At 52.3% G+C, this 57,671-nt stretch carries 52 protein-coding genes (1 of these 52 running past the window's edge); 33 read left to right on the top strand and 19 right to left on the bottom strand.

Annotated features, from left to right (window positions below; genetic code table 11):
- Both OGY83_RS22170 and malK read right to left on the bottom strand, forming a co-directional pair.
- Positions 1-970, bottom strand: the 5' portion of a protein-coding gene (locus OGY83_RS22170) for a maltoporin (protein ID WP_133085647.1). The gene continues 371 nt to the left of window position 1, outside the view; only the first 970 of its 1,341 coding nucleotides appear in the window; the start codon lies at positions 968-970; its stop codon lies beyond the left edge, outside the window.
- 91 nt (positions 971-1,061) lie between these two features.
- Positions 1,062-2,171 (bottom strand): maltose/maltodextrin ABC transporter ATP-binding protein MalK, encoded by a 1,110-nt coding sequence (gene malK / locus OGY83_RS22165; RefSeq protein WP_048215134.1) that lies wholly within the window; start codon positions 2,169-2,171, stop codon positions 1,062-1,064.
- Positions 2,172-2,531: 360 nt separating this feature from the next.
- On the opposite strand from malK, the gene malE reads away from it, so the two are divergent.
- From malE to xylE, 4 genes are all read left to right on the top strand, one after another.
- Positions 2,532-3,722, top strand: a complete 1,191-nt coding sequence (gene malE / locus OGY83_RS22160) for a maltose/maltodextrin ABC transporter substrate-binding protein MalE (protein ID WP_057102302.1) — start codon at positions 2,532-2,534, stop codon at positions 3,720-3,722.
- A gap of 185 nt (positions 3,723-3,907) precedes the next feature.
- Positions 3,908-5,452, top strand: coding sequence for a maltose ABC transporter permease MalF (gene malF / locus OGY83_RS22155; protein WP_286636930.1), 1,545 nt, complete (start codon positions 3,908-3,910; stop codon positions 5,450-5,452).
- Positions 5,453-5,608: 156 nt separating this feature from the next.
- Complete coding sequence (malG, locus tag OGY83_RS22150) at positions 5,609-6,499, top strand: maltose ABC transporter permease MalG (protein ID WP_079938957.1); 891 nt, start codon at positions 5,609-5,611, stop codon at positions 6,497-6,499.
- A gap of 324 nt (positions 6,500-6,823) precedes the next feature.
- Positions 6,824-8,299 (top strand): D-xylose transporter XylE, encoded by a 1,476-nt coding sequence (gene xylE, locus OGY83_RS22145; RefSeq protein WP_003031675.1) that lies wholly within the window; start codon positions 6,824-6,826, stop codon positions 8,297-8,299.
- Between the two features lie 45 nt (positions 8,300-8,344).
- Here xylE and psiE read toward each other — a convergent pair whose 3' ends face one another.
- Entirely contained in the window at positions 8,345-8,755 is a 411-nt protein-coding gene (gene psiE, locus OGY83_RS22140) for a phosphate-starvation-inducible protein PsiE (protein ID WP_003031674.1), read from the bottom strand.
- Between the two features lie 138 nt (positions 8,756-8,893).
- Here psiE and OGY83_RS22135 point away from each other — a divergent pair, with 138 nt between their 5' ends.
- On the top strand, positions 8,894-9,346 hold the full coding sequence (locus OGY83_RS22135) for an acyltransferase (protein WP_079938956.1): 453 nt from the start codon (positions 8,894-8,896) through the stop codon (positions 9,344-9,346).
- A gap of 17 nt (positions 9,347-9,363) precedes the next feature.
- Here the strand turns inward: OGY83_RS22135 and OGY83_RS22130 are convergent, their stop codons facing one another.
- From OGY83_RS22130 to pgi, 5 genes are all read right to left on the bottom strand, one after another.
- Positions 9,364-11,460, bottom strand: coding sequence for a YjbH domain-containing protein (locus tag OGY83_RS22130; RefSeq protein ID WP_286636929.1), 2,097 nt, complete (start codon positions 11,458-11,460; stop codon positions 9,364-9,366).
- The gene (locus OGY83_RS22125) at positions 11,460-12,197 is read right to left on the bottom strand and encodes a capsule biosynthesis GfcC family protein (RefSeq protein WP_194212670.1); all 738 of its coding nucleotides are present in this window, start codon (positions 12,195-12,197) and stop codon (positions 11,460-11,462) included. The genes OGY83_RS22130 and OGY83_RS22125 overlap by 1 nt, the downstream gene beginning before the upstream one ends.
- Entirely contained in the window at positions 12,194-12,832 is a 639-nt protein-coding gene (locus OGY83_RS22120; protein ID WP_286636928.1) for a YjbF family lipoprotein, read from the bottom strand. Before OGY83_RS22120 ends, OGY83_RS22125 begins: the two co-directional genes overlap by 4 nt.
- Before the next feature lie 118 nt (positions 12,833-12,950).
- Positions 12,951-13,193 (bottom strand): exopolysaccharide production protein YjbE, encoded by a 243-nt coding sequence (gene yjbE / locus OGY83_RS22115; protein WP_286636927.1) that lies wholly within the window; start codon positions 13,191-13,193, stop codon positions 12,951-12,953.
- A 416-nt stretch (positions 13,194-13,609) separates the two neighbouring features.
- Entirely contained in the window at positions 13,610-15,259 is a 1,650-nt protein-coding gene (pgi, locus tag OGY83_RS22110; RefSeq protein WP_111466250.1) for a glucose-6-phosphate isomerase, read from the bottom strand.
- A gap of 314 nt (positions 15,260-15,573) precedes the next feature.
- Here pgi and lysC point away from each other — a divergent pair, with 314 nt between their 5' ends.
- Positions 15,574-16,923 carry a lysine-sensitive aspartokinase 3 gene (lysC, locus tag OGY83_RS22105; RefSeq protein ID WP_123269130.1) on the top strand — a complete coding sequence of 450 codons (1,350 nt, stop codon included), beginning with the start codon at positions 15,574-15,576 and terminating at the stop codon, positions 16,921-16,923.
- A gap of 42 nt (positions 16,924-16,965) precedes the next feature.
- Here the strand turns inward: lysC and OGY83_RS22100 are convergent, their stop codons facing one another.
- Together OGY83_RS22100 and OGY83_RS22095 are read right to left on the bottom strand one after the other, a co-directional pair.
- Complete coding sequence (locus OGY83_RS22100; RefSeq protein WP_286636926.1) at positions 16,966-17,751, bottom strand: nucleotidyltransferase domain-containing protein; 786 nt, start codon at positions 17,749-17,751, stop codon at positions 16,966-16,968.
- A 5-nt stretch (positions 17,752-17,756) separates the two neighbouring features.
- Positions 17,757-18,884, bottom strand: coding sequence for a slipin family protein (locus OGY83_RS22095; protein ID WP_286636925.1), 1,128 nt, complete (start codon positions 18,882-18,884; stop codon positions 17,757-17,759).
- Positions 18,885-19,334: 450 nt separating this feature from the next.
- On the opposite strand from OGY83_RS22095, the gene rtcR reads away from it, so the two are divergent.
- The 7 genes from rtcR (at position 19,335) to OGY83_RS22060 (ending at position 26,634) form a co-directional block, all read left to right on the top strand.
- Positions 19,335-20,915 (top strand): RNA repair transcriptional activator RtcR, encoded by a 1,581-nt coding sequence (gene rtcR / locus OGY83_RS22090; protein ID WP_286636924.1) that lies wholly within the window; start codon positions 19,335-19,337, stop codon positions 20,913-20,915.
- A gap of 111 nt (positions 20,916-21,026) precedes the next feature.
- Positions 21,027-21,965, top strand: a complete 939-nt coding sequence (panS, locus tag OGY83_RS22085; RefSeq protein ID WP_123269133.1) for a ketopantoate/pantoate/pantothenate transporter PanS — start codon at positions 21,027-21,029, stop codon at positions 21,963-21,965.
- 243 nt (positions 21,966-22,208) lie between these two features.
- Positions 22,209-23,795, top strand: a complete 1,587-nt coding sequence (locus tag OGY83_RS22080) for a PTS sugar transporter (RefSeq protein WP_286636923.1) — start codon at positions 22,209-22,211, stop codon at positions 23,793-23,795.
- Between the two features lie 27 nt (positions 23,796-23,822).
- A complete protein-coding gene (locus OGY83_RS22075; protein ID WP_032942081.1) occupies positions 23,823-24,662 on the top strand; it encodes a beta/alpha barrel domain-containing protein in 840 nt (279 codons plus the stop codon).
- A 17-nt stretch (positions 24,663-24,679) separates the two neighbouring features.
- Positions 24,680-25,543, top strand: a complete 864-nt coding sequence (locus OGY83_RS22070) for a Cof-type HAD-IIB family hydrolase (protein ID WP_286636922.1) — start codon at positions 24,680-24,682, stop codon at positions 25,541-25,543.
- Positions 25,530-26,288 carry a DeoR/GlpR family DNA-binding transcription regulator gene (locus tag OGY83_RS22065; RefSeq protein ID WP_126319545.1) on the top strand — a complete coding sequence of 253 codons (759 nt, stop codon included), beginning with the start codon at positions 25,530-25,532 and terminating at the stop codon, positions 26,286-26,288. The genes OGY83_RS22070 and OGY83_RS22065 overlap by 14 nt, the downstream gene beginning before the upstream one ends.
- Positions 26,289-26,361: 73 nt before the next feature.
- Positions 26,362-26,634, top strand: coding sequence for a YjbD family protein (locus tag OGY83_RS22060; RefSeq protein ID WP_003826541.1), 273 nt, complete (start codon positions 26,362-26,364; stop codon positions 26,632-26,634).
- Here OGY83_RS22060 and rluF read toward each other — a convergent pair.
- Positions 26,631-27,506, bottom strand: a complete 876-nt coding sequence (gene rluF, locus OGY83_RS22055) for a 23S rRNA pseudouridine(2604) synthase RluF (protein WP_191213562.1) — start codon at positions 27,504-27,506, stop codon at positions 26,631-26,633. The genes OGY83_RS22060 and rluF overlap by 4 nt on opposite strands.
- Before the next feature lie 469 nt (positions 27,507-27,975).
- Between rluF and OGY83_RS22050 the strand changes: the two genes are divergently transcribed.
- The 8 genes from OGY83_RS22050 to OGY83_RS22015 all read left to right on the top strand — a co-directional run bounded on the left by OGY83_RS22050 (position 27,976) and on the right by OGY83_RS22015 (position 34,523).
- Positions 27,976-28,929, top strand: coding sequence for a sugar-binding transcriptional regulator (locus tag OGY83_RS22050; RefSeq protein ID WP_286636921.1), 954 nt, complete (start codon positions 27,976-27,978; stop codon positions 28,927-28,929).
- 70 nt (positions 28,930-28,999) lie between these two features.
- Positions 29,000-29,806 carry an SDR family oxidoreductase gene (locus OGY83_RS22045; protein WP_079938945.1) on the top strand — a complete coding sequence of 269 codons (807 nt, stop codon included), beginning with the start codon at positions 29,000-29,002 and terminating at the stop codon, positions 29,804-29,806.
- A 9-nt stretch (positions 29,807-29,815) separates the two neighbouring features.
- Positions 29,816-30,223 (top strand): mannose/fructose/sorbose PTS transporter subunit IIA, encoded by a 408-nt coding sequence (locus tag OGY83_RS22040; RefSeq protein ID WP_286636920.1) that lies wholly within the window; start codon positions 29,816-29,818, stop codon positions 30,221-30,223.
- Positions 30,223-30,717 (top strand): PTS sugar transporter subunit IIB, encoded by a 495-nt coding sequence (locus tag OGY83_RS22035; protein ID WP_194212677.1) that lies wholly within the window; start codon positions 30,223-30,225, stop codon positions 30,715-30,717. Before OGY83_RS22040 ends, OGY83_RS22035 begins: the two co-directional genes overlap by 1 nt.
- 65 nt (positions 30,718-30,782) lie before the next feature.
- A complete protein-coding gene (locus OGY83_RS22030; protein WP_123269138.1) occupies positions 30,783-31,580 on the top strand; it encodes a PTS mannose/fructose/sorbose transporter subunit IIC in 798 nt (265 codons plus the stop codon).
- A gap of 11 nt (positions 31,581-31,591) precedes the next feature.
- Complete coding sequence (locus tag OGY83_RS22025; RefSeq protein WP_003031641.1) at positions 31,592-32,416, top strand: PTS system mannose/fructose/sorbose family transporter subunit IID; 825 nt, start codon at positions 31,592-31,594, stop codon at positions 32,414-32,416.
- Between the two features lie 69 nt (positions 32,417-32,485).
- Positions 32,486-33,709, top strand: a complete 1,224-nt coding sequence (gene sorE / locus OGY83_RS22020; protein ID WP_286636919.1) for an L-sorbose 1-phosphate reductase — start codon at positions 32,486-32,488, stop codon at positions 33,707-33,709.
- A 1-nt stretch (position 33,710) separates the two neighbouring features.
- On the top strand, positions 33,711-34,523 hold the full coding sequence (locus OGY83_RS22015; RefSeq protein WP_286636918.1) for a shikimate 5-dehydrogenase: 813 nt from the start codon (positions 33,711-33,713) through the stop codon (positions 34,521-34,523).
- Positions 34,524-34,572: 49 nt separating this feature from the next.
- Here the strand turns inward: OGY83_RS22015 and OGY83_RS22010 are convergent, their stop codons facing one another.
- On the bottom strand, positions 34,573-34,929 hold the full coding sequence (locus OGY83_RS22010) for a hypothetical protein (RefSeq protein WP_286636917.1): 357 nt from the start codon (positions 34,927-34,929) through the stop codon (positions 34,573-34,575).
- A gap of 141 nt (positions 34,930-35,070) precedes the next feature.
- Here OGY83_RS22010 and OGY83_RS22005 point away from each other — a divergent pair, with 141 nt between their 5' ends.
- The 4 genes from OGY83_RS22005 (at position 35,071) to pepE (ending at position 37,668) form a co-directional block, all read left to right on the top strand.
- Positions 35,071-35,232 carry a phage protein gene (locus tag OGY83_RS22005; RefSeq protein WP_003841416.1) on the top strand — a complete coding sequence of 54 codons (162 nt, stop codon included), beginning with the start codon at positions 35,071-35,073 and terminating at the stop codon, positions 35,230-35,232.
- A gap of 172 nt (positions 35,233-35,404) precedes the next feature.
- Positions 35,405-35,872, top strand: coding sequence for a DUF2846 domain-containing protein (locus OGY83_RS22000; RefSeq protein WP_148362581.1), 468 nt, complete (start codon positions 35,405-35,407; stop codon positions 35,870-35,872).
- Positions 35,873-36,589: 717 nt separating this feature from the next.
- Positions 36,590-36,868 carry an addiction module antidote protein gene (locus OGY83_RS21995; RefSeq protein WP_111466256.1) on the top strand — a complete coding sequence of 93 codons (279 nt, stop codon included), beginning with the start codon at positions 36,590-36,592 and terminating at the stop codon, positions 36,866-36,868.
- 110 nt (positions 36,869-36,978) lie between these two features.
- A complete protein-coding gene (pepE, locus tag OGY83_RS21990; RefSeq protein ID WP_048236375.1) occupies positions 36,979-37,668 on the top strand; it encodes a dipeptidase PepE in 690 nt (229 codons plus the stop codon).
- 138 nt (positions 37,669-37,806) lie between these two features.
- Here the strand turns inward: pepE and OGY83_RS21985 are convergent, their stop codons facing one another.
- A complete protein-coding gene (locus OGY83_RS21985; protein ID WP_115644093.1) occupies positions 37,807-39,435 on the bottom strand; it encodes a Na/Pi cotransporter family protein in 1,629 nt (542 codons plus the stop codon).
- 213 nt (positions 39,436-39,648) lie between these two features.
- Positions 39,649-43,332 carry a methionine synthase gene (gene metH, locus OGY83_RS21980; RefSeq protein ID WP_286636916.1) on the bottom strand — a complete coding sequence of 1,228 codons (3,684 nt, stop codon included), beginning with the start codon at positions 43,330-43,332 and terminating at the stop codon, positions 39,649-39,651.
- A 195-nt stretch (positions 43,333-43,527) separates the two neighbouring features.
- Here metH and iclR point away from each other — a divergent pair, with 195 nt between their 5' ends.
- Positions 43,528-44,352, top strand: a complete 825-nt coding sequence (gene iclR, locus OGY83_RS21975) for a glyoxylate bypass operon transcriptional repressor IclR (RefSeq protein WP_079938935.1) — start codon at positions 43,528-43,530, stop codon at positions 44,350-44,352.
- Between the two features lie 86 nt (positions 44,353-44,438).
- Here the strand turns inward: iclR and aceK are convergent, their stop codons facing one another.
- The 4 genes from aceK to OGY83_RS21955 form a co-directional block, all read right to left on the bottom strand.
- Positions 44,439-46,220: a bifunctional isocitrate dehydrogenase kinase/phosphatase gene (gene aceK / locus OGY83_RS21970; protein ID WP_079938934.1), complete on the bottom strand. Its 1,782-nt coding sequence runs from the start codon at positions 46,218-46,220 to the stop codon at positions 44,439-44,441.
- 102 nt (positions 46,221-46,322) lie between these two features.
- A complete protein-coding gene (aceA, locus tag OGY83_RS21965) occupies positions 46,323-47,627 on the bottom strand; it encodes an isocitrate lyase (RefSeq protein ID WP_003826506.1) in 1,305 nt (434 codons plus the stop codon).
- 31 nt (positions 47,628-47,658) lie between these two features.
- On the bottom strand, positions 47,659-49,260 hold the full coding sequence (aceB, locus tag OGY83_RS21960; protein ID WP_286636915.1) for a malate synthase A: 1,602 nt from the start codon (positions 49,258-49,260) through the stop codon (positions 47,659-47,661).
- 248 nt (positions 49,261-49,508) lie between these two features.
- A complete protein-coding gene (locus tag OGY83_RS21955; RefSeq protein WP_228100536.1) occupies positions 49,509-50,225 on the bottom strand; it encodes a FadR/GntR family transcriptional regulator in 717 nt (238 codons plus the stop codon).
- Positions 50,226-50,532: 307 nt separating this feature from the next.
- Between OGY83_RS21955 and OGY83_RS21950 the strand changes: the two genes are divergently transcribed.
- The 6 genes from OGY83_RS21950 (at position 50,533) to OGY83_RS21925 (ending at position 55,956) form a co-directional block, all read left to right on the top strand.
- Positions 50,533-51,219, top strand: a complete 687-nt coding sequence (locus OGY83_RS21950) for an RraA family protein (RefSeq protein WP_123269147.1) — start codon at positions 50,533-50,535, stop codon at positions 51,217-51,219.
- Between the two features lie 66 nt (positions 51,220-51,285).
- On the top strand, positions 51,286-52,584 hold the full coding sequence (locus OGY83_RS21945; protein ID WP_191213568.1) for an MFS transporter: 1,299 nt from the start codon (positions 51,286-51,288) through the stop codon (positions 52,582-52,584).
- Positions 52,585-52,605: 21 nt separating this feature from the next.
- Positions 52,606-53,619, top strand: a complete 1,014-nt coding sequence (locus OGY83_RS21940; RefSeq protein ID WP_286636914.1) for a zinc-binding alcohol dehydrogenase family protein — start codon at positions 52,606-52,608, stop codon at positions 53,617-53,619.
- A gap of 18 nt (positions 53,620-53,637) precedes the next feature.
- Positions 53,638-54,402, top strand: a complete 765-nt coding sequence (locus OGY83_RS21935) for an SDR family NAD(P)-dependent oxidoreductase (RefSeq protein WP_123269150.1) — start codon at positions 53,638-53,640, stop codon at positions 54,400-54,402.
- A gap of 49 nt (positions 54,403-54,451) precedes the next feature.
- On the top strand, positions 54,452-54,769 hold the full coding sequence (locus OGY83_RS21930) for a UxaA family hydrolase (protein WP_253193773.1): 318 nt from the start codon (positions 54,452-54,454) through the stop codon (positions 54,767-54,769).
- Positions 54,769-55,956: a UxaA family hydrolase gene (locus OGY83_RS21925; protein ID WP_191227927.1), complete on the top strand. Its 1,188-nt coding sequence runs from the start codon at positions 54,769-54,771 to the stop codon at positions 55,954-55,956. Before OGY83_RS21930 ends, OGY83_RS21925 begins: the two co-directional genes overlap by 1 nt.
- Positions 55,957-56,000: 44 nt before the next feature.
- Here the strand turns inward: OGY83_RS21925 and metA are convergent, their stop codons facing one another.
- Positions 56,001-56,930: a homoserine O-acetyltransferase MetA gene (gene metA, locus OGY83_RS21920; protein ID WP_079938928.1), complete on the bottom strand. Its 930-nt coding sequence runs from the start codon at positions 56,928-56,930 to the stop codon at positions 56,001-56,003.
- A gap of 158 nt (positions 56,931-57,088) precedes the next feature.
- Between metA and OGY83_RS21915 the strand changes: the two genes are divergently transcribed.
- Positions 57,089-57,526 (top strand): acetyltransferase, encoded by a 438-nt coding sequence (locus tag OGY83_RS21915; RefSeq protein WP_003826501.1) that lies wholly within the window; start codon positions 57,089-57,091, stop codon positions 57,524-57,526.
- The last annotated feature ends 145 nt before the right edge of the window (positions 57,527-57,671 follow it).

Raw genomic sequence — 57,671 nt, 5'->3', positions numbered from 1 at the left:
TATCCCAGTCGATATCCTGGTACATACCGACGTACATCAGGTCCCAACGATCGCCCAGAGAGATTGCGCCGTGGTCGAGGATACGCAGCAGGCTGCCGTTGTTGTTAATGTCGTAAGCAAAGTTGGAGTTGCTATCAATGCCCACGCCAGAGCCCTGAGACAAGCCTTTACCCTGAGAGGTCATGGAGTCGGTAGCGTACTGAACCACAAACTTGTTGTAGCCTTTCAGCATGCTTTGGGTGTGTTCAGCGGTGAACATCCAGCCATCTTTAGATGCGCCGTCAACCAGGCGATAATCATCGCGCGGGTTTGCACGACCGTAGTCAACGCCCAGTTCCAGCGTACCGCCTGGGTTAATTTCCATCTGCGCTAAACGAACGTCAAACACGTCGTTCGCGGTACGGGTGGTGTAATCATAAATGCTGTTGCTGGCGAAGGAGGAAGAACCACCCGCTTCAGAAGAACGGGTTGCAGCCAGAGACAGTTTACCGAAGCCTACATCGATGTTTTCCAGACCCGCACCAGGACCTGAAATATCCCAGTAGTAGAAGTCGATCATGTGGACGTCATGACGCTGATAGAAGCGCTTACCGGCCCAGATAGTGGAGCCTGGCAGCCATTCGATCAGGTTTTTACCCTGCACGTTGGCTTCACGGAAGGCCGGGTCAGTCCCTTCCCAGTCATTTTGCTGTGCAACGGAATAGGCAACGTTAGTATCGAAGTAGAAGCTCTTATCGCCCTCTTTCCACACTTCCTGACCTAATTTAATTTCCGCATAGGTTTCACATTCGTTACCAAGACGGTATTTACTTTGTGCACCTGTTGCCTGGAAACATTGTTGTTCACCGCCGCTACCTGTCCAGCCAATGCCGGAACGAGCATAACCATGGAAATCCACAGCCATTGCCTGAACAGACATAATGCCTGCTGCTACAGCAACCGCCAGAGGGAGTTTGCGCAGAGTAATCATCGTTCTATCTCCTGAGATCATTGCTTTTCTTTAAACGCTGCCACCTTCTAAAACTGCGAATGGTTTTGCGTTTCGTTTTTTTATGGGGACCTTAAACGCCTGGCTCCTGGTGCAACCGACGACATGCAGTGCCATCCTCACGGAACAGATGGCAACGCTCTGGCGGCAGGCCGATAGCGAATGTGGCACCCTCTTCTACCAACACCACGTCGTTCTGGCGGTAAACCAGGTTTTGACGGATGGCGGGGATCTGGATATGAATTTGTGTTTCGTGACCAAGCTGCTCGACCACCTGCACTTCACCTTCGAGGGTGACATCGGCGATATCGCTGGGCAGCAGATGTTCCGGGCGGATACCTAAAGACATGTTGGCGCCAACCTGTACCGCATGGCTGTCTACCGGGAGCCATATTTGCTGGCGGTTGGGCAGTTCAACCTGCACCTGATCGATGGCCGTTGCCGTGACTTTCACCGGCAGGAAGTTCATCTTCGGGGAACCAATGAAGCCCGCCACAAAGCGGTCAGCCGGGTAGTGATACAGCTCCAGAGGCTTACCGACCTGCGCTACGCGACCGGCATCCAACACCACAATTTTGTCGGCCAGCGTCATCGCTTCGACCTGATCGTGGGTGACGTAAATCATCGTGCGGCCAAGACGTTTATGCAGGCGGGAGATTTCAATGCGCATCTGCACGCGCAGAGCGGCGTCGAGGTTTGAAAGCGGTTCATCCAGCAGGAAAACGCGCGGTTCGGCGACCAGCGTTCGGCCAATCGCCACACGCTGACGTTGTCCGCCGGAAAGCGCTTTTGGTTTACGCTCCAGCAGGTGCGCCAGTTGCAGAACTTCCGCAACCTGATTCACGCGCTGGTTCATCACCTCTTTTTTCGCTCCGGCCAGTTTGAGGCCGAACGACATGTTTTCCGCGACGGACAAATGGGGATACAACGCGTAGGACTGAAAGACCATGCCCACACCACGTTCGGCGGGCGGAATGTCGTTCATCCGGGTCTCCCCGATAAACAGGTCACCACTGGTGATGGTTTCAAGTCCGGCGATCATACGCAGCAAGGTCGACTTACCGCAGCCTGACGGTCCGACAAACACCACGAATTCCCCTTCGTGAATGTCGAGATTGATATCTTTCGATACCACCACGTCACCCCAGGCTTTCGTTACATTTCGTAGCTGTACGCTCGCCATGCCCTTCTCCCTTCGTTACAACCTGTCATCGACAGCAACATTCATGATGGGCTGACTATGCGCGATCCCTTGACTGCGTGAATCCTCCACCCCCCGGCTTTTTTATGGGGGAGGAGGCGGGAGGATGAGAGAGCAGCGTCTGAGACCCGGGCCGTACGCAGCGGAGGAATTTCGTGATGCAGCCTGCAAAAATCAGTGGGTTTTTATGTGCGCCAGTGCGCAATACTCACATTTATGTAACACAGATCACATAAAGAGCGGGTGGGGCGTAGGGGTAAGGAGGATGGAAAGAGGTTGTCGTATAAAGAAACTAGTAACCGTTAAGCCACCTCTGCAAAATCACCAAACAGGATGGGAACTATGAAAATCAAAACTGGCGCACGCATCCTCGCATTGTCTGCATTAACGACGATGATGTTTTCCGCCTCGGCTCTCGCCAAGATTGAAGAAGGTAAGCTGGTTATCTGGATTAACGGCGACAAAGGCTATAACGGCCTCGCTGAAGTGGGCAAAAAATTCGAGAAAGACACCGGTATCAAAGTCACTATTGAGCATCCGGACAAACTGGAAGAGAAATTCCCGCAGGTTGCCGCGACCGGCGACGGCCCGGACATCATCTTCTGGGCACATGACCGCTTTGGCGGCTACGCTCAGTCTGGCCTGCTGGCTGAAATCACGCCTGATAAAGCGTTCCAGGACAAACTCTATCCGTTCACCTGGGATGCCGTACGCTATAACGGCAAACTGATTGCCTACCCGATCGCGGTTGAAGCGCTGTCGCTGATTTACAACAAAGACCTCGTTCCAAACCCACCGAAGACCTGGGAAGAAATTCCTGCGCTGGATAAAGAGCTGAAGGCGAAAGGTAAATCCGCGCTGATGTTTAACCTGCAAGAACCGTACTTCACCTGGCCGCTGATTGCTGCCGACGGTGGTTACGCGTTCAAGTTTGAGAACGGTAAGTACGATGTGAAAGACGTGGGCGTGGATAACGCTGGCGCGAAAGCGGGTCTGACCTTCCTGGTTGATCTGATCAAGAACAAACACATGAACGCGGATACCGACTACTCCATCGCCGAAGCGGCCTTTAACAAAGGCGATACCGCGATGACCATTAACGGTCCGTGGGCGTGGTCCAACATCGACAAGAGCAAAATCAACTACGGCGTCACGCTGCTGCCAACCTTCAAAGGCAAAGCGTCTAAACCGTTTGTTGGCGTTCTGAGCGCCGGTATCAACGCCGCCAGCCCGAACAAAGAACTGGCGAAAGAGTTCCTCGAAAACTACCTGCTGACCGATCAGGGTCTGGATGAAGTGAACAAGGATAAACCGCTGGGCGCCGTTGCGCTGAAATCCTTCCAGGAGCAGTTAGCGAAAGATCCACGTATCGCCGCCACCATGGATAACGCCCAGAAAGGCGAAATCATGCCGAACATCCCGCAGATGTCCGCATTCTGGTATGCCGTTCGTACCGCAGTGATCAACGCAGCCAGCGGCCGTCAGACCGTCGATGCCGCGCTGAAAGATGCACAGGGTCGTATCACCAAGTAATACGGTTTCCCTTATTTTTTAGGGAATCAGGTTTATTGAATACGTTGTTACGCGAAATCATTCGCGCTACATCGAGGCGGCAAGGGGGCAAATCCCCAGAGCTTACATAAGTAAGTGACTGGGGTGAGCTTCCGCAGCCAACAAAGAGGTAGTGCGAAGGATAAAGCGTAAAGAGGAAGATCCCCATGGATGTCATTAAAAAGAAACACTGGTGGCAAAGCGACACGCTGAAATGGTCAGTGATGGGTCTGCTTGGGCTGCTGGTCGGTTACCTTGTTGTTTTGATGTACGCTCAGGGGGAGTACCTGTTTGCCATCATGACGCTGATTTTAAGCTCTGCTGGCCTGTATATTTTCGCTAACCGTAAAGCCTATGCCTGGCGCTATGTTTACCCTGGCGTTGCCGGTATGGGGCTGTTTGTCCTGTTTCCGCTGATTTGTACTATCGCGATTGCCTTTACCAACTACAGCAGCACCAACCAGTTGACCTTTGAACGTGCTCAGGAAGTCCTGATGGATCGTTCTTATCAGGCAGGTAAAACCTACAACTTTGGCCTGTATCCAGCGGGTGATGAGTGGCAACTGGCCCTCACCGACGGTGAAACTGGCAAGAATTATCTCTCCGACGCCTTTAAATTTGGCGGCGAGCAGAAACTGCAACTGAAAGAAGCCGAGGCGCTGCCGGCGGGCGAACGTGCAACGCTGCGTATCATCACGCAGAATCGACAGGCGCTTACCCAACTGACCGCCATCCTGCCGGATGAAAGCAAAGTTACCATGAATTCGCTGCGCCAGTTTTCCGGCACACAGCCACTCTATACGCTCGCGGATGACGGTACGCTCACCAACAGCCAGAGCGGCGTAAAATACCGCGCCAACAACGATATTGGCTATTATCAGGCGATTAACGCTGACGGTAGCTGGGGTAGCGAAAAACTCAGCCCAGGCTATACCGTTACCATTGGCTGGGATAACTTCACTCGCGTGTTTACCGACGAAGGTATCCAGAAACCGTTCTTCGCCATCTTCGTCTGGACGGTGGTCTTCTCGGTACTGACTGTTATTTTGACCGTTGCCGTGGGGATGGTGCTGGCCTGTCTCGTACAGTGGGAGTCTCTTAAAGGCAAAGCGATTTACCGTGTGCTGCTGATTCTGCCGTATGCCGTACCGTCGTTTATCTCGATTCTGATTTTCAAAGGGCTGTTCAACCAGAGCTTTGGTGAAATCAACATGATGCTGAGCGCGCTGTTTGGCATCAAACCGGCCTGGTTCAGCGACCCAACCACCGCGCGTTCGATGATTATTATCGTCAACACCTGGTTGGGCTATCCGTACATGATGATCCTGTGCATGGGTCTGCTGAAAGCGATCCCTGACGACCTGTATGAAGCCTCGGCGATGGATGGCGCAGGCCCGTTCCAGAACTTCTTTAAGATTACGCTACCGCTGCTGATTAAGCCGCTGACGCCGCTGATGATCGCCAGCTTCGCCTTTAACTTTAACAACTTCGTGCTGATCCAGCTGTTGACCAACGGTGGCCCGGACCGTCTTGGCACCACCACTCCAGCAGGCTATACCGATCTGCTCGTGAGCTACACCTACCGTATCGCCTTTGAAGGCGGCGGTGGTCAGGACTTCGGTCTGGCAGCAGCAATTGCCACACTGATCTTCCTGCTGGTCGGCGCACTGGCGATTGTGAACCTGAAAGCCACACGTATGAAGTTTGATTAATTGGAATAACCAGGCGTCATTGGCGCGGGCAGTTTGAGCTCGGCCAGCGCGGAAGAACCGGAGCGTACACGTAGTACGTGAGGATTCTGAGCACTGCCCGAGTTCAAAATGGCAAGCAAAATAGCCTGGAGCGGTATCAAGGGGAGTAAAAATATTATGGCTATGGTTCAACCCAAATCTCAGAAGTTACGTTTATTCGCAACGCACTTAGGGTTGCTGATTTTTATCGCAGCAATCATGTTCCCACTGCTGATGGTTATCGCTATCTCGCTGCGCGAAGGTAACTTTGCCACCGGCAGCCTGATTCCGGAAAACATCTCCTGGGAACACTGGAAACTGGCGCTGGGCTTTAGCGTTGAGCACGCGGATGGCCGCGTGACGCCACCGCCGTTCCCGGTACTGTTATGGCTGTGGAACTCGGTGAAAGTGGCCAGCATTACCGCGATCGGTATCGTGACGCTTTCCACCACCTGTGCTTACGCCTTTGCCCGTATGCGTTTTCCAGGCAAAGCAACCCTGCTGAAAGGGATGCTGATTTTCCAGATGTTCCCGGCGGTGCTGTCTCTGGTCGCGCTGTATGCCTTGTTTGACCGCCTGGGCCAGTACATTCCGTTTATTGGTCTGAACACACACGGTGGCGTGATCTTCGCTTATCTCGGCGGTATCGCACTGCATGTATGGACGATTAAGGGCTATTTCGAAACCATCGACGGTTCGCTGGAAGAAGCGGCCGCGCTGGATGGCGCTACGCCGTGGCAGGCATTCCGCCTGGTGCTGCTGCCGCTTTCCGTACCAATTCTGGCGGTCGTGTTTATTCTGTCTTTCATTGCCGCTATTACCGAAGTACCGGTCGCGTCACTGCTGCTGCGTGATGTGGACAGCTATACCCTTGCGGTAGGTATGCAGCAGTACCTCAATCCACAGAACTATTTGTGGGGCGACTTTGCCGCCGCAGCTGTACTTTCCGCCATTCCGATCACTCTGGTGTTCCTGCTGGCACAGCGCTGGCTGGTCAACGGACTGACAGCGGGCGGTGTGAAAGGTTAAGTTTTACCGAAGTAACTGCCCGGCAACGGGCAATGCCACTGCAACCCTCAACTTATGTTATCCCAACCTGTGACTGTTATTCGGCGCTCTACGGAGCGCCCTTTTTTTATGTTATTTTGTATTACACTTACGATTATTTCCTTTCGTGCTCCCCATCACTGCAATTCTATTTTCCACCTGAACGCATGCAAATTAAACAGAATTAAGATCACAGAAAAGACAAAACATAATTGCAATGTAAAAAATGATAATTGTCTTCCCTGCCTGTTAAATTCACCATCACAGCACTGATCAAAAGAGCTGTACCCTCTAAGGCAGGTCTGAATGAACACCCAATATAATTCCAGCTATATTTTTTCGATTACATTAGTGGCAACATTAGGAGGGCTATTATTCGGCTACGACACTGCAGTCATATCCGGAACGGTAGAATCCTTAAATACAGTATTTGTCGCCCCTCAACACTTAAGTGAATCCGCCGCCAACTCGCTGTTGGGCTTTTGCGTCGCCAGTGCGTTGATTGGCTGCATCATCGGCGGTGCACTGGGCGGCTATTGCAGTAACCGGTTTGGTCGCCGGGACTCGCTGAAAATCGCAGCGCTGCTGTTCTTTATTTCCGGTATTGGTTCCGCCTGGCCAGAATTAGGTTTTACGACTATTAACCCGGATAACGCCGTACCCGTTTATTTAGCCGGATACGTTCCCGAATTTGTTATTTATCGTATCATTGGGGGTATTGGTGTAGGTTTAGCTTCAATGCTCTCACCAATGTATATTGCTGAACTGGCGCCCGCACACATTCGCGGGAAACTGGTGTCATTTAACCAGTTCGCCATTATTTTTGGTCAACTGTTAGTGTATTGCGTTAACTATTTTATCGCCCGTTCAGGCGACGCTAACTGGTTGAATACCGATGGTTGGCGCTATATGTTTGCGTCCGAAAGTATTCCCGCCCTGCTGTTTTTACTGCTGCTGTACACCGTACCGGAAAGTCCGCGCTGGCTGATGGCACGTGGCAGACACGAACAAGCGGAAGGTATTCTGCGCAAAATTATGGGCAGCACCCTCGCCACCCAAGCCATGCAGGAGATCAATCAGTCTCTGGAACATGGTCGTAAAACCGGCGGCCGCCTGCTGATGTTTGGCGCAGGCGTTATCGTCATCGGCGTTATGCTGTCCATCTTCCAGCAATTCGTCGGTATTAACGTCGTGCTCTACTACGCCCCGGAGGTGTTTAAAACGCTGGGAGCCAGCACCGACGTGGCCCTGTTACAGACCATTATTGTTGGCGTGATCAACCTGAGCTTCACCGTGCTGGCAATCATGACGGTGGATAAATTTGGTCGCAAACCGCTGCAGATTATTGGCGCTCTGGGCATGGCCATCGGTATGTTCAGCCTCGGTACCGCGTTTTATACCCAGGCTTCCGGGCTGGTTGCTCTGCTGTCGATGCTGTTTTACGTCGCCGCATTCGCTATGTCCTGGGGACCGGTTTGCTGGGTGCTGCTGGCAGAAATCTTCCCGAATGCGATTCGTGGCAAAGCGCTCGCCATTGCCGTTGCCGCTCAATGGCTGGCGAACTATTTCGTCTCCTGGACCTTCCCGATGATGGACAAAAATTCGTGGCTGGTTTCCCATTTCCACAACGGTTTCTCCTACTGGATTTACGGTTGTATGGGCATTCTGGCGGCGCTGTTTATGTGGAAATTCGTGCCGGAAACCAAAGGTAAAACGCTGGAAGAACTTGAGGAACTGTGGGAACCCGCCGCAGAGAAAACCCAGCCAGCCTCTGCGCAGTGATCCTGACCTGCAACACGCCGCAGTCCGATTGCGGCGTGTTGTCTTTTACTCTCGCTTCAGCCGTTTAGAATTACACAGCCACAGGGTGATCACCAGCAGCAGGATCGCCGCGGAATAGATCAGCACATCCATCGGCGCTTTATGATCGACGATGATCAACCGCACAATCGCGGTGATCCCAATATAGACAAAATAGCGCAATGGAAAGTGAAAACCTGACTGAAAGTACTTCACAATCAGCGCGATAAATTCAAAGTAGAGGAAGTAAACCACCAGCCCTTCCACCAGCTCATACTTGCTGGTTTGTTCCGGCGCGAACAGCACATCTGCCAGATGCAACGTTTCTTTCCCGAGGAATACAACCAGGATCAGACCCAGACTCAGCAGCCCCAGATTCAACACGGTCTGTAAGATGGTGGAGATAAACTCCACGCGCGGACGAGATAGCGACGTCATAACAGCACCTCTTACTCAGTGACAGGGTTCCTGTATAACGCAAAAATGTGACAGAGATCTACATTTTTTGTTTATGTTTTGTGCAAGAAAGGTCAGTGGGGAATGATGAATGTCACGACACATTTCACAGGATGAAGTATGCAGCTAAGACAATCCGCTGTCCGCAACGTTACCTGCGGTGAGAACGTGGTGATTTATGAACCCGCCAATCTCTACGACTGCACATTGGGTGACAACGTTTTTGTCGGACCATTTGTTGAAATCCAGGGCAATACGCAGATTGGTGCAGACAGCAAAATTCAGTCGCACACCTTCATCTGCGAATATGTCACCCTCGGAGCCCGCTGTTTTATCGGTCATGGCGTGATGTTCGCCAACGATATGTTTCGCGAAGGAAAACCCAACGCCGACCGCAACAGTTGGGGAAGAATTATCATTGGCGACGATGTTTCGATCGGCAGTGGCGCGACCATTCTGGCGGTCACTATTTGCGATGGCGCGGTCATCGGCGCAGGGAGCGTGGTGACCAAATCGATCACCGAGAAAGGCGTGTATGCGGGAAACCCGGCAAAATTATTGCGTCGCATATAACTTGCCGGTTAGCTCGATTAACGGAAATTCACGCTGCGATCGCTGGTCATGTCATACAGACCAAACTTACGTCCAAGCTGCTGGCCACCATCACGCGTTAGCGGCGTCCAGCCAATCGCTGCACGGCTGCGGGTCGGACCTGACGAGAACAGGTCCAGTGGCACGGAAACGTATACCCCTTTGGTAAAATCACCCTCTCCGTACTCATCCGGCGAGGCGTTGGTGATGGTCGCATAGCCGCCCACTACTACGCCGCTGTCAAAGCGTTTCGCCACTTCCAGCGTTCCGCCCTTATCCCCCGCCAGATACTGACCCACGCTGGCTTTCACCAGTACATCCTGGGCAAACGACGGATTCCAGTAAGCCGTCAAATGCCCGGTCTTCACGCTGTAGTCGGTGAATTTCATCATGTCCTGCGCGCTACGCCAGTCACGCTGTTTCACGTAGTTGGCATCAACACCAAACGCCCAGTTGCTGTCCAGCGGACGATACAGCACTTCCGCCCCCGCTCCGCCGTACATGGTTTCCAGATAGCCACCGTAAACCTGTCCGTAGAACCCGTTTCCGAGTGACTGGAAGTAGTTGGCCTGCAGGTTATTCACGTAGACATCGTTTTGCACATACTCGCGCACGTGGGTACGCACTCGTGGTAAATGCGAATCCTGAGGCGGGTTGGTGTAGTTAAATTTGTCATAGTTATTGGCGAGGTTGGCGAACAAACTCCCGGTGGTCAGCAGATGATCGGTAACCCACCAATCCGCCGTTCCCATCACGCCCAACTGATACATATAGAAGTTTTCCGGGCCGCCCACCGACTGGTTAAGCACCGGATCAATGTGGAAATCGAAGCGTGACTTATCGATATACCAACCCTGCTCGGTCGTTTTCGGCACCACGGGCTCAACGCGTTTTTGCGCCAGTTGGGTTTCATGGCCCAACGGTTCGCCTTCCAGATGGCGCTTGAGGCTGGAAACCTCCGTTTCGGTCGTCACCTGCGGTAAGTTAAGACGATTTTCCGTAATACGGATCGTGCGGATCCCGTCGGGAAGATCGTTCATCACGATCCGGTTGGCACGTTCGATCCCTTCGCGCGAATCACGGTATTTCACCTGTTCACCGGTCACATACAGCGTATCTCCCTGCACCTGAATTTTAGGATCGGCCAGTCCGGCGTTATATTTCAGCAGCGTTAGCTGATTCGCCACCACCGAGTGTTGCAGGATGGCATCCTGCGGCTGTGGCTGGTATTTCGGGCGGGCGTTGTCGTTATAGTTTGACCGCAGATCGTTGAAGTTAGTCCGCAGCGTGACCCCAAACATAAAGGTGTTCCCGCGCTCATAGCTGAGGTTAACGTCGGCCCAATCGGTGACGCGATAAATAGCGCCGACGTTAAACTTGCTCTTCTGATCCAGCTTGCCCGCAAAATCCTGCTGGTAATTGTTTCCCTCATACTCCAGTTTCAGACGCAACGGCTGCCAGGGCGTCTGATACTCAACTCCGCCAAACAGCGATGCCGGGCCGTGGAACATCTGGCTGCCGTCAATAGAACCGGCCTGCTTGTAGCTGTTATCGCGATAGCAGAATTTATCGCTGTATGAGCAAAACGGATTGCTGACGTTGCCGCTGGTCCCGAGATATCCCCAACCCAGACCAAGCGAGAAATCAAACGGTCCCCAGGCTTTATTCGCCACAATATACTCCGCATCGAACAGGCCAGTTCCGCCAATATCTCGTGCGCCAACAGCCACCTGTGGCATCCAGTAGCTCTCTTCCCACAGCCGCAGTTTGAGATCAAAAGCTTTATCCTTGTAAGTCTGATCGCCAGAAAACGACTCCACGCTACTGTATTGTTTGGTACGCACATCGGTGTAGCGCAGCGTGGTTTCCAGCCACGGGAAGAGCTGCACCGACGCAGAGTAGTAGCGGTACTGATCGTTATCGCGGTAGTTGAGGCTCATTTCGCCCTCGCGCGCCATGCGTGCGGTTGGGGTTTGCAGCAGCCCCACGCCGCCAAAATCGGACTGGGAAGGCCCAATGGGCGCGGGCCAGGTTTCACCATGGCAGGCAACGCTTACGCCCAGCGCCAGTAAGCTGAGCAGGTAAGTTTTTCTCATTATTCGGGTATCCGCTGGGTCAGGGTGCGAAGAATGTCGGCATTGATTTCATCCGGGGTGCTGCTCCAGACAGCATCAGAGAGTCCGACATAAATGATGCTGCCGGGCATCGGCTCAACGTGACGTTTGTTCCAGTAAGCGACCGGTACTTTTTGCGTGCGCCCGTCGGGATAGATAACCCAGGCGAAGCTACGATCCGCGCCGCTAAGCCGACTTTGCCCATCGAGATAACTGGCAACATCACGCCCGGGCATAAACGGTTGTTTACCCGGATGGCTTAGCAGGCCAAACAGCGTGATATGCGTTGGCTGCGCTCCGATCCACAGCGTGTAATTGCCCTGCAACGGCGGGTTGCCTCGCTCGCTGACGCGCACAACATCCGGGTCAAGATTAATCATCTGCCTTCCGGTCACCTTCAACGCCTGAATTTGCTGGCGTAATGCGTTGATAGCGGCAGCATCGTCACCGCTTTCTTCGGCACCCAGAGTCGCCAGGCGAGCTAGTAACGCCTGCTGCTGACGTTCCGCCTCCGTCGTCGCCCGCTCTTCGCTGATAACCGCGCCAGGCCACCAGCTATTGCTCAACCGCGGCTGTCCGACCAGGTCGAGCAGATGTTCGGCCCCGGTCAGCGTTTTTGGCTCGTCGCTGGCGGAGGTAAAGACCTTAACGCTGCCCGCAGCAAAAACAGACGCTGCGCTCAGGCTCAACAGCAGCGCCATAACGGCTCGTTTGATCATGATTTTGCCGCCTTAATCAGCGTGGTTTTCACCGGGAAGTAATGCGCGCCAAGATACTGTTCCGACTGGCGAATCTGCCCTTCACTGTCGATCCAGTAGCGGTTATGCCAGCGCGTTTGATCGGTGGTTACCTCTTCATCGAGGATCCGTACCGGCGTGTCATCGTTGCCGACCTTGATGGTGTCTGCGCCATCCCATGTGAAAACCGAGCGTGCGGTGGTATAGCGTACCTGCTGATGTTCGGTCCAGCCCATCGTGCGGGTCCATGTTGCGCCATCGACTATCTGATTGGGTTTGATGAGTGGGTCTGCCGCCAGATTATTCACCTCAATTAGGTTGTCCCCGCCGAGATGCGTTTTCACAATGCGCCCATGCTGCGTGACGAGAATAGCCCGATCCTGAGTCACCCATTTCTGCTGTCCGTTTTCCGCAAATGCGAGTACCACAAACAGCTGGGGACCACCGTTTAGCTGCATATACTGGCTGGCGTAGGGCATATTTTGGATTTCATCGTCCGTCATCTGTACGCCGGGAGTACCAAACACGCTATCCCACAGCGAATGCCCCAACCCTTCGGTGGTGGCTGAGCACGCCTGCAGTAACAGGCAAACCATTATGAGCGCTGGTCGCTTCACGACGTTTCTCCGCATTATTGCCGGGTAGCGCGACGCTTACCCGGCCTACAAATCCCACAGACTTTTGGCAATTCAAAATAACCACACCGAAGTGTGGTTAGAATTAAACGTACCTTTATTACTGGGTACTGGTGGTTGTGGTGGTTGTGGTTCCGGTATTAGAACCATCGCCGCCACCGGTCGCCGCCAGGGCAACCCCCACCGCAGAACTTACGGTGCTCACGCTGGTTGCGGAGGAACTTCCTGCCGAAACCGACGCAGCAGCCGACCCTGCAGCCTCACCCACCTGAACGGGGGCGGCATAGACAGAAGTCGCCGCAAGCGCAGATATAGCCCACAGGCCATACAGAACTTTTGTCATCACAAATTCCCTTCATTGTATGAATGGAGATTTACCCAAAAGAATTTCGGGCGAGATCGAGTATACACAAGCCAAAGTGTGCAAATTACGCTACGCGGGAATTTAGGATAATTAGATAACGAAAATATAAATATTTAAAAAATACAACAAAGACAAATAAATCAATAAATTAAAATATAAAAATCAAAATGCAATATCCGGTAAATCCGAAAACACCAGAAATTGAATAACATTAAGAAAATTATTTTAGGATTAAACTCAATTAAGGTGTGAAGCTAAAACGTAGATACCCTGGAGCATTCTTATAAAAAAAGCCGATATTAATATCGGCTTTTTATTTCATTAATGCCGGATGCGGCTAAACGCCTTATCCGGCCTACAAGTGTGTGCCTGTAGGCCTGATAAGCGTAGCGCCATCAGGCACGCCAGGACTTATAACGGTTAATCAATCCGTTAGTCGAGCAATCATGGCTGGTGATTTCTTTGTCATCATTCAGCTCTGGCAGAATGCGGTTCGCCAGCTGTTTGCCCAGCTCAACGCCCCACTGGTCAAAGGTGAAGATGTTCAGGATAGCGCCCTGAGTGAAGATTTTGTGTTCGTACAGTGCAATCAGCGCACCCAGGCTGAACGGCGTGATTTCGCGCAGCAGGATGGAGTTCGTTGGACGGTTACCTTCGAACACTTTGAACGGCACAACGTGGTCAAGCGTTGCCGGATCTTTACCCTGGTCGCGGTATTCCTGCTCAACCACTTCACGAGATTTACCGAATGCCAGCGCTTCGGTTTGCGCGAAGAAGTTAGACAGCAGTTTCGGATGGTGATCCGACAGCGGGTTGTGGGTGATTGCCGGCGCGATGAAATCGCACGGAACCATTTTGGTGCCCTGGTGAATCAGCTGGTAGAACGCATGCTGGCCGTTAGTACCCGGCTCACCCCAGATGATTGGGCCTGTCTGGTAATCCACCGCATTGCCGTTACGGTCAACGTATTTACCGTTGGATTCCATGTTGCCCTGCTGGAAGTAAGCCGCGAAACGGTGCATATACTGGTCATACGGCAGAATCGCTTCGGTTTCGGCACCGAAGAAGTTGTTGTACCAGATACCGATCAGCGCCAGCAGCACCGGCAGGTTTTTCTCAGCCGGAGTGGTGGAGAAGTGTTTGTCCATCGCATGCGCGCCGGAGAGCAGCTCAACAAAGTTGTCGAAGCCTACGGACAGGATGATGGACAGACCGATTGCAGACCACAGGGAGTAACGACCGCCAACCCAGTCCCAGAACTCGAACATATTGGCAGTATCAATACCGAACTCGCCAACCGCTTTACCGTTAGTGGAGAGCGCAGCGAAGTGTTTGGCAACGTGCTTGTTGTCGCCTGCAGTCGCCAGGAACCAGTCGCGCGCGCTGTGGGCGTTGGTCATGGTTTCCTGGGTGGTGAAGGTTTTGGAAGCGACCAGGAACAGCGTGGTTTCCGGGTTCACTTTCTTCAGCACTTCGGCAATGTGCGTACCATCGACGTTAGACACAAAGTGCATGTTCAGGTGATTTTTATACGGACGCAGCGCTTCGGTCACCATGAACGGACCGAGGTCAGAACCGCCGATACCGATGTTTACTACATCAGTGATGGCTTTACCGGTATAGCCTTTCCAGCTTCCGGAGATGATCGCTTCAGAGAAAGATTTCATCTTCTCCAGCACTGCGTTCACTTCCGGCATGACATCTTTGCCATCAACAATGATTGGCGTATTGCTACGGTTGCGCAGCGCCACGTGCAGCACGGCACGGTCTTCAGTGCGGTTGATTTTCTCACCGGAGAACATGGACTTGATGGCGCCTGCCAAATCGGTTTCTTTCGCCAGATCCTGCAGTTTAGCCAGCGTCTCTTCAGTGATGCGGTTTTTGGAGAAATCCACCAGCATCAAATCGTCAAACGTCGCGGAAAACTTAGTGAAACGATCGCTATCTTTCGCGAAAAGATCCGCGATAGTAACGTCTTTCATTTCTTCAAAGTGTTTTTGTAGTGCCTGCCAGGCTGAGGTCTGCGTTGGATTGATGTTTTTCATTAGCAATACTCTTCTGATTTTGAGAATTGTGACTGAGATCGATTGTAACGCCAGTCACAGAAAAGTGTGATTGTTTTAATGCCATTGCCAGGGCATCCGCCAAACGTGGCTAAAAAGTATAGCGGTTATCAGCGTTGTTATTAGTACCGTTACTCAACGCAGTTGCAGCATGAAAAATCCGCATAATCCCAGCGTTGACAGTGCAAGCTACACATTTTATTTATAAATACGGTATTTGCATTTGCGCCTGCACCGGTTTCTGTTCTGCCTTATGTGCCATGGTCGCTCTATTCATTCCCTGACACGAGGTAGTTATGACTGATGTAGTTGTCTCCAAGTTTGGCGGTACAAGCGTGGCGGATTTTGATGCCATGAATCGCAGCGCTGATGTAGTGCTTTCTGATGCTAACGTCCGTGTAGTGGTACTTTCCGCTTCTGCGGGGATCACCAACCTGCTGGTCGCACTGGCTGAAGGGCTGGAGCCAACCGCGCGCTTCGAAAAACTCGACGCCATTCGTCAAATTCAGTTCAATATTCTGGAACGCCTGCGTTATCCAAACGTGATCCGTGAAGAGATCGAACGTCTGCTGGAAAACATCACCACGCTGGCTGAGGCGGCGTCACTGGCGACCTCAACCGCGCTGACCGACGAACTGGTCAGCCACGGTGAACTGATGTCTACCCTGCTGTTCGTCGAGATCCTGCGTGAACGCAACGTGCAGGCGCAGTGGTTTGACGTACGTAAAGTGATGCGCACCAACGATCGTTTTGGCCGCGCAGAACCCGATGTCGTGGCGCTGGCCGAACTGGCAACGCTCCAGTTAGCCCCGCGTCTGAGCGAAGGTCTGGTGATTACTCAGGGCTTTATCGGCAGTGAAGGTAAAGGCCGCACCACCACGTTGGGGCGCGGCGGGAGCGATTATACGGCAGCCCTGCTGGCCGAAGCGCTGCACGCCACGCGCGTCGATATCTGGACCGATGTTCCCGGCATTTACACGACCGATCCGCGCGTTGTTCCGGCGGCGCAGCGTATTGATGAAATCGCCTTTGAAGAGGCCGCAGAAATGGCGACCTTTGGCGCGAAAGTGCTGCACCCGGCAACGTTGTTACCTGCCGTACGTAGCGATATCCCAGTGTTTGTTGGCTCCAGTAAAGATCCAAAAGCAGGCGGTACGCTGGTATGCAATAAAACCGCGAATCCACCGCTGTTCCGGGCGCTGGCACTGCGCCGTAAGCAAACGCTGCTAACGCTGCATAGCCTGAATATGCTGCACTCTCGCGGCTTTTTAGCGGAAGTGTTCGGCATCCTGGCACGCCACAATATCTCGGTAGATTTGATTACCACATCCGAAGTCAGCGTGGCGCTGACGCTGGATACTACAGGCTCCACCTCCACCGGCGATACACTGTTAACACAGTCTCTGCTGATGGAACTGTCTGCACTGTGTCGGGTTGAAGTGGAAGAAGGCCTGGCGCTGGTGGCACTGATTGGCAACGACCTGTCCAAAGCCTGTGGCGTGGGTAAAGAGGTGTTCGGCGTACTGGAACCGTTCAACATCCGCATGATTTGCTACGGCGCATCCAGCCATAACCTGTGCTTCCTGGTGCCCGGTACTGAAGCCGAACAAGTGGTACAGAAGCTGCACCATAATTTGTTTGAGTGAGTAGATGCCAACGCCCGATGGCTCTTGTACCATCGGGCATTTTCACCGCATCACCGTTTCATATAACAATCTGTCCAACTCCCTGACATCGCCTTCCCGGCAATCCGGTAACGTCGGAGGAATCTCTCCTCTTTCCAGTTCGGCGCGGATAAACGTATGCAACAGTGGACGACGCGGGCCGTATTCCGCTTCACCCGCACACTGCTTGCGTTCCAGCAGTTCATCAATTTCCTGACGCAACGGCGCATCCAGTTCACTTCCCGCCAGCAGGTCGGCAAAACGCATCGGTGGCACGCCTTTCCCCGCTTCCACCCAACGCACCGCCAGCAGCGGCCGAATGACGTAAAAGTACTTTTTCAATCGCACGTCGTCACCTTGCAGATAGCCACGGAAGTTTTTTCGCGCCATCGAGTAGTAGTGCCAGCGGGCACGTAGCGGGGAAAACCATTTCGGCACCAACGCTTTCAGCGCCGACACGGTCACTTCATCCTGCCGATAGACCACTGGCGAGTCCAGCCACTCGATAAGCGTAGGGTTCGCGCCTTTCAGTAACCCCAGCGCCTTGCGCCATTCCCAGCCACACACGTCCAGCTCATCATCTATCGGCAACTCGATAACATCTCGTGGCGCTTCGACCCGCAGATACCACTCAGGTGGATGAACATAGAGAAATCGCACGTCGTAGTCGCTGTCCGGCGAGGCAAATCCCCAGCCACGGCTGCCGGATTCACAGGCATACAGCACCCTGACGTCATAGCGCTGCTCAACCTCTTTTAGCTGGCGCAATACCCTTTCACGTATCGCGTCGTCCACTGTGTTGTAGCTCATTATTCTTATCCTTTTATGTTCACGAGGCCGTGCAGCACCTGGTCGAGGCCACCGAACACCGAGATTTTATCGATACGTTCAGCGACTCTTTCGAGGGTTTCCAGCTCTTTTAAGCGCAGCGCCACCGGGTTGTTTTCCATCACTTTCGCGGTATTTAACAGCGATCGCGTCGCGGCAGTCTCTTCACGACGGCGGATCACGTTGGCCTGGGCGGATTTCTCGGCTTCAACCAGTTGGGACAGGATGGCCTTCATATCCCCCGGCAGGACTATATCTTTCACGCCGAGCGAAGCGACCTCGATACCAAACGGCGTCATTCGGGCTTTCACCTGCGCGCTCACCACCTCATCGATCACCTGCTTATCTTCCAGCAGCTCGTCCAGCGTGCGCGTTCCCACCGCTTCACGCAGGGCAAACTGCAACTCGCGGTAAAGATGATCCAACGGTTTGGTCAGTTGACCAAAAGTGAGCAACACATCGCTATAACGCCAGTTTGCGGCCAGATTTAAACGCAGATTGACCTTATCTTTGGTCAGGATCTCTTGCCCACCGACCTCCAGTACCTGTAAACGAGTATCAACAACTTCAGCTTCAATCAGATGGTTTACCTTCCAGTATGCGGTTAAACCCGGCGGCAATAGCGCCTGGGTTTCGCCATCAATTTTCAGCACGCCAACGTGCCACGCAGGAACCTGCACCGTTAAGATGGCTTCACGACCTTTCACCGTACCGTTACGTCGTGGCTGTAACACCGCATGCATCACCTCAACCGGTACTAAAACCTGACGCGTATCCATGCGCACCAGTTTCAGTGCTTCCTCTGCGCGCCAGTACAAACGGCGCGTGGCTGGTGGCAAAATTTCCTGCAAGACGCCGTTCACATACAGCGCACCCGCTTCGGTATCGGTTAAATCAGCCACCACACAGTACTGCTCCACCCATGCAGGCTGGAAGCGGCGTAAATACTCCGCCAGCGCTTCCGGAATCTCGCTGCCATCGGTATTGATCACCAGAACGTCCGGTGTGTTAAACCATGGCAAACGGTGTTCACCTGCATCCAGTACCTGATAGTAATCACCCTGTCGGGATAACAGGCCAAGCTGGCCTTTACGAATAGTGATTTTTTTCATCATTTTTTATTCCTTATTGTGAGTCAGGTGCGGGTGCAGGGGCGAAGCGACAGGGGAATTCCCTTTTGCCTGTCGCACGGCATCATTACCGGCAGCCTGTTCTGGAGCGTGCTAACTGCGCATTGCTCCGCTTTATTTCTATGATTAACAACCAGTTTTCATTTGGAGGATGAAATTGGGAATCGAACCCACTGTGTGCCATCGGCTGACGGAACACTCCCGGAAAACAGCCTGTGCCGTTCCTGACGTGCCGGCGAGGTTTAACCCCCTGCGTTTTCAGCATGATTGACGTAATAGTTATTGCCAGAAGCGTGCCAAAAATGAAAACTGTCATTAATTCTTTTTAATTGATTGATTTATATGAATTTAATTATTATTGCTAATATTGGCAGTTGTCTCACCCGGTTAATTTTTTTATCTTTTAATCTCTTAATTTATCTTTTTGGATAAACCATGAAAAAGCGGCGGGTTGTAATTGGCGTACTGGGTACGGTGCTGGACAAGCGCGGTAAACGCGCTAATCGATTTAAAAAGTGGCGACCCACGGTTGGATTGTGCCAACAGCCTGATTTCCCTGTCGACAGACTGGAACTGCTCCACCAGCCACGCGATGAGGGCATGGCGCAAAGGTTGATTGAAGACGTCGCGCTGCTCTCACCTGACACCGAAGTACGCCCACATGCCGTGACCATTAACGACCCCTGGGATTTTGAAGAGGTCTACGCCGCCTTTCTCGACTTCGCCACCCACTACAGCTTTGATACGGAAAACGAAGAGTATCTGGTGCACATCACCACCGGAACGCACGTCGCGCAGATCTGCTGGTTTCTGCTAACGGAAGCCCGCTACCTGCCCGCCAGCCTGCTGCAAACCAGTCCGGCTCCTGCCGGTTCATCGGACGAGGCCGTCGCCGCTGGCGTTTGCTCGGTAATCGATCTCGATTTAAGCCGCTACGCCACGCTCACCAGTCGTTTTCAGCGCGAACAGCAGCAGTCGGTCTCTTTCCTGAAGGCCGGTATTGATACGCGCAACGCCACCTTCAATAAACTGATCGATCGCATTGAGCGTGTGGCTCTACGTTCGACCGACCCGATCCTGCTCACCGGCCCCACCGGCGCGGGTAAATCCTTCCTGGCGAAACGTATTTTTCAGCTACGCCAGTCGAGGCATCAGGTGGCGGGAAAACTGGTCGCCGTCAACTGCGCAACCCTGCGTGGCGACAACGCGATGTCTACGTTGTTCGGTCACGTGAAAGGAGCGTTTACCGGCGCACTCACGGCACGCAGCGGACTACTGCGAGAAGCAGATGGCGGCGTGCTGTTTCTCGATGAGATAGCCGAACTGGGGTTGGATGAGCAGGCTATGCTGCTAAAAGCGATAGAAGAAAAAACCTTTTTCCCGTTTGGATCGGACAAAGAGGTACACAGCGATTTTCAGCTGATTGCCGGAACCCATCGTGATATGCAGCAATGGGTCGCCGAGGGCCGTTTTCGCGAAGATCTCTATGCGCGTATCAATATGTGGAGCTTCGCCCTGCCCGGTCTGGCGCAGCGGCGGGAAGATATCGCCCCGAACGTCGAGTATGAGCTACACCGTTTTTCCAGCAGCAAACAGATGCAGATCCGTTTCGACAAAGAGGCTCGTGCTTGTTATCTGGCATTTGCCTGCTCCCCACAGGCGCAGTGGCGCGGCAATTTTCGCGAGCTAAGTTCATCCATCGCGCGAATGGCGACGCTTGCCGAACAGGGGCGCATCACCTTATCCCTTGTCGAAGAAGAAATTGCGCTGTTAAAGGAGAGTTGGCAGATTACCGCTTCGCAACCGGAACTGAACATGGACATTGACCTTTTCGATCGCCGCCAGTTAGAAACGGTGCTGGAAGTGTGCCGCCGCAGCCCGTCGCTATCGGAAGCCGGACGCGAACTGTTTGCCGTCTCACGGCAGAAAAAAGTCAATCCTAACGATGCAGACCGCCTGCGCAAATATCTCGCCCGCTTCGGGCTGAGCTGGGAAAGCGTTCGCAGCGGAACATAAACATAATTTGTTTGAATAATATTCCATCACGCGATAAACAATAACTATAGCCGGGCTCGATCCCGGCTTTTTTATAACAACACAACACATTTCAATCGCAAGGAATATAACATGCTCGCTACTCTCACGCGGCTGTTCCCGTTATGGGCGCTGCTACTCTCTGTTATTGCGTATTACACGCCCTCCACCTTTACGCCTGTCGGGCCATTCGTGCCGTCATTACTGATGCTAATCATGTTCGGCATGGGCGTTCACCTGAAGGTTGACGACTTTAAACGCGTACTCTCACGTCCTGCACCGGTCGCGGCAGGTATTTTTCTGCACTATCTGGTGATGCCGCTCGCTGCATGGATTTTGGCGCTGGCTTTTAATATGCCGCCGGAACTGTCCGCAGGGATGGTACTGGTCGGTAGCGTCGCCAGCGGAACAGCATCAAACGTTATGATCTATCTGGCGAAAGGCGATGTGGCCCTCTCTGTGACTATTTCATCGGTTTCAACGTTGGTCGGCGTTGTCGCCACACCGCTGCTGACGCGACTGTATGTCGATGCGCATATCCAGGTAGATGTGATGGGTATGCTGCTGAGTATTCTGCAGATCGTGGTCATTCCGATTGCGTTGGGGTTGGTCATTCACCATCTGTTCCCACGCGTCGTAAAAGCCGTGGAACCGTATCTGCCCGCATTTTCAATGGTGTGCATTCTGGCGATCATCAGCGCCGTCGTGGCGGGTTCTGCCTCGCACATTGCGTCCGTCGGCTTTGTGGTGATTATCGCCGTAATCCTGCATAACACCATTGGCCTGCTCGGCGGCTACTGGGGCGGAAAATTGTTTGGTTTCGACGAGTCAACCTGCCGTACGTTGGCTATCGAAGTGGGCATGCAGAATTCAGGACTTGCCGCTGCGCTGGGCAAGATCTACTTTGGCCCGCTTGCCGCCCTGCCCGGCGCGTTGTTCTCCGTCTGGCATAACCTTTCCGGTTCGCTGCTGGCAGGCTACTGGTCCGGCAAGCCGATTGAAGAGAAACCACACGCAGTAAAACAACACTAATCTTCATAAATGGAGGAGGCATCCTCCATTTCTCCCTACCTGCATTTGAACCTCATCACAAAACAACAAATACCAACACAAAACAAAATAATTATTTAATTGTTATATTTCAACCAAATATACAAATAAACCTGTTTCAAACCTCAGTTTAATCATTTTATTAATGTTGATTTGGTTTGTTTTAATTGGGAATATAATTCCACTACAACACAGATAAACCCTTACCCTATCTTCGAGGCCGCTATGAAAAAAATTGCGATTATTGGAAGCAGTGGAGGCAACCTCTACAACCTGGGTGGTGCTGAACCAGAAAAGCTACTCCAGGAAATTTACCAGCAGTGCGAAGCCGCAGGAGTTGAAGTTGCCGCTGTGCAGTTCATTGCGGCAGAAGCCTCAATGGACGTTGCCAAAGCTCACACGCCAGCGTCGGTGTTTGCACTAACCACAGAAAACCAACAAAAACCACAAAGGATATTTCAGGGCAAACTTTCAGAAGTGAACGACTCGGTAGTTGAGAGCGATTTCAGGATTGCCGAAATGATCCGTAACGGTGAGATCGATGGGATCATCGTGATGAGCGCCGATCCGGTGAAGGCCAATCAGGCTGTCTTTGCCGCAGCTGTTGAAATGAAAACACCGATTGTTGGCACCGGCGGGACCTCAATGGCGCTAGTGGCGGCAAAGGGGGCAAATGTCGTCGCAACATCGGGCACGACGGGTACCACCAGTCGAACCCGCGCAGTTTCCTTCATCGCATCACTGTGTAAGCACTGGGGTATTAAATACAAACCACAGTTGGGCAGTGCTTCTCCTTCACAGGGCGGTTCTGGAAAAAGTCTGCTTAAGCGCTTCAATATTCGCAGCATAATGATCCCTGCGCTGCCGGGCTTTATCGCCATGGCAATCGTGCTCGCACTCAGTCACATTCCTGGCCTGGAAAAACTCAACGATATCTTTGAAATTCTACTGAAGGGCCTGCCGGTTTTAGTTGCGGTTCTCGCAGCAAAACAGATTTCGGAACTGGATGAAGTCTCAATTGTTGCCGGGGTGGTCGCCGGAGTGCTTTCCGTCGAAGGCGGTCTGATTGGAGGGATCATCGGTGGTTTGATGGCAGGGATTTTCGTTCGTTGGCTGTTCGAATTATGCCTGAACTGGCGCTTTCCGATGACCACCGTCAACATTGTAGCGGGTGGGATCTCGGGCCTGGCCGCTGGGTTAATCATGCACTATCTGCTAAGTCCGCTGGCGCTGTCAGCAGGTAATTACATCAAACTGGCTATCGAAAGCACGCTGGCCTTCAGCCCTATTCTTGCCGGCCTGCTGGCTGGGTTGGTTATCTGGCCAGCTATTCTGGGGGGCGTCTATCACGCGGTCATTCTGCCGCTGGTGCTCCTGGAAATGGAAAAATCCGGAGTCAGCTTCCTCGGCGCTGTCGATATGGTAGGCCTGGTGATGGTTGCTGCAGGAATCAACCTGGCTAACGTCATCGCACCACGAGAAAAAAGCGAAGCTGCCGTCGCGACACCCGGCCTGCTTATCAACCTCGGCTTTGGGACCTTCGTTGAATCGGCCTATCCGTTCATGTTTGCCAACAAAATTGTCTTTGGTTCAGCAATCGTTTGGGCCGGTCTGGGCGGCATGATGCTGGGTTTCTTTAACGTTAAAGGCGTGGCTTATGTCCCCGCATTTGCCTCTCCGTTCTTATCCAGCAATGCGCTGCAAATGGCGATTGTGATGGTTACCGTCATGGGCCTGACCTGTATTTCCACCATTATTGCCAACCGTTTTAAGGCTGTCGCACAGAAAGAATCTACCGCGTCGGCCCATTAATTAATGCACCAACACCAGAGGTACACCATGTTTAAAGGCGATATGAATAAAAAACGCGCTAAAGCGTTACAGAAAGTGAAAGATGCCATCACGCTGCACGGCGGGCAGACCATCCTCAGCACAGGGATAACCGGCGACGATGCGCGTCTGGCAAAAGCAGTATGTGAGGCAGGCGTTAAGCTGCTCGAACCGAACCATCCCGCACTGGCACTGGCGCGTGGGCATAAGGGGGTGAGCAACATGCACGCGGCGGAACAAATCCGCCACGAAATCACTAACAGCCAGATGGCCGAAGCAGTACATGGCGTGCGTAATGTGGTTCCTGACGATATCTTCATTACTGTCGGTATCGCAGGAGGCTTTACCGAAACGTTACCGGTCCCACTCACGGAAACGGAGATACTGGAGATTGCTCGTGCTGGTGCCGATGGCTTACACACCCATAAATCTGACTGGGACGATCTACAGGACATCGTTAATCTCGCCCATCAGTATGGCCTGACCGTTGATGCTTATATTGGCCACCCGGATGACCTGCATACTTTCGGTATTCCTGCACGCACTCCGGAAGAGGTCGCCAGCGTGGCAAAACGGATGCAGGAGATTGGCGTCGACATGATTGGTTTAATGACCGGTATGAGCTACGAAGGCGTAGCCGCAGGTGATATTCCGCAAGCCATTAAAGATCGCCTGTGGGCACTGGTCGGCGCGGTAAGCGTGCCGACGCTGGCGGAAGGCGGAATTAACCTCGCCAATGCTAAAGCGTTTAAGGATACCGGGGTCAATATTCTGGTCGTCGGTACGGCAATCGACAATATGGTCTGCAACGCCGCCAAAGAAGCTGTCACACCGTTTATTGCGCATTGAGATTAAGGGAAAGAAGCATGTTACTGGTCACCGATCTGGATGGAACACTACTGACTTCGCAAAAGACAATCAGTCCACGCACACGTCAGGCACTCATCGAATTCCACCAGCGCGGTGGCCTGCTGGCCGCCTGTTCCGCCAGACCAGTCTCCTCTATGATGCGCCTGCTACAGCAGCAGCAGGTTAATACGCTGTTTGGCTGGTGCGCAGGCTTCAACGGAGGTCAGATCCTCGAGATGGCGCAGCAGCGCAATATTCATACTGCAGCGCTCTCTTGTATGAATCTTCGGGATATTGACCGACATATTTCGCTTTCCTTCTGTCCTCATCACTTTTTTAGCGCCGATGCTATTTATCATCGCTGCGACCTACAGGTAGCGCCATGGACAACTTATGAAGCCCGTTTATTTGAATTACCACTTATTTTTGCAGCACCCGGTAATATTTTAAACCGGCAAGATATTTATAAAATCACACTCGTTACCGAGCAGTTAAAAATAAATGAGCTGTGTACAGAAGTGAATAATAAATTGCCTTATGGCTATACAGCGACGATCACTGGGGAGAATTACATTGATATCCAACGTAGCGAAATAAATAAAGGTTATGCTATTAGTATGTTAATGCACCAGCTAAATATAGCAGCAGAAAAGGTTGCGGCGATTGGTGACCAGCAAAACGATATCAGTATGTTTTCCGCCGCCGGCGTTGGTATTGCAATGGGGAATGCGCCTGAGGCAGTAAAACGACAAGCCAGCTATGTGACGGCCTCTAATGATGATGAGGGTATTGTCTGTGCGCTGGAGTGGTTGCGTTGCTCTGCACATCCAGTTACCATGCGCCAAAGCACGACGTTGGCGGAAAGTAATGAACCCGATTAAAAGAAGAAAACATATCCTCGATGAATTAAATAAATTCGGTGAAGTGACGGTTATCAAATTATCGGAAACGCTAAAAGTCACATCAGAGACCATTCGCCGCGATCTCTCCATTCTGGAGTCTGAAGGGCAAATTACCAAAATTCACGGCGGAGCCGTCAAAAAGCAGGTTGTTCAGGAAGATGAATTTGGCGCGCGGATTGATATACACCGCGAAGAAAAAATGGCAATTGGTAAACTTGCCGCCGGGATGGTCAGCGAGCACGACACTCTATTCATTGATTCCTGCACAACCAATCTTATTCTGGCCGAACAATTACCTCCTCTGGCCTATTCCGTAATTACCAACTCAGCCTTAATTGCCGATAAAATCAAAGAACATAATCTTAAAGCGCGCGTTTATGTATTAGGTGGTGAATATGACTACCATTTCCGTGCCAATCTCGGCGTCTCCGTTTGCCAGCAAATAAACACTATTCACGCAGATATCTGTTTCATCGGCGCAGGTGGTGTTTCACCTCAACATGGTGTGCTGGTGAAAAGCTTCGATGAAGCCTATGTTGCCAAATCAATGATTGCTATGAGTAAAAAGTCGGTAATTCTTGCCGACCATACAAAATTTGGCCAGGACGGTGTGATGTGTATCGCCACATTGAAAGAGATCGATAACATCATCACAGATAAGCGATTCAGAACAACGGGCTATACACAGCAGGACTTCGCCGGAAAATTACGTATTGCTGAATAATACAATACATGACGCTATCAGCAGGTTCTGGATTACCGTACACTGAGGTTATCGGCTAACAGAGGGCACCCTTATGGCACTCCCCCGCATTACCCAAAAAGAGATGACCGAGCGCGAACAGCGTGAACTGAAAACGCTGCTCGACCGCGCGCGCATTGCGCATGGTCGTCTGCTGACCAACGCAGAGACCAACAGCATCAAGAAAGAGTACATCGATAAGCTGATGGCCTTGCGCGAGGCAGAAGCTAAAAAAGCCCGCCAGTTGAAGAAAAAGCAGGCTTATAAACCGGATGCGGAAGCATCGTTTTCCTGGTCAGCAAATACGCCGACACGCGGCAGACGTTAACGCCCTTTCTTCTTACGCCCCGGCGAGGTAAAACGCTTACCGTTTGCCGCCGGGCGCGATTTCTCTTTCTCCGCCGATTTTTCGATTTTCACCACCGGGCGCTTAATGCCTGCGGTTTTTGGCTTCGCTTTCACCTTCGGTTTGGCTTCTGAGGACGAGTTCTCAATCAGCTTGAACAGATCAATCAGTTCGTCATCTGTCAGGTCGCGCCATTCACCCAGCGGCAGGCCGGACAAACCAACGTTCATGATACGCGTACGCTCAAGTTTGGTAACTTCATAACCAAAGTGTTCGCACATACGACGGATTTGACGGTTCAGCCCCTGAATCAGCGTGATGCGAAACACAAACGGAGCTTCTTTCTTCACCTTACATTTTTTGGTGACGGTGCCGAGGATTGGCACACCTGCCCCCATCCCACGGATAAAATCATCAGTGACCGGCTTATCGACCGTCACCAGATACTCTTTTTCGTGATCGTTACCGGCACGCAGGATTTTATTCACCAGGTCGCCGTGGTTGGTCAGAAAGATAAGTCCCTGAGAATCTTTGTCCAGACGACCAATTGGAAACACGCGCTTGCTGTGATTCACGAAATCAACAATGTTGTCGCGTTCGCTGTCTTCGGTGGTGCTGACAATCCCTACCGGCTTGTTCAGCGCGATAAAAACCAGATCTTCCGCTTCACGCGGCTCAATCAACCGACCATTTACTTTTACGACGTCGCCAGGCATCACCTGATCGCCGATGGTGGCGCGTTTACCATTCAGGAAGACATTCCCTTGTTCGATAAAGCGATCCGCCTCGCGACGCGAGCAGATTCCGCTTTCACTGATGTATTTATTTAATCGGATGGATGAGTCGGGCAGCATAGTTTCTCCTGTATACACTTCATCCTTCAAGCTGTCTCTGCGTTGGCTGCCCTCACTCACCCAGGTCACATAGCAATCTATGCTCCCAGGGATTCGCTCCCTTGCCGCCTTGATACAACTTGCATGACTTTGTGTATTAAAAGCGAAATATACCCTACCTTGCGGACGATAAAAAATAATCGTGTTCGACTGCCCACGCGCTATTTGTGATCCGTCACACCTTTTGACACAAAAGTGTCAGCGATCCATCCCTGCAATTTTGTTGAGTGAAAACAAGCAGAATCAATACATTAGAGATGCAAGCACATCTGTGCCAACAACGCGCTATCGCCACATCAAATGTGCAACATAATCGGCCAGTTTAGCGCGCTGAAATAAGTGAAAATAGCTTTGAGATGGAGAACAGATGGGGTTATATCAGATCAAGAAGGCAATTTCGTGATTTGCACAAATGTGCAGGAGTTCAAAAATGGCGACGGAAAACAGCGATGATATCCGCCTGATCGTAAAAATAGCGCAGCTTTATTACGAGCAGGATATGACACAAGCGCAAATCGCCCGCGAGCTGGGGATTTATCGCACCACGATCAGCCGTTTACTAAAACGTGGCCGCGAGCAGGGTATCGTCACCATCGCCATTAATTACGACTACAACGAAAATCTGTGGCTGGAACAGCAGCTAAAACAGAAATTTGGCCTGAAAGAGGCGGTCGTAGTCTCCTGCGACAGCGAGCAGGAAGATGAACAACTTAATATGATGGGCGTACATGGCGCACAGTTGCTGGAACGCTTACTGGAACCTGGGGACATTATCGGGTTCTCATGGGGTCGCGCGGTACGGGGACTGGTGGAAGGGTTATCTCCTTCCAGCCAGTCGCGCCAGCTGATCTGCGTGCCGATTATCGGCGGACCATCCGGCAAACTTGAAAGCCGCTACCACGTCAATACACTGACCTATGGCGCAGCGGCAAAGCTCAAAGGGGAATCACACCTGGCAGATTTCCCGGCACTGCTGGAAAACCCGCTGATCCGTAACGGGATCATGCAGTCACGACATTTTAAATCGATTTCCGCGTACTGGGATAATCTGGACATCGCACTGGTCGGGATTGGATCTCCGGCGATACGTGATGGCGCCAACTGGCACGCTTTTTACGGCAGTGAAGAGAGTGATGACCTACATGCCCGACAGGTCGCCGGAGACATTTGCTCGCGCTTTTACGATATCAACGGTGTAACCGTAGAAACCAATATGAGTGAAAAGACGCTCTCCATCGAAACCAATAAATTAAAACAAGCACGTTACTCCATTGGCATTGCAATGGGTGAAGAAAAATACAGTGGGATATTAGGCGCATTACGTGGGAATTATATTAACTGTTTAGTTACCAACAGCCATACCGCTGAATTATTGTTGAAGTAAATAAATTCTAATTGGTCCTGCCATAATTAATTTTATGTGGGATCCCCTTATCTGAGATCGGGAGTTAATTATGCAAACGTGGTTAAACTTGCAGGGCAAAGTCATTATTGTTACCGGTGGTGCATCCGGAATTGGTCTGGCGATTGTCGAGGAGTTATTAGCGCAAGGCGCTAATGTGCAAATGGCAGATATTCATGGTGGAGAAGGTAAATACGATAGTCATGACGGGTATCATTTCTGGCCAACGGATATTTCCAGCGCCAAAGAGGTTAATCATACTGTCGCTGAAATTATCCAACGCTACGGACGTATTGATGGGCTGGTAAATAATGCTGGCGTTAATTTTCCGCGTCTTCTGGTCGATGAAAAAGCCCCCGCCGGACAATACGAACTCAACGAAGCCGCTTTTGAAAAAATGGTTAATATCAACCAGAAAGGTGTGTTCTTAATGTCGCAGGCAGCGGCACGCCAAATGGTAAAACAGCGTAACGGCGTGATTGTGAATGTCTCTTCCGAAAGCGGACTGGAAGGTTCTGAAGGTCAAAGCTGTTATGCCGCTACCAAAGCCGCATTGAATAGCTTTACCCGTTCCTGGTCGAAAGAGTTGGGCAAACACGGCATTCGTGTGGTGGGTATTGCGCCTGGCATCCTGGAAAAAACCGGACTGCGGACCCCCGAGTATGAAGAAGCGCTGGCCTGGACTCGCAACATCACCGTCGAACAGCTGCGCGAAGGCTACACCAGGAACGCGATCCCGATTGGTCGCTCAGGGCGCTTAAGCGAAGTCGCTGATTTTGTTTGTTATCTTTTGTCTGAGCGCGCCAGTTACATCACCGGAGTAACCACTAACATTGCGGGCGGGAAAACACGCGGTTAAGGAGGTTTTATGGTCAATGCAATCTTCTGTGCTCACGGCAAACTGGCCTGCGCCATGCTGGAGTCTGTACAGATGGTCTACGGTGATGCCAACGTTGAAGCCGTGGCATTTGTCCCCGGAGAGAACGCCAGCGACATTGTGGAAAAGCTGAAAAAGTTAGTGAGTATTCACACTGGCGGTGAATGGCTGATTGCCGTCGATTTGCAGTGTGGCAGTCCCTGGAATGCCGCCGCGACGCTGGCGATGCACAATCCGGCGATACGGGTCATCAGCGGGTTATCACTGCCGTTGGCGCTGGAACTGGTAGACAACCAAAGCAGTATGAATGTGGATGAACTGTGCGAACACCTGACGACCATTGCTCAACAAACCTGTGTCGTCTGGCAACATCTGGAAACGACCGAAGAGGATTTCTGATGAACATTACCCTTGCACGTATTGATGACCGTCTGATCCACGGTCAGGTCACCACCGTCTGGTCGAAGGTGGCAAATGCCCAACGGATTATTATCTGTAATGACGACGTTTATAACGATGAAGTACGTCGCACATTATTACGTCAGGCCGCCCCGCCGGGAATGAAAGTGAACGTTGTTAATATCGAAAAGGCGGTCGCAGTTTACCATAATCCGCAATACCAGAACGAAACCGTTTTTTATCTATTTACCCGCCCGCAGGATGCATTGGCAATGGTCAAGCAAGGCGTGAAAATCGCCACGTTAAATATTGGTGGTATGGCCTGGCGGCCTGGTAAAAAACAATTAACCAAAGCCGTTTCTTTAGATAAAGACGACATTAATGCGTTTCGTGAGTTAGATAAACTGGGTGTCACGCTGGATTTACGTGTCGTCGCATCCGATCCATCTATTAATATTCTCGAAAAAATAGAAGAACAATCGTTCGCTGAATAAATAAAAATGCCTGTGTACTTATGCTTTAACAGGCAGGGATGATCACATTCACAAGGTGACATATTATGGAAATAAGTACCCTACAAATTATCGCCATATTCCTATTTTCCTGTATTGCCGGAATGGGCAGCGTGCTGGATGAGTTCCAGACCCACCGTCCGCTCATTGCTTGTACCGTTATCGGCCTGATCCTCGGTGATTTAAAAACCGGGATTATGCTCGGCGGCACGCTGGAGTTAATCGCTCTTGGCTGGATGAACGTCGGCGCAGCGCAGTCTCCCGATTCGGCGCTCGCCAGTATTATCTCCGCCATTCTGGTCATCGTCGGTCAGCAAAGTATTGCGACCGGTATCGCTATCGCCCTGCCGGTCGCAGCGGCAGGTCAGGTACTAACTGTCTTTGCCCGTACCATCACCGTGGTGTTCCAGCACGCGGCGGATAAAGCAGCCGAAGATGCTCGCTTTCGCACCATCGACATGCTGCACGTTTCCGCCCTCGGCGTACAGGCGCTGCGCGTTGCCATTCCTGCATTAATCGTCTCGCTGTTTGTCAGCGCCGATATGGTCAGCAACATGCTCAACGCCATTCCGGAATTCGTCACCCGCGGATTGCAGATTGCCGGTGGCTTTATCGTGGTGGTCGGCTACGCCATGGTGCTGCGCATGATGGGCGTGAAGTACCTGATGCCCTTCTTCTTCCTAGGGTTTATCGCTGGGGGTTATCTCGATTTGAGCCTGCTGGCTTTCGGTGGGGTTGGCGTGATTATCGCGCTGGTCTACATCCAGTTGAACCCACAGTGGCGTAAAGCCGAACCGCAGGCGCAATCCGCCTCTTCTCAAGCTCTCGATCAGCTTGATGACTAATGGAGCCAGCCATGGAACAGAAAAAACTGACCAAATCCGACCTGTTTAGCATGTTTGTTCGCTCCAACCTGCAACAGGCGTCATTCAACTTTGAACGCATTCATGGGCTGGGCTTTTGCTACGACATGATCCCTGCCATCAAGCGCCTGTATCCACTGAAAGAGGACCAGGTTGCGGCACTCAAACGCCACCTGGTGTTTTTCAACACCACGCCTGCCGTTTGCGGCCCGGTGATTGGCGTGACCGCCGCGATGGAAGAAGCTCGCGCCAACGGCGCGGAAATTGACGACGGGGCCATCAACGGCATCAAAGTTGGGTTAATGGGTCCGCTGGCCGGTGTTGGCGACCCGTTGGTCTGGGGAACATTGCGCCCGATTACCGCCGCGCTCGGCGCATCGCTGGCGCTGTCCGGAAACATTCTTGGCCCACTATTGTTCTTCTTTATTTTCAATGCAGTACGTTTGGCAATGAAGTGGTACGGCTTACAGCTTGGCTTTCGTAAAGGGGTCAATATCGTCAGCGACATGGGCGGAAACCTGCTGCAGAAACTGACCGAAGGCGCATCGATTCTCGGCCTGTTTGTCATGGGGGTGTTGGTCACCAAATGGACCAGCATCAACGTGCCGCTGGTGGTATCGCAAACGCCTGGCGCAGACGGCACCACCGTCACCATGACCGTGCAGAACATTCTCGACCAACTCTGCCCCGGCCTGCTGGCGCTGGGTCTGACGCTGCTGATGGTGCGTCTGCTCAACAAGAAAATTAATCCGGTATGGCTGATCTTCGCCCTGTTTGCGCTGGGGATTATCGGTAACGCGTTGGGCTTTCTGTCCTGATTTTTTTCGCTCCGGCGATGCCGGGGCAACTTCAACAAATAGTCCTCGAAAGAGGAAGAGGTGGTAACAATGCAAACAACAACAGCTTTACGCCTTTATGGTAAACGCGATCTGCGCCTGGAAACCTTCGATCTTCCTGAAATGCAGGACGATGAAATTCTGGCCTCAGTCGTGACCGACAGCCTGTGCCTTTCTTCCTGGAAAGAGGCTAACCAGGGCGAGAACCACAAAAAGGTACCGGACGATGTGGCCACCAACCCGATCATCATCGGTCACGAGTTTTGCGGCGACATTATTGCCGTAGGCAAAAAATGGCAGCATAAGTTTCAGCCCGGCCAGCGCTATGTCATTCAGGCTAACCTGCAACTGCCGGACCGCCCGGACTGCCCCGGCTACTCCTTCCCGTGGGTGGGCGGTGAAGCCACATACGTCATCATTCCTGATGAAGTGATGGAGCAGGACTGCCTGTTAGCCTACGAAGGTGAAACCTATTTTGAAGGCTCGCTGGTTGAGCCGCTGTCCTGCGTGATTGGCGCATTCAACGCCAACTATCACCTACAGGAAGGCACTTATAACCACAAGATGGGCATTCGTCCGCAGGGGCGTACACTGATACTCGGCGGCACCGGGCCGATGGGACTGCTGGCGATCGACTATGCGTTGCATGGCCCGGTTAACCCGGCGCTGCTGGTGGTAACCGACACCAATAACGACAAGCTGAGCTACGCCCGCAAGCACTATCCATCAGAACCACAAACGTTGATCCATTATCTCCACGCCCAGGATGCGGGTTATGACACCTTGATGGCGCTGAGCGGCGGGCACGGGTTTGATGACATCTTTGTGTTTGTGCCCAACGAACAGCTGGTTACGCTGGCCTCTTCTTTGCTGGCTGCCGATGGTTGCATGAACTTCTTTGCCGGTCCGCAGGATAAGCAGTTTAGCGCGCCGATTAACTTCTACGATGTGCATTATGCTTTCACCCATTACGTTGGGACGTCTGGCGGCAATACCGACGACATGCGCGCGGCGGTAAAACTGATCGAAGAGAAGAAAGTTCAGGCGGCAAAAGTGGTGACGCACATTCTGGGATTAAATGCGGCAGGAGAAACAACGCTGGAACTGCCGCAAGTCGGTGGGGGTAAAAAACTGGTTTACACCGGAAAAGCATTGCCATTAACTGCGCTCACCCAGATTGACGATCCGGCCTTGCGCGATATCCTGGAGCGTCATCAGGGGATCTGGTCGCAGGAAGCCGAACAGTACATATTGTCTCATGCCGAGGAAATTTAACATGATTAACCGCGACACCCAGTTGTGCATGTCGCTTGCCGGACGCCCCGGCAATTTTGGCACACGCTTTCACAACTATCTGTATGAAAAGTTAGGGTTAAATTTTATCTACAAAGCCTTTACTACGCAGGATATTGAGGCCGCAGTGAAAGGTGTTCGCGCACTCGGAATTCGCGGCTGTGCGGTCTCTATGCCGTTTAAAGAGAGCTGTATGCCGTTTCTGGATGTCATCGATCCTTCAGCAAAAGTCATTGACTCCGTCAACACCATCGTCAATGACAACGGTACGCTGACAGGATTTAACACCGACTACATTGCGGTAAAAAGCCTGATTACCAGCCACCAGCTCAATAGCAACGCGCGCGTCATGATCCGCGGCAGCGGTGGAATGGGTAAAGCGGTCATTGCCGCATTTCGCGATGCCGGTTTTCACGATGTAGTCGTCGCTGCCCGTAACCGGGAGAGCGGCCCGGCGCTGGCAAAACAGTACGGTTTCCAGTGGCAGCCGCAGCCGGAAGGGATTACCTGCGATATTCTGGTCAACGTGACGCCCGTCGGTATGGCTGGCGGTAAAGAGAGCGATGAGCTGGCCTACAGCGAAACGATGGTCGCTGCCGCCAGCGTGGTGTTTGACGTCGTCGCCCTGCCGCCAGAAACACCGGTGATTAAGCTGGCACAGCAATTAGGTAAAAAGACCATCAGCGGTGCAGAGGTGATTGCCTTACAGGCCGTGGAGCAGTTCGCCATGTACACCGGCGTACGCCCGGATGACGCGCTGATCGCCGAAGCGGCAAAATTTGCGCGGGCGGGGTAAGAGAGCAGGAACAGAGCGCCAGGGATGGGCGCTCTGTTTATTTGAGGTACTATGCAACAGCAAACAATTGCTGGTCAGCTTTCACTTCCAACTGCGCCAACGCGGGAATCAACTGGCTGATGTTTACCAGACTGTGTCCTAACTGGCATATGCTCTCATACGCAAAATGTTCCTGACCTTCACACGCCATGGTCAGCAGGCTTTCGCCCATAAAATTCAGCGTCTGGTACAACCCTGCCAGCGCCTCTTCACAACCAAACGATAGCGCCAGATTTTCTTCGGTAGTGAGATGGCTACAATCAAGATGGCGGAACGCCTCGGCGAGTGGAAAATAAAGTAGATCGGCTTGCGGAATGGGAGAAGAAGACGCAAAACAGGCGTTAGTGGTACTATTAGCATCAGCCATAGCATTACCTCGTATAATGTTGTGGTCAGACGCCCTGATCGTGTTCCCGCACTTTCGGGGCGTTGTCATTTTTGGTGTGTGAGAGTAATGTGTCATCACACATACTCACACTACTCTTGTGTAATTAAGGTGTCAACACACATGAACGAACGAAGAGGCAATCCCCCGTTTCAATTCCGTCTGGATCCGGAACTGCGCAAAGCGATGGAAGAAGCACAACGGCAGGATGGCGACGAATCGTTGGCAGCCTGGATTAAGCGAGTGATTAGAAAAGAGCTGAAACAGAAAGGAATTGAAGTGTAAGAGGCAGTACTTTATATCACTTTTCTGAAGGTCTGCTCAGAGCGAACAGCGGAAGTTGACTGTTCCGGGATGAACATTGATGTTGTCGTGATTCAATGCCTCCTTTAATGACATAAGTGTAAAATAAGATTATTTTCATCAAGCATGATTTACTTAACTCCATGAGAATTCAATGAATAAAATTATAATTGCTGCAGTCATTCTTTCCTCTGTACTTCTGGGGGGGTGTGCATCGGTTCCTCTAGCCAGTAATGCTGAAAACGAGACGGCTAAGTCTTTCCCGGTCCCGGAAAATGGCAAAGCCGGTCTATACGTTTACAGAGACAGCTTTGTCGGTAAAGCGTTAAAAAAGGATGTTTATCTTGACGGACGTTGTCTTGGTGAAACGGCTGACAGAGTCTTTTTCTATCAGCAAATATCGACCAGCCAACCACATACGCTGGGAACTGAATCCGAGTTTTCACCAAATAATCTGACACTCAATGTCACGCCCGGGAAAAACTACTTTGTTCGCCAATACATCAAAATGGGCGTTTTTGTTGGTGGCGCTGGACTTGAGCAAGTTTCCGAAAACGAAGGTATCCGCGTCCTTTCTAAACCTGAAGTTAAGTTAGCAGTGCCAGGTCATTGCGATAACTGACCGGCGGAAATTTAATATCCAGCCTGCATCAGGGCTGGATATCATTCGCTGCTCGGTTTGACTATATGGTTAAGAATTTACGGGCACATTTTCTACTTTATCCTTTTTGGCTTTCGAATTATCAGCCGCCTTTTGTTTCTGGCTGGAGGAGCATTTTAGGTCAACTGTGCTTTCTCCAACCTACATGCCGGAGAGTTCGCTTTGTGGTCAGAATTTGTACACCACCAGTGATTGGTTGGTGATTTTAACAATGCTCGTCTTAGTGCTCAATTGTTCCCAGGAACGGCTATAAACAACTGACAAGCAATGCCGGGGTTTAGCGCTTTATGACCCCTCGGCAACTTCCACTCTTGGCACAAAGCCGCCCCCTATCCCCTGTTATCGTTTCTCGTATCAACCGCAGCATCCTGAAAAACTACGTATTATTGCGAGGCGCTTTCCTGTTTCCTCCTGCCAGCATTTCCCCTTACTCCCCATTTTTTTATTCTCTAGCCTCAACTTGTCAATTCAGAATGTAGTTTATAAAATACATGGAACGTAATCATGGATATTCTTCAGACAATGGTTTTCCTGCGTTGGGAGCAAAACCTACGGGACAGGAGAGCTAAAACACTCATTGCCACACGCCTTTTTCGTTTGGCTAATGGCTTAGCTGGTGATGTTAAACCTGTTGGAGAATGCTCGCCCGTACACTGGATTCACAGGAGGTCTTCCGTCATGAATAAACTTACTCACTACGATCCCGCGACTGCGCTGGTTGATGATGAAGAAATTGCCGTGTTTATGGCCGATGCCCTCGAAACAGGCGATGCAACGTACATTGCAAAAGCACTGGGCGTGGTGGCTCGCGCTAAGGGAATGGCGAACATTGCGGCAGAAACGGGATTATCCCGCGAGCAGCTTTATCGCTCTTTTAGTGAGAAAGGTAATCCGACGCTGAAAACCACCCTTGCAGTGATGAAGGTACTCGGCATTGAATTGACACTTAAAAAATAGCCTTAGCTTCTATCTCCCCCTTCCAACATCGTGAGCCATATCAGTGAGGCGTTATACTGACGGTGGTAACATGACTGCGGTTGGTAATTTTCTGATTACATGGAGAAATGATGGAACTGCTTTTATTGAGTAACTCGACGCTGCCGGGCAAAGGCTGGATGGAACATGCGCTGCCGCTAATTGCTGAGCAACTGAATGGTCGCCGTACTGCGGTGTTTATTCCGTTCGCTGGCGTGACGCAAACCTGGGATGAGTACACGGCGAAAACGGCAGCCATCTTTGCGCCAATGGGCGTCAATGTTACGGGCATTCATACCGTTGCCGATCCGATTGCCGCTATTGAAAACGCAGAGCTGGTGATTGTCGGCGGGGGTAATACCTTCCAGTTACTGAAAGAAAGCCGCGAGCGCGGTCTGCTGGCCCCAATTGTAGATGTCGTCAAACGCGGTGCACTGTACATCGGCTGGAGCGCGGGTTCCAACCTTGCCTGCCAGACCATCCGCACCACCAACGACATGCCGATTGTCGATCCAAAAGGCTTCGATGCCCTGGGTCTGTTCCCGCTGCAGATTAACCCACACTTCACCAACGCGCTGCCGGAAGGCCACAAAGGCGAAACGCGTGAACAGCGTATCCGCGAGCTGCTGGTTGTGGCACCGGAGCTGACGGTGATTGGCTTGCCGGAAGGTAACTGGATCAAAGTGAGTAACGGTCAGGCGGTGCTTGGCGGCCCAAACACCACGTATATCTTTAAAGCGGGTGAAGAGGCGGTTGCCGTTGAGGCAGGTCACTGCTTTTAGTTGATGGGTTGTCTGATGCCGGATGGCGGCTTCGCCTTATCCGGCCTACAAAGTAAACGATAACATTGCCGGATGCGGCGTAAACGCCTTATCCGGCCTACCGGACTGCGCCACCGGGCAACATTTCACCTGTCCTCGTTAGTACTCACGCTCATCGTCTTCATCCGGCTGTTCCAGCACGCTATAGGCTACGGAGCAAAACAGCGAGTTCAGACGCTGCATATCGCCCAACAGCGCCAGGTGCAAGGAGCTGGTCTCGATGCTCTGCACATTCTGCTGATGCAGACGGTCAACGTGCGCATGCGAATAACGACGGTTGAGAATACGGAAGCGGTGCTTGCTGCGGCGCAGACGGCGGGCGCTGGTCACATCACCAGAGAAGAACACCGACATCGCCAGTTGCAGATTGCTGAGCAGCAGATCGTAGAGCGCATCCAGCTCTTTCAGCCCTTCGACAGAGAATGCCCGACGTGCGGCCAGCGACTTATCAGCTATCTCACTGCCCATACGTTCGACAATATCGGAAGCCTGCTCAAGGTTGAGCGACATTTCGATAATCTCCGCCCAACGGCGTGACTCTTCTTCCGCCAGCTCATCCTTTGGCATCCGCGCCAGATAGAGCTTGATGGCCGTATACAGCACGTTAATGTCGTCCGCCATCCTGCGCAGCTCTTTCTCTTCCCGCGGTTCGCCGTGCATTACTTTCTTCAATCCGTCCATCATCTGCTCCATCGCGTCACCGATACGCAGGGCTTCACGGGCGGCATTGGCCAGAGCGAGCGTCGGCGTATCCAGCGCGCTGACGTCCAGATGTTTAGGCTTCAGATGTGCATCCAGCTCCGGCTCATCGCGGATGATGCGCTTACAAAAACGCGCCATCGGTTCGGCGAACGGCACCATCGCCACGCAGCGCACCAGGTTGTAGAAGACGTGGAAGTAGATAACCAGTTCAGATTTCGGTAACGGCAGTTCATCCATCAGATTGGCCAGCGGATGAACAAATGGCAGGATAATCAGGCTCCCCACCAGCTTAAACAACAGGCTGCCGAGCGCCACGCGACGGGCTGCGGCGTTCGCGGCGCTGTTATTCAACATCGCCAACAGACCGGAGCCGAGGTTGGCGCCAATCACCAGACACAACGCCACCGGGAACGAGATAATGCCTGCCGCGGTTAGTGTTGCCGTCAGCAAAACTGCCGCCAGGCTGGAGTAACTGATAATCGCAAACATGGCGCCAATCAGCGCATCGAGCATGATATCGCCGGTGAGCGAGGCGAAAATAACCTGCACACCGTTCGCCTGGGTGATCGGCGTTACCGCCTGCACAATCAGCTCCAGCGCCAGTAAAATCAACCCCAGCCCAATACCGACCCGCCCCAGTTGCCCCACGCGGGACTGCTTACGTCCGAGAAAGAAGATCACGCCGATAAAAATCAGCAGTGGCGACAGCCAGGAGAGATCGAAGGTCAGGATACGCGCCATCAGCGCGGTCCCCACATCGGCGCCGAGCACTATTACCAGAGCGGGGGTGAGCGCCACGAGATCTTGCGCGACAAACGAAGTGACCAGCATGGTGGTGGCGTTGCTGCTTTGCACCAGCGCCGTCACGCCGATACCCGCACAAAAGGCGAGCGGCTTCTTTTCAACGCTACGGCTGAGTACGGTACGCAAGCGGGCGCCGAAGACGCGCATCACGCCGGTACGCACAATATGCGTACCCCAAACCAGCATAGAAACAGCAGAAAGCAGGTGTAACAGAGTTAACACGGAATCAGGTTCTCCTTATCGTTATATGTTCCTGAGGTTCATAGCAATGACATACCGCCTGATGGCACTACGCTTATCAGGCCGACAAAAATGTGCCATCCGGCAAGCACTACCGATGAACGTTCTTTCAGTATAAGGGTTTAAACGTAATAAAGAGACAGGGCACTCATTGAGTGCCCTGTTTGTTGTAAAGAAAGATGACAGTTTTGTGAATCAGTCAGCGTCGTAGCCGAGGTTCGGCGCTAACCAACGTTCGACTTCCGCCACGCTCATCCCTTTACGGAAGGCATAATCTTCAACCTGATCGCGCTGGATTTGCGCCACGGCGTAGTACTTGCTGTCCGGATGGCTGAAATACCAGCCGGAGACCGACGCGCCAGGCCACATGGCGAAGGATTCGGTGAGTTTCATCCCGGTGTGCGCTTCCACGTCCAGCAGTTCCCAGATGGTGGCTTTTTCGGTGTGTTCCGGGCACGCCGGATAGCCTGGTGCCGGGCGAATCCCCTGGTAGTTTTCGCGGATCAGCTCCTCATTACTGAGGTTCTCATTCGCCGCATAGCCCCAGTAGACTTTACGTACGCGCTCATGCAGATATTCCGCGAACGCTTCCGCCAGACGGTCGGCTATCGCTTTCACCATGATCTTGTTGTAGTCGTCGTGCTGGGCTTCGAAGGCATCCGCCAGCGCATCTTCTTCCAGACCACCGGTAACCGCGAAAGCACCGATGTAATCCGCTTTGCCGCTCAATTTCGGCGCGACAAAGTCAGACAGGCAGTAGTTGGCGAAACCGACTTTTTCCGTCTGCTGGCGCAGATGATGACTCACGTTGATGACGTGCGTACGCGTCTCGTCACGGTAAATCTCGATGTCGTCACCCACGCGGTTGGCCGGGAATAAACCCACCACGCCGCGCGGATTCAGGGTCTTCTCAGCGCTGAGTTTATCCAGCATGTCGTTGGCGTCTTTGAACAGGCGCTTCGCCTCTTCTCCTACCACCTCATCTTCAAGAATGCGCGGATATTTCCCGGCCAGCGACCAGGTCATAAAGAACGGCGTCCAGTCGATGTAGTTGCGCAGGGTTTCGATGCTGGCTTCCACTTCCTGCACGCCCAGACGGTGCGCCACCGGTGGCGTGTAGTTTTCCCAGTCGAAGGCCAGATCGTTGTCGCGGGCAGCCTGTAACGTTACCGGCGGGGTACGCGGTTTCTTACGCGCATGCTGGATACGGACGGTTTCATACTCTTTACGCGTACGGGCGACAAAATCATCGCGCTGGGTGTCTGAGAGCAGCGCGGCCACGACGCCAACGGTACGCGAGGCGTTCTGCACGTACACCGTCGGGCCGCTGTAGTTCTGCTCAATTTTCACCGCCGTGTGCGCTTTTGAGGTGGTCGCGCCACCAATCAGCAGCGGAATAGTGAAACCCTGACGCTCCATCTCTTTCGCCACGTTGACCATTTCGTCCAGCGACGGGGTAATCAGCCCAGACAGGCCAATCAGATCGGCATTCACTTCACGCGCCGTTCTGAGGATTTTCTCCGCTGGCACCATCACGCCAAGATCGACGATTTCGTAGTTGTTACATTGCAGCACCACGCCGACAATGTTTTTGCCAATGTCGTGTACGTCGCCTTTCACGGTCGCGATGACCATTTTGCCGTTGCTGGAGCCTTTCTCTTTGCTTGCCTCAATGTACGGTTCGAGGTAGGCCACCGCCTGTTTCATCACGCGGGCGGATTTCACCACCTGTGGCAGGAACATTTTGCCTTCGCCGAACAGATCGCCAACGACGTTCATGCCGTCCATCAGCGGTCCTTCAATAACTTCGATCGGACGCGCAGCCTGCTGGCGCGCTTCTTCGGTATCCAGCTCAATAAACTCGGTAATGCCTTTCACCAGCGAGTATTCGAGGCGCTTTTTCACGTCCCAGGTGCGCCACTCCGCCATCTGGGCATTCGCCGTGTCGTCGGTTTTACTGCCGCGATACTTCTCAGCAAGCTCCAGCAGTCGTTCGGTGCCATCGTCACGGCGGTTGAGGATCACGTCCTCAACCGCATCGCGCAGCTCGGAGGGCAGGTCGTCGTAAATTGCCAGTTGTCCGGCGTTGACGATCCCCATATCCATACCGTTGCGAATTGCGTAGTAGAGAAATACCGCGTGAATGGCTTCACGTACCGGGTCGTTGCCACGGAACGAGAATGAAACGTTAGAAACGCCGCCGGAAATCAGCGCGTGCGGCAGTTCGCGTTTGATGTCTTCACAGGCACCGATGAAGTCCTGCGCGTAGTTGTTGTGCTCATCAATCCCGGTTGCGACGGCAAAGATGTTCGGGTCGAAGATGATGTCTTCCGGCGGGAAGCCCACCTCTTCGGTAAGAATTTTGTACGCCCGACGGCAGATTTCGATTTTACGTGCACGGGTGTCGGCCTGCCCTTGCTCGTCAAAGGCCATCACCACCACCGCGGCACCGTAGCGACGCAGCAGCTTCGCATGATGGATAAAGGTCTCAACCCCCTCTTTCATCGAGGTGGAGTTAACGATGCCTTTACCCTGAATGCACTTCAGCCCCTTCTCGATGACGTCCCATTTCGAGGAGTCGATCATAATCGGCACGCGGGCGATATCCGGCTCACCGGCGATCAGGTTGAGGAAACGCACCATTGCCGCTTCGGCATCGAGCATCCCCTCATCCATGTTGATATCGATGATCTGCGCGCCGCTTTCCACCTGCTGACGGGCGACGTCCAGCGCTTCGCTGTATTTCTCTTCTTTGATCAGGCGCTTAAATTTCGCCGAACCGGTGACGTTGGTACGCTCGCCGACGTTCACAAACAGGCTGTCGTCACCGATGTTCAGCGGCTCAAGGCCGGACAGGCGGCAGGCAACCGGGATTTCCGGCAAGCGGCGCGGCGGTAAGCCATCCACCGCGCGGCTCATGGCGGCGATGTGTTCCGGCGTGGTGCCGCAGCAACCGCCGACGATATTCAGGAAACCGGCCTCAGCCCACTCGCGAATCTGCGCCGCCATGGTATCGGCGTCGAGATCGTATTCACCAAAGGCGTTTGGTAAACCGGCGTTCGGGTGCGCGGTCACGTAGCATTCGGCAATACGCGACAGTTCCTGCACGTACTGGCGCAGCTCGTCCGGACCTAAGGCACAGTTCAGACCAAAGGTCAGCGCATCGGCGTGGCGCAGGGAGTTGTAGAATGCTTCGGTAGTCTGGCCGGAGAGCGTACGGCCTGAAGCGTCGGTGATGGTGCCGGAGAGCATAATCGGCAGCTCAACGCCCAGCGCTTCGAATTCAGTTTTAACCGCGAAAATAGCGGCTTTGGCGTTCAGGGTATCGAAGACGGTTTCAATCAGGATCAGGTCACTGCCGCCTTCCACCAACGCTTTGGTGGATTCACGGTAGGCGGCCACCAGCTGATCAAAGGTAATGTTGCGATAAGCCGGGTCGTTAACGTCAGGCGAGATAGATGCCGTACGGTTCGTTGGGCCGAGCACGCCCGCAACATAGCGCGGTTTTTCCGGTGTACGCGCTGTCCATTCGTCAGCCGCCGCACGCGCCAGTTTAGCTGCCGTAAAGTTGATTTCCGCCGACAGGGATTCCATCTGGTAATCCGCCATGGCGATAGTCGTGGAGTTAAAGGTGTTGGTTTCGATGATATCCGCGCCCGCCTCAAAGTAGGCGTTATGGATGGCGGCGATGACCTCCGGTTTGCTGAGCACCAACAGGTCGTTGTTACCTTTCAGATCGCACGGCCAGTCGGCAAAGCGTTCGCCGCGGAAATCCTCTTCGCTCAGACGATATCCCTGGATCATGGTGCCCATACCGCCGTCCAGCACCAGAATACGTTCATTTAACTGCTGACGTAATTGTTCTACTTTGCTGCTCACACTCGCTCCCGACAACGCTCAACCAGACCGAAAAAAACTCAACAGGTCATACTGGCACAAACCTGAGAGGCGGAAAAGAGAACAACGGCCAACATGAGACATGTTCAGCTTCACTCATCCGATCAGTGCAGGAATTCTTGCATTATAATTGAATAAAACGAAAATGATTTCCACGATACAGAAAAGGAGTCTGCCATGGTAGCCACTGTCCCCGCGAAACGCGGTAGAAAACCCGCCGCCACTACTGCACCTGCAACCGGGCAGGTTCAGTCTCTGACCCGCGGTCTGAAGCTGCTGGAGTGGATTGCGGAATCCAACGGCAGCGTGGCGCTGACCGAGCTGGCGCAGCAGGCTGGCCTGCCAAACTCCACGACTCACCGTTTGCTGACCACCATGCAGCAACAGGGTTTTGTCCGTCAGGTGGGTGAATTAGGCCACTGGGCCGTGGGCGCACATGCGTTCATCGTCGGCAGCAGCTTTTTGCAAAGCCGTAATCTGCTGGCGATTGTGCACCCGATCCTGCGCAAGCTGATGGAAGATTCCGGTGAAACAGTAAACCTGGCCGTGCTGGATCAAAGCGATCATCAGGCCATTATTATCGACCAGGTGCAGTGTACCCAACTGATGCGCATGTCCGCGCCTATCGGCGGCAAGCTGCCGATGCACGCCTCAGGTGCGGGTAAGGCGTTTTTATCCCAACTGAGCGAAGAACAAGTGACTGGCCTGCTGCACCGCAAAGGCCTGCATGCTTATACACACGCCACGCTGGTGTCGCCAGTGCATCTGAAAGAGGATTTGGCCCAGACGCGCAAGCGCGGCTATTCCTTTGATGATGAGGAACATGCGCTGGGTCTGCGCTGCGTGGCGTCGTGCATTTATGACGAGCACCGCGAGCCGTTCGCTGCGATTTCCATTTCCGGGCCAATCTCACGCATTACTGATGACCGCGTGACCGAGTTTGGCGCCATGGCGATCAAAGCGGCGAAAGAAGTGACGCTGGCATACGGCGGATTTCGCTAAGATGGGGTTGCCGGGTGGCGGCTACGCCTTACCGGGCCTACTGTCCAAGGTTAAGGCAGATTTGTAGGCCTGATAAGCGTAGCGCATCAGGCACGGCGCACATTGCCGGATGGCGGCGCAAGCGCCTTATCCGGCCTACGGTCGGTTTCATAACGTACGCTGAACCGCTGTCGACGCCGGTAGGCGTAAACATCTTCCACATGCCCGTTTTTAATCCGCGTCTGTAGGCCGCGCCAGTAGTCGGCGCTGAACAGGTCAGCGTGCATCTCTTCAAATAGCGGCCCGATACGCGGGTCGGCACATAGCCAGTGACGAAACTCTTCCGGGAAGACATCTCCCGGCGATACGCTGTACCACGGCTCAGCGCTCATCTCATCTTCCGGGTAGCGCGGCGGCGGGATATGGCGGAAATTCACCTCCGTCATGTAGCAGATTTCATCGTAGTCGTAGAACACCACGCGCCCGTGACGGGTCACGCCGAAGTTCTTAAACAGCATATCGCCGGGGAAAATATTGGCGGCGGCCAACTGACGAATGGCGTTGCCGTACTCTTCAATGGCATCGCGCAGTTGCTGACCTTCGACCTGCTCCAGCCAGATATTCAGCGGTACCATCCGTCGTTCGATATACAGATGGCGAATGACAATCTGATCGCCAAGATCGGTAATTTTTTCCGGGGCTTCCTGCAATAACAGCGCCATCAACGCCGGATCGATTTGCCGTTTCTCCAGCACAAAGTTCTCGAACTCCTGGGTGTCAGCCATCCGCCCAACACGATCGTGTTCTTTGACCAGTTGATAGCAGGCGCGGACGTGGGCAGCAGACATCTCTTTTTGCGGGGCAAATTTGTCTTTGATGATTTTAAACACCCGGTCAAAACCCGGCAGGGTAAACACCAGCATCACCATGCCGCGGATCCCCGGCGCTTCAATAAATTGCTCATCGCAATGGGCAAGATAGAGCAGATATTCGCGGTAGCTTTCGGTCTTCGCGTGTTTCTGACAGCCAATCGCCATATACAGTTCGGCGGTGGTTTTCCCGGGCAGGATCTCGCGCAGCCACTCCACCAGCGCCGCGGGCAAAGGGGCGTACACCATAAAATAGGAGCGGGCGAAGCCAAACACAATGCTCGCCTCTGCTGTCGTGGTCAGACAGGTATCGACAAACAATTCGCCTTCGTCAGTCCGGTGGATTGGCAGTAAAAACGGCAGCGTCCCGGAAGGGGTAATCAACTTCCCGACCAGCCAGGCGGCCTTGTTGCGATAAAACAGTTCGTTCGCCACCTGTAAATGGCAGCCCGGCAGCACATCCGCTCCCAGGGTTTCGGTCAGGTGTTCGATGATGTAGTGGATATCACGATGTTTGTTCTGCCACGGCAGACGCAGGGGCAGATCGCTAAGGACGCGCGTCAGCAGCCACTCCCAGCCGGTATCCGGAAAAAAGTCTTTCGCCAGCGGACGTGGGATCGTGCGAAAACGGCGCTCTGGCTGAGAACTGAAAATAAACAGCCGCTCGGGAGTCAGCGAGCGGTGATCAAATAACCGACAGTAAACGGAGTTAAAAAAGCTCTCCGCTATCTCGAAGCGCGGGTAATCCGGCAGTAGCCGGGTGTAATGCTCTTTCACGCGAAGTAAAAAATCCGCATCGGTACTTTTGCCGTCAGTAATGCAGCGCAACTGCTCCACCACCAGACCCACGTGATGGTCGTAGAGGTGAATACGGCTTTTCATCGCCTGCTGAACCGCATGCCAGTCGGCATGTTCAAAACGCTGCTGCGCGCCGGAGGTGACTTCCAGAAAACGCCCGTACTGGGCGTCGAAACCCTGCAAGATAGTCTGAGCAATCAGTAATTCCAGGCCACGCGTCATCAATGTCTCCCATCCGGCACAACGTCATGCCGGATGGCGCGTTCGCTTGTCCGGCCTACATCCCTTCGTAGGCCCGGTAAGCGCAGAGCCACCGGGCATTCATCAAAACTGCGATTCTTCGGTCGAGCCGGTCAGCGCGGTCACCGAGGAGGCGCCGCCCTGAATGATGGTGGTGACTTTGTCGAAGTAGCCTGTCCCCACTTCCTGCTGATGGGAGACGAAGGTGTAACCGTCTTTAGCCGCCGCAAATTCTGGCTGCTGAACCTTCTCAACATAGTGGCGCATGCCTTCACCCTGCGCATAGGAGTGCGCGAGGTCGAACATGTTGAACCACATGCTGTGGATACCCGCCAGGGTAATGAACTGGTATTTGTAACCCATATCCGACAGCTGCTGCTGGAAGCTGGCGATGGTTTTGTCATCCAGGTTTTTCTGCCAGTTAAACGACGGCGAACAGTTGTAGGCCAGCAGTTTGCCAGGGTATTTCGCGTGGATTGCATCGGCAAAACGCTTCGCCAGTTCGAGATCCGGCGTGGAGGTTTCACACCACACCAGATCCGCATACGGTGCATAGGCCAGGCCACGACTGATCGCCTGCTCAATACCCGCATGCGTACGGTAGAACCCTTCGCTGGTACGTTCGCCAGTGATGAACTCGCTGTCGTACGGGTCGCAATCAGACGTAATCAGATCGGCTGCGTCAGCATCGGTACGTGCAATCACCAGCGTCGGCACGCCCATCACATCAGCCGCCAGACGGGCTGCCACCAGTTTCTGGATAGCTTCCTGCGTCGGCACCAGCACTTTACCGCCCATGTGACCACATTTTTTCACCGATGCGAGCTGATCTTCGAAGTGAACGGCCGCTGCACCAGCCTCAATCATCGATTTCATCAGTTCAAACGCGTTCAGTACGCCGCCAAAACCCGCTTCCGCATCGGCCACGATCGGCAGGAAGTAATCTACATAGCGCGGATCGTTCGGCTCAATACCGGTTGACCATTGGATCTGATCGGCACGACGGAATGTGTTATTGATCCGATCCACCACCGCCGGGACCGAGTTCGCCGGATACAGCGACTGGTCCGGGTACATGCTGGATGCCAGGTTGGCATCTGCCGCCACCTGCCAGCCTGAAAGGTAGACCGCTTCAATACCGGCTTTCGCCTGCTGCAGCGCCTGACCGCCGGTCAGCGCACCGAGGCTGTTGATATAACCTTTCTTCGATTCACCGTGCAGCAGACGCCACATTTTCGCCGCGCCAAGCTGCGCCAGCGTACATTCCGGGTTGACCGAGCCACGTAATTTCACCACTTCCTCCGCGCTATATGGACGGGTGATGCCTTCCCAGCGCGGTTGAGTCCATTCTTTCTGTAATTCTTCGATTTGTTGAGTACGGGTTTTCATGTGCAGATGCTCCATATTGTTATGTGGTGGATTACGCCAGCAGGCGGTAGCCTGGCAGGGTCAAGAAATCGATCAGTTCATCAGAGGTAGTGATTTGCTCCATCAGGCGTGCGGCATCGTCAAAACGCCCGCTGCTGTAGCGGTGTTCGCCCAGCTCGTCCTGAATCACCAGCATCTCTTCGGCCAGCATCTGACGGAACAGCGGTTTGGTAACCGGCTTGCCGTTACTGAGCGTCTTCTGATGGTGGATCCACTGCCAGATGGAGGTACGGGAGATTTCGGCGGTAGCCGCATCTTCCATCAGACCGTAAATCGGTACGCAGCCGTTACCGGAGATCCACGCTTCGATGTACTGCACCGCGACACGGATATTGGCGCGCATGCCTTCTTCAGTACGCTCACCTTCACAAGGTGCCAGCAGTTGCTCTGCGGTAATCGGGGCATCTTCTTCACGGGTCACGAACAGCTGATTTTTGTTTTCACCGAGTACGTCGTTGAACACCGCCATAGCGATATCGGCCAGTCCCGGATGGGCAATCCATGTGCCGTCATGACCGTTATTTGCTTCCAGTGCTTTGTCCGCTTTTACCTTGGTCAGAACCTGGTTGTTACGTTCCGCATCTTTGCTGGGAATGAACGCGGCCATGCCGCCCATCGCGAACGCGCCACGCTTATGACAGGTTTTAATCAGCAGACGCGAATAGGCGCTGAGGAATGGCTTATCCATCGTCACCACCTGACGGTCCGGCAGCACGCGATCCGGGTGGTTCTTCAGCGTTTTGATATAGCTAAAAATGTAGTCCCAACGACCGCAGTTCAGACCCACAATGTGGTCACGCAGGGCGTGCAGAATTTCGTCCATCTGGAAGACGGCTGGCAGCGTTTCAATCAGCAGGGTCGCTTTAATGGTGCCGCGCGGCAGATTAAAACGATCCTCTGCATAGCTGAACACTTCGCTCCACCATGCCGCTTCTTGCCAGGCCTGTGTTTTTGGCAGATAGAAATAAGGACCGCTGCCTTTTGCCAGCAATGTTTTGTAGTTATGGAAGAAGTAGAGGGCAAAATCGAACAGGCTGCCCGGGATAGATTCGCCACGCCAGGTGACGTGTTTTTCCGGCAGGTGCAGACCACGAACGCGACACACTAACAGAGCCGGATTAGGTTTGAGCTGATAAATTTTACCCGCTTCGTTGGTGTAGCTAATGGTGCCATTGACCGCATCGCGCAGGTTGATCTGCCCGTCGATAACTTTGCTCCACTCAGGAGCCAGTGAATCTTCGAAGTCAGCCATAAAGACTTTGACGTTCGCGTTCAGCGCGTTGATGACCATCTTGCGCTCAACGGGTCCGGTGATCTCTACGCGGCGATCCAATAAATCATCAGGAATTCCGCGAATTTTCCAGTCACCTTCTCGAATGGAAGCTGTTTCCGAAATAAAATCAGGCAACTTACCGTCATCAATATCCTGCTGTTGCTGGATACGTGCAGCCAGAAGTTTATTCCGCTTTGGCGTAAATCTTGTCACCAGTTCAGTCAGAAACTCCACCGCTTCAGCGGTCAGAATTTGCTGTTCCTGTTCGCCACGCGGCCTGGTGAAGACCAGTTCATCGGTTGTCGTTGCCTGTTGATTCATTGCGTAGTTCCTCGTCATTGATCCAAACACATCCCCAATGCGAACGAAGGATCGTTGTGCGCTTTTCGTTCAGCACAACTAAGACTACTCATTTAAATTCCAAAATCAAAAACAATTTCCATTTTTAATTTAATTATCAATTAACTTATTGATAACAATATAAATAAAATTTAATTACACGGTGAGGTGCGTTTCGGAAATAAAAAAGGCACCCGAAGGTGCCTGATTCAATATGCTGAAACGCTTAATTAAAGAGAGGAAAGATTGTTCAAAGCGGTGGACGCGAGGTTGAAGTGATCATCCATGGCTTTCATCGCACCTTCCGCATCCCGGAGACAGACGCAATCGCAAACTCGCTGGTGTAGTGCAATAATTCCGCGTTCATATTCATAGTGATCTTTTTGCGCTTCCAGACCGGCGCGCATAGAGTGGGTCAACTGCTCATGAAGAGCTTGCAGAAGAATGCTGAACAATGGATTTTTCGATGCCCGTGATAACAGCAGATGGAAATTCAGATCGTGCTGCAAAAAACGTTCAGCATCGGAAAACTCTTCACGAATCAGCAACATTTCTTGTTTTAGTGCCGCAAAGTCGCTTTCATCCCCATTGAGTGCCGCCATTTGTACGCACCCCGCTTCCAGCCAGCGTCGGGCAGCGAGAATTTGGGACGAAGTGACCTGCTCGGTTACCGTGGCAAAAGAGAAGATAAGCTGCAATACGCTGGAATCAAACGCTTTAATGCGCGGAACTTTACCGCTTTTCGTTTCAAGGATCCCGAGAGCCGCCAGGGAACGATAGGCTTCTCGTACCACTCCTTTACTGACGCCAAGTTCCTGGGTGAGTTGCATTTCACTGGGCACGGGCATGCCCACGGTCAATTTCTGCCGGGCAATTAACGACAGTATGTAATCCCGCACCTGAGCCGAGAGAGTATTGCTTTCAAGCTGAATTTTCGTTGTCATCATTTTTATCATCAATTTACTGAGCGGGTAATGCCTGTGTCAGCCGTAAAATTCATGTCTAAATATTAAAAATCATAGTGTTATAGGTAATTTCCTTCCGCACTTGAGTCGTATGTTACCGAAAAAGCCTCACCAGGGATAGGACACGCCTGGCTGAAAATCGATCGCCTTCCATGTTGGCAGAACTGTGAGGAGCTTCGCAGAGTATAGCTGTTTACCCTTCTCAACCTATAAACCTGTTTGACAGGTTTATAGGTTGTATTTTAGTCTCAATGCATATCTTCTCACCAGTACATCAGGATGTTTAATTATGTGGAAAAACGACAAGGAACTTTTTCAGTTAATGCGGACGCAGCTATTTACTGCCGTCGTCGGTGATATTCTTGATACTAAAGGGTATCTGCATCAATTTGTTTCCCCCTCCATTAAACCACTACATTCCAGTATGGTTATTGCAGGTCGGGCAATGCCCGTTCTTGAAGCTGATGTTTATGAGCTTCATTCGTCATCCGGAAATACTGAGATCGGTAAAAAGCCCTTCGGTATTATGTTTGAAGCCCTGGATTCGTTAAAAGAAGATGATGTTTATATTGCCACGGGAAGTTCACTTCGCTATGCATTATGGGGGGGGTTAATGTCGACCCGCGCCTTGCATTTGAAAGCAGCAGGCGCAGTACTTGATGGATATGTCCGTGATTCTAAAGAGATCCTCGATATTAATTTTCCAACGTTCAGCTATGGTACTTACGCTCAGGATCAGGGACCGCGGGGAAAAGTCATTGATTATAACGTTCCCGTTGAAGTCTGCGGGATTACGATTAACCCCGGAGATATTATATACGGAGACAGTGATGGTCTGTTAATTATTCCTAAATCGATAGAAAAAGACGTTATCACAGAAGCACTGGAAAAAGTAGCAACCGAAAGCGATGTACGTATCGCAATAAAGAACGGCATGAGCACTGTTGATGCCTTTGAAAAATTTGGCGTGATGTAAATACATATTCATTATACAAATCGTACCCTACAACAATTCACATAAACTATTTATGCAGGACTCGCTATGTTCAAACGACAGCATTCAAAAATATTATTCTTGCTGTTTATCGCAGGAGTAATTAATTACCTCGATCGTGCGGCATTTTCTGTGGCGATGCCCTATATCAAAGACCATTTTGGCTTAAATCCGGCGGAAGTCGGAATTATGCTGAGTAGTTTTTTCTTTGGTTACGCCCTGTTTAACTTTGTTGGTGGCTATCTCTCCGATCTTTACGGTCCACGCAAGGTTTTCGCCATTGCAATGCTCTCCTGGTCACTGTTTTGCGGGCTGACCGGTCTTGCCTTTGGCTACATTTCTCTGTTCATAGTCCGTGTGTTATTCGGTATGAGTGAGGGACCTATCAGTACCACTATCAACAAATGCATCAGCAACTGGGTGCCACTTGACCAGCGCGCCAGGGCCGTCGGTATCGCCAACGCGGGTAATCCTCTGGGCGGTGCGATTGCCGGGCCAATTGTCGGCGCTATTGTCGTCATGTGGAACTGGCGGATTGCATTTATTATTCTGATGTCGCTCGGGTTTATCTGGACCTTTTTCTGGCTGAAAGCCTTTACCGATCGTCCTCATAACAATCCTCACACTTCAGAAGTAGAGATTGCTGAATACGATGAGGCACAAAAAGGAGCGCCAGACTATGGTGGTGATGGAGAAAAAGTACCTTTTGTCTTTTATCTCACCCAACCAATTGTTTTGTTTACCGGATTAGCTTTTTTTTCCATCAACTATATTCTCTATTTCTTTCTAACCTGGTTCCCAAGTTATTTATCGATGGAAAAAGGACTTAATATTCAGGAGATGAGTATTGCCTCTGCTATCCCTTGGATTATTGGCAGCGTAGGTATTGCCATCGGAGGAATTTTTTCCGACTGGTTATATCGTAAAACGAAAAACCTGCTACTTGCCAGAAAACTCATCATCGTCGGCGGTTTGATTCTCTCTGCCATTTGCATCAGCTTTGCCGGTCAGGTTGTTTCCGTTACTCATGCCGTCATGTTAATGGCAATGGGGATATTTTTTATGTATCTCGCCGCTGCTGCTCCGTGGGCAATCGTATCCGACAATATTTCACCTGATAAGGTTGGCGGCGTCGGTGGTTTTGTCCATTTACTGGCAAATACCTCAGGAATTATTGCACCAATTTTAACCGGATTTATTGTGCAGTATACCAATAGTTTTATCGCAGCCTTTATTCTGGCTGGTGCTATTGGCGTAATTGGTGCCCTCGGTGTGGCATTTGGGGTTAAACCCATTAAGAGAAAAAATAAAAACGCAGATAGCGTTATCACCTCCGAATTACAGTAACCCGATAAATAAGGCTCTTATATGAAAGCATTAGCCATTGATAAAGGTTCCGTAACGCGATTTATTGATATCGCCGAACCAGATTGCCCATCCGACCATGTATTAATTCGCGTTGAGCGCGTAGGTCTATGTGGCTCAGATTTAAACACCTGGCGTGGGCTGAATCCACTCACGCAATATCCTTGCATTCCGGGACATGAAATAGGCGGTACGATCCTGAAAGTGGGTAGTAATGCCAAGCATATCCATGAAGGTGATAAAGTCGTTGTCCTCCCCTGTACAGAATGCGGCCATTGTAGCTCCTGTCTGAGCGGTCGTCCGAATGCCTGCCAAAATAATCAGACCCTCGGCGTTCAGCGGCAGGGCGGTATGGTACCGCTGCTGGCCGTTCCTGCGAATAAAGTTATCGTCTGCAATACGCTGAGCAGCAACGAACTGGCGCTAGTTGAACCCCTGGCGGTCGGCCTTCACGCCGCACGCCGCGCACAAATCAACGTCGGTGAGTGGGTTGCCGTTATGGGCTGCGGTGTGATTGGGCTAGGCGCAATAGCTGCAGCCAACGCGATGGGCGGTCGCGTGGTAGCAATTGATATCGACGATCGCAAACAGGCCGTGGCAACTGCCTGTGGCGCGGAAAGATATCTCAACAGTACTCGTGAAGACGTCGCGGAGATACTAGGACAACTGAATGAAGGCCGCGGCCCGACAGTGGTGATTGAAGCCATCGGCCTTGATAAGACCATCGAACAGGCCGTTGAACTGGCCGCATTTTGTGGGCGTGTGGTGTATGTCGGTTATGCCAAAAAGCCAGTGAATTACGAAAGTGCACGCTTCCTGATGAAAGAGTTGGATATCCGCGGCTCGCGCAATGCCACCGTTGCGGACTTCCGCGCGGTGCTGTCATTGATGGAAAAGCACAGCTACCCCATCGAACACATTATTTCTGCGCACTACCCAATCGATTCCGCTGATAAAGCGTTTCAAGACTGGGCAGCCGATCCGGGCGCATTCACCAAAATTTTAATCGATCTCTAATTTGACGAGAAAACTATCATGACAATGAATAATCCTTTTTCACTGGAAAACAAAACGGCGCTTATTACTGGTTCCGCCAGCGGTCTGGGCTATGCCATGGCGAAATGTATGATCGCCTGCGGCGCAAAGGTCATTATTGCCGATCTGAACGGCGAAGCGGCCAAAAAAGCTGCCGAAGAACTGGGAGCAAAAGCCTCCTGGAGCCAATTTAATGTTGCCAACACGGGCGAAACGGAAAGCTGGGTCGACGGCCTGCTCAGTCAGCATGGGCAGATTGATATTCTGGTCAATAACGCAGGAAATCACTGCAAAAAACCAATCGAAGAGATGAGCGTCGCAGATTTCGAATCCGTGCTGGATGTCCATGTTGTTGGCGCTTTCGCTCTGACCCGCGCCCTGGTTCCGCATATGAAGCAGCACGGTAACGCCTGCGTACTGTTTACCGCTTCAATGACCTCTTTCCTCGGACAGCCTTACGTGACCGGCTATGCCGCGGCGAAATCAGCTTATCTGGGACTCATTCACGGCATGGCAACTGAGTTGTCCGGTGCAGGTATTCGCGTCAACGGCGTCGCACCTGGCTGGATTGATACGCCTATGCTGCGCAAAGCCATTGAAGGCGACGATGAGCGTAAAAACAAAATCCTTGGCCGCACGCCGATGAAAAAATTCGGTAAGCCAGAAGATATCGGCTGGGCGGCGACCTATCTGGCTTCTGACGCCGCCGGGTTCGTTAGCGGGCAGGTATTGATTGTCGACGGCGGTGCGCTGATTGGCTTTTAATGATCAGGCGGTCTTCGGGCCGCCTAAATATTGACTACAGATAGAGCTGATGCAAATGAATAAACGCGCTCTGCTATTACATAAACAGGATAACTGCGTTGTCGCGCTGGAGGACATTCAGAGCGGCGATTGCATCCACTACGACGGTGGCGAATTTTCGGCAATAAGTTCTGTCGCACTGGGGCATAAGCTGGCAATTGAAGCGCTAAGTGCAGGCGATAAAGTGCGTAAATATGGCGCAGAGATTGGCTCCGCCAGTCAGGCTATTGCCATCGGCGAGCATATCCACTCGCATAACCTGAGCAGTGATTATATCGCCGTATTCCACCATGATAACGCGGGCTATGAGCCGGCAGGAGATGCCTGATGCGTGGTTATATCAGACAAGATGGTAGCACAGGTATTCGTAACAGCGTCCAGGTCATCTTTATGGTGGAGTGCGCCAGTCATGTCGCCAAAGTCATTGCCGAATCCTTCCCTGATGACGATGTGCAGTATTTTGGCTTCTCCGGATGCTATCCGACCGACTATGGCTACCGCCTGGTAAAAGGGCTGGCGACGCATCCCAACGTTGGTGCAGTGTTGATTATCGCCCTGGGCTGCGAGAACTTCGATCGCGATAAACTCTATGATGATGTTATCGCCAGCGGTCGTCCATGTCATAAGTTGGTCATACAGGAAAATCGCGGAACAGCAGAAACTATTCGCCGTGGGAAAAACTGCGTGACAGAGATGTTGGCGCAAATTGCGCAAACGCCGGTGCGCCCGCTGGCTTTCAAAGATTTGGTGATTGGCACTATCTGCGGTGGATCAGATGGCACCAGTGGGATCACCGGCAATCCCGCCGTGGGCCGCGCGTTTGACCGTCTTCTCGCTCAAGGAGCGACCTGTATCTTTGAAGAGAGCGGTGAACTTATCGGTTGCGAAGGACATATGATGGCGCGTGCAGCTACGCCCGCCGCCAGAGAAGCCATTGACGCCGCAATGGAGAAAGCCAAGCGCTATTACGCAACAATGGGTCTGGGGAGTTTTTCCAACGGTAATGCCGTGGGGGGATTAACCACGCAAGAAGAAAAATCACTCGGCGCCTATACCAAGTCAGGCGATAGCCCAATTCAGGGGGTACTGCTGCCGACAGAGCGCGCCCCTTATCCGGGTCTGTATCTGATGGATGTGGTTCCCGATGGCGAAGCCCGTTTCGGTTATCCTAATATCAATGACTCTTCGGAAGCGATGGAACTCATTGCTACCGGATGCCATATGATTTTATTTACCACCGGACGGGGTTCTGTCATAGGTTCAGTCATTGCGCCAGTGATTAAAGTCTGCAACAACCCGCAGACCTGGGCCAATATGGCTGATGATATGGACGTCAATGCCGGGCGAATTATTAGCGAAGGGGCATCTCTCGATGATGTAGCGACGGAGATTCTCGACTGTATTGCGGCAACCAGCAATGGAGAACTCTGTAGCGCGGAACGTCTGGGCCACAAAGAATTCGTTCTAACCTATAAAGCGTTTGATTACACGAAAACGCCCTGCCGAATAGCCTGAAACTCCCCGCTCCCGAAGAGCATTCGGGAGCGGTAAATAAATCATCAATCCAGCGTTGGATTCATATGTCGTAGATCATATGGCGTGATCTGGTAGACGTAATAGTTAAGCCAGTTGGTAAACAACAGATTACCGTGGCTACGCCAGGTCGCCCGCGGTTTGTTTTGCGGGTCATCTTTTGGGAAATAGTTATAGGGTACTTCCGGCGATAAGCCCGCTTCAACATCACGAAAATATTCGCTGCCGAGTGTGTGGTCGTCATACTCAGGATGACCCGTCACAAAAGCAATACGTTTATCTTTGCTGGCAAACAGATAGGCATCTCCCCCTTCGGTTTCAGCAAAAATCTCGAGATCGGTGTAGTCGCGGATAAGCGCAGCAGGGAAATCAGCATAGCGCGAATGCGGGGCCAGGAACGCATCATCGAATCCACGCGTCAGCAGCGCATGAGGGTGCAGAATGTGGTGCTCATAGACACCTGAGAGTTTATCCGTGCGGGTTTGCTTGGGAATTCCGTACAGGATATTCAACGCGGCTTGCACCGCCCAACAGACAAATAGCGTCGAGGTAACGTGATCTTTCGCCCATTCAAGCACTTGCTTAATCTGCGGCCAGTAAGCCACATCATTAAATTCAACCAGGCCCAACGGTGCGCCGGTAACAATTAGTCCGTCAAAGTTCTGATTGCAGATATCCTCGAAATTACAGTAGAAGTTATTCAGATGCTCCGTTGGGGTGTTGCGTGACTCGCGGGCATCGATGCGCAATAGCTGAACATCTACCTGCAGCGGTGAGTTAGACAATAAGCGCAGGAACTGGTTTTCCGTTTCAATCTTCTTGGGCATCAGGTTAAGGATGAGCACCTTCAGTGGACGAATTTCCTGACCGGAAGCGCGGGATGTCGTCATCACGAAGACGTTTTCCTCACGCAAGAAATTGACGGCGGGTAGCTCGTCCTGCACGCGAATTGGCATAACCTGATAACCTCACAACATACGTTTAAACGTTTAGACATCCAGATAGCTGAAGATACCCAGGAATCATGCGAATGTCGAGCCTGCATCCTCAAGTTGAGAAAGTTTCACGGCTCCTTGCTGTAGAATAGTGCAGTAAAGAAAAAAAGGAGAATGCTATGAACCTTACCATTCGTCGTTCGCGTCAGGACGAAGGAGATAAGTTAGTTTCTATTTGGTGTCGCTCAGTAGACGCCACGCACCATTTCCTCTCTGCGGATTATCGGATTGAGCTGGAGGAGCTGGTACGTTCATTTTTACCAGAAGCCCCTCTGTGGGTTGCAGTGACAGAACAGGATGAGCCCGTCGCCTTTATGCTCCTGACCGACCAGCATATAGATGCCCTGTTTGTCGATCCGGATGTGCGTGGTAGTGGCGTTGGTAAGCTGCTGATTGAACATGCTTTATCAATGAGTTCAACGCTAACAACCAACGTTAACGAGCAGAATGAGCAGGCGGTTGGATTCTATAAGAAGATGGGATTTAGCGTGACGGGACGTACAGAGGTGGACGATCTCGGACGACCGTATCCGTTACTCAACCTCGTACGCGGGTAGCAGGACTCGCTTTTGTAGGCCGGATAAGGCGATGCGCCGCATCCGGCTGTTTTCATCCCGCACAGACGCAAAAAAGCCCATCCGTCAGGATGGGCTTTTTCACTTTAATTAATGCCTGGCAGTTCCCTACTCTCGCATGGGGAGA

The sequence above is a fragment of the Citrobacter sp. Cpo090 genome, assembly GCF_030332665.1.
GTDB classification, from domain to species: domain Bacteria; phylum Pseudomonadota; class Gammaproteobacteria; order Enterobacterales; family Enterobacteriaceae; genus Citrobacter; species Citrobacter portucalensis.
This window is presented reverse-complemented; position numbering and strand designations above follow the sequence as displayed.

What these genes read in the sequence shown, in the direction of transcription:
- malF (WP_286636930.1), top strand. Translation starts at nt 3,908, where the DNA reads ATGGATGTCATTAAAAAGAAACACTGGTGGCAAAGCGACACGCTGAAA.
- OGY83_RS22015 (WP_286636918.1), top strand. Translation starts at nt 33,711, where the DNA reads ATGATTAACCGCGACACCCAGTTGTGCATGTCGCTTGCCGGACGCCCC.
- aceA (WP_003826506.1), bottom strand. Translation starts at nt 47,627, where the DNA reads ATGAAAACCCGTACTCAACAAATCGAAGAATTACAGAAAGAATGGACT.
- sorE (WP_286636919.1), top strand. Translation starts at nt 32,486, where the DNA reads ATGCAAACAACAACAGCTTTACGCCTTTATGGTAAACGCGATCTGCGC.
- OGY83_RS22045 (WP_079938945.1), top strand. Translation starts at nt 29,000, where the DNA reads ATGCAAACGTGGTTAAACTTGCAGGGCAAAGTCATTATTGTTACCGGT.
- OGY83_RS22095 (WP_286636925.1), bottom strand. Translation starts at nt 18,884, where the DNA reads ATGATGAAAAAAATCACTATTCGTAAAGGCCAGCTTGGCCTGTTATCC.
- OGY83_RS21995 (WP_111466256.1), top strand. Translation starts at nt 36,590, where the DNA reads ATGAATAAACTTACTCACTACGATCCCGCGACTGCGCTGGTTGATGAT.
- OGY83_RS21930 (WP_253193773.1), top strand. Translation starts at nt 54,452, where the DNA reads ATGCAAATGAATAAACGCGCTCTGCTATTACATAAACAGGATAACTGC.
- OGY83_RS22070 (WP_286636922.1), top strand. Translation starts at nt 24,680, where the DNA reads ATGTTACTGGTCACCGATCTGGATGGAACACTACTGACTTCGCAAAAG.
- OGY83_RS22135 (WP_079938956.1), top strand. Translation starts at nt 8,894, where the DNA reads ATGCAGCTAAGACAATCCGCTGTCCGCAACGTTACCTGCGGTGAGAAC.
- metA (WP_079938928.1), bottom strand. Translation starts at nt 56,930, where the DNA reads ATGCCAATTCGCGTGCAGGACGAGCTACCCGCCGTCAATTTCTTGCGT.
- OGY83_RS22000 (WP_148362581.1), top strand. Translation starts at nt 35,405, where the DNA reads ATGAATAAAATTATAATTGCTGCAGTCATTCTTTCCTCTGTACTTCTG.
- rluF (WP_191213562.1), bottom strand. Translation starts at nt 27,506, where the DNA reads ATGCTGCCCGACTCATCCATCCGATTAAATAAATACATCAGTGAAAGC.
- OGY83_RS22025 (WP_003031641.1), top strand. Translation starts at nt 31,592, where the DNA reads ATGGAACAGAAAAAACTGACCAAATCCGACCTGTTTAGCATGTTTGTT.
- OGY83_RS21940 (WP_286636914.1), top strand. Translation starts at nt 52,606, where the DNA reads ATGAAAGCATTAGCCATTGATAAAGGTTCCGTAACGCGATTTATTGAT.
- OGY83_RS22100 (WP_286636926.1), bottom strand. Translation starts at nt 17,751, where the DNA reads ATGAGCTACAACACAGTGGACGACGCGATACGTGAAAGGGTATTGCGC.
- pepE (WP_048236375.1), top strand. Translation starts at nt 36,979, where the DNA reads ATGGAACTGCTTTTATTGAGTAACTCGACGCTGCCGGGCAAAGGCTGG.
- malK (WP_048215134.1), bottom strand. Translation starts at nt 2,171, where the DNA reads ATGGCGAGCGTACAGCTACGAAATGTAACGAAAGCCTGGGGTGACGTG.
- panS (WP_123269133.1), top strand. Translation starts at nt 21,027, where the DNA reads ATGCTCGCTACTCTCACGCGGCTGTTCCCGTTATGGGCGCTGCTACTC.
- OGY83_RS21945 (WP_191213568.1), top strand. Translation starts at nt 51,286, where the DNA reads ATGTTCAAACGACAGCATTCAAAAATATTATTCTTGCTGTTTATCGCA.
- rtcR (WP_286636924.1), top strand. Translation starts at nt 19,335, where the DNA reads ATGAAAAAGCGGCGGGTTGTAATTGGCGTACTGGGTACGGTGCTGGAC.
- OGY83_RS21925 (WP_191227927.1), top strand. Translation starts at nt 54,769, where the DNA reads ATGCGTGGTTATATCAGACAAGATGGTAGCACAGGTATTCGTAACAGC.
- yjbE (WP_286636927.1), bottom strand. Translation starts at nt 13,193, where the DNA reads ATGACAAAAGTTCTGTATGGCCTGTGGGCTATATCTGCGCTTGCGGCG.
- OGY83_RS21935 (WP_123269150.1), top strand. Translation starts at nt 53,638, where the DNA reads ATGACAATGAATAATCCTTTTTCACTGGAAAACAAAACGGCGCTTATT.
- OGY83_RS22125 (WP_194212670.1), bottom strand. Translation starts at nt 12,197, where the DNA reads ATGATCAAACGAGCCGTTATGGCGCTGCTGTTGAGCCTGAGCGCAGCG.
- psiE (WP_003031674.1), bottom strand. Translation starts at nt 8,755, where the DNA reads ATGACGTCGCTATCTCGTCCGCGCGTGGAGTTTATCTCCACCATCTTA.
- pgi (WP_111466250.1), bottom strand. Translation starts at nt 15,259, where the DNA reads ATGAAAAACATCAATCCAACGCAGACCTCAGCCTGGCAGGCACTACAA.
- OGY83_RS22080 (WP_286636923.1), top strand. Translation starts at nt 22,209, where the DNA reads ATGAAAAAAATTGCGATTATTGGAAGCAGTGGAGGCAACCTCTACAAC.
- malE (WP_057102302.1), top strand. Translation starts at nt 2,532, where the DNA reads ATGAAAATCAAAACTGGCGCACGCATCCTCGCATTGTCTGCATTAACG.
- lysC (WP_123269130.1), top strand. Translation starts at nt 15,574, where the DNA reads ATGACTGATGTAGTTGTCTCCAAGTTTGGCGGTACAAGCGTGGCGGAT.
- OGY83_RS22130 (WP_286636929.1), bottom strand. Translation starts at nt 11,460, where the DNA reads ATGAGAAAAACTTACCTGCTCAGCTTACTGGCGCTGGGCGTAAGCGTT.
- OGY83_RS22035 (WP_194212677.1), top strand. Translation starts at nt 30,223, where the DNA reads ATGAACATTACCCTTGCACGTATTGATGACCGTCTGATCCACGGTCAG.
- OGY83_RS22030 (WP_123269138.1), top strand. Translation starts at nt 30,783, where the DNA reads ATGGAAATAAGTACCCTACAAATTATCGCCATATTCCTATTTTCCTGT.
- OGY83_RS21915 (WP_003826501.1), top strand. Translation starts at nt 57,089, where the DNA reads ATGAACCTTACCATTCGTCGTTCGCGTCAGGACGAAGGAGATAAGTTA.
- OGY83_RS22060 (WP_003826541.1), top strand. Translation starts at nt 26,362, where the DNA reads ATGGCACTCCCCCGCATTACCCAAAAAGAGATGACCGAGCGCGAACAG.
- OGY83_RS22075 (WP_032942081.1), top strand. Translation starts at nt 23,823, where the DNA reads ATGTTTAAAGGCGATATGAATAAAAAACGCGCTAAAGCGTTACAGAAA.
- OGY83_RS22050 (WP_286636921.1), top strand. Translation starts at nt 27,976, where the DNA reads ATGGCGACGGAAAACAGCGATGATATCCGCCTGATCGTAAAAATAGCG.
- OGY83_RS22040 (WP_286636920.1), top strand. Translation starts at nt 29,816, where the DNA reads ATGGTCAATGCAATCTTCTGTGCTCACGGCAAACTGGCCTGCGCCATG.
- OGY83_RS22005 (WP_003841416.1), top strand. Translation starts at nt 35,071, where the DNA reads ATGAACGAACGAAGAGGCAATCCCCCGTTTCAATTCCGTCTGGATCCG.
- OGY83_RS22065 (WP_126319545.1), top strand. Translation starts at nt 25,530, where the DNA reads ATGAACCCGATTAAAAGAAGAAAACATATCCTCGATGAATTAAATAAA.
- aceB (WP_286636915.1), bottom strand. Translation starts at nt 49,260, where the DNA reads ATGAATCAACAGGCAACGACAACCGATGAACTGGTCTTCACCAGGCCG.
- OGY83_RS21950 (WP_123269147.1), top strand. Translation starts at nt 50,533, where the DNA reads ATGTGGAAAAACGACAAGGAACTTTTTCAGTTAATGCGGACGCAGCTA.
- xylE (WP_003031675.1), top strand. Translation starts at nt 6,824, where the DNA reads ATGAACACCCAATATAATTCCAGCTATATTTTTTCGATTACATTAGTG.
- malG (WP_079938957.1), top strand. Translation starts at nt 5,609, where the DNA reads ATGGCTATGGTTCAACCCAAATCTCAGAAGTTACGTTTATTCGCAACG.
- OGY83_RS21955 (WP_228100536.1), bottom strand. Translation starts at nt 50,225, where the DNA reads ATGATGACAACGAAAATTCAGCTTGAAAGCAATACTCTCTCGGCTCAG.
- OGY83_RS22010 (WP_286636917.1), bottom strand. Translation starts at nt 34,929, where the DNA reads ATGGCTGATGCTAATAGTACCACTAACGCCTGTTTTGCGTCTTCTTCT.
- aceK (WP_079938934.1), bottom strand. Translation starts at nt 46,220, where the DNA reads ATGACGCGTGGCCTGGAATTACTGATTGCTCAGACTATCTTGCAGGGT.
- iclR (WP_079938935.1), top strand. Translation starts at nt 43,528, where the DNA reads ATGGTAGCCACTGTCCCCGCGAAACGCGGTAGAAAACCCGCCGCCACT.